Origin of the sequence: Levilactobacillus sp. LN180102, from assembly GCF_050106635.1 — a bacterium.
GTDB lineage: Bacteria > Bacillota > Bacilli > Lactobacillales > Lactobacillaceae > Levilactobacillus > Levilactobacillus brevis.
In genome coordinates this window covers 1-57671 of sequence record NZ_JBNIIX010000013.1, presented here as the reverse complement: position 1 = coordinate 57671, position 57671 = coordinate 1, and the positions used below count along the sequence as shown (strand labels likewise).

The 57671-nt window shown below is 43.6% G+C and carries 58 protein-coding genes, 2 tRNA genes and 1 other RNA gene (1 of these 61 running past the window's edge); 44 read left to right on the top strand and 17 right to left on the bottom strand.

The annotated features are described in order from the left end of the window. From ACP4IT_RS08995 to ACP4IT_RS08960, 8 genes are all read left to right on the top strand, one after another. Positions 1-261: the 3' portion of an ABC transporter ATP-binding protein gene (locus ACP4IT_RS08995; protein ID WP_082265189.1), read on the top strand. It extends 825 nt beyond the left edge of the window; only the last 261 of its 1086 coding nucleotides appear in the window; its start codon lies off the left edge, out of view; its stop codon occupies positions 259-261. A gap of 410 nt (positions 262-671) precedes the next feature. After that, the gene (locus ACP4IT_RS08990; protein WP_041815224.1) at positions 672-980 is read left to right on the top strand and encodes a hypothetical protein; all 309 of its coding nucleotides are present in this window, start codon (positions 672-674) and stop codon (positions 978-980) included. 225 nt (positions 981-1205) lie between these two features. Next, positions 1206-1943 (top strand): NEAT domain-containing protein, encoded by a 738-nt coding sequence (locus ACP4IT_RS08985; RefSeq protein WP_011667471.1) that lies wholly within the window; start codon positions 1206-1208, stop codon positions 1941-1943. Between the two features lie 104 nt (positions 1944-2047). Further along, positions 2048-3238, top strand: a complete 1191-nt coding sequence (locus ACP4IT_RS08980; RefSeq protein WP_156646804.1) for an NEAT domain-containing protein — start codon at positions 2048-2050, stop codon at positions 3236-3238. Further along, positions 3222-3992, top strand: a complete 771-nt coding sequence (locus tag ACP4IT_RS08975; RefSeq protein WP_011667473.1) for an NEAT domain-containing protein — start codon at positions 3222-3224, stop codon at positions 3990-3992. The genes ACP4IT_RS08980 and ACP4IT_RS08975 overlap by 17 nt, the downstream gene beginning before the upstream one ends. Positions 3993-4004: 12 nt before the next feature. After that, complete coding sequence (gene isdE / locus ACP4IT_RS08970; RefSeq protein WP_011667474.1) at positions 4005-4898, top strand: heme ABC transporter substrate-binding protein IsdE; 894 nt, start codon at positions 4005-4007, stop codon at positions 4896-4898. Continuing rightward, entirely contained in the window at positions 4895-5863 is a 969-nt protein-coding gene (locus tag ACP4IT_RS08965) for an iron ABC transporter permease (protein ID WP_011667475.1), read from the top strand. Before isdE ends, ACP4IT_RS08965 begins: the two co-directional genes overlap by 4 nt. Further along, a complete protein-coding gene (locus ACP4IT_RS08960) occupies positions 5844-6602 on the top strand; it encodes an ABC transporter ATP-binding protein (protein WP_011667476.1) in 759 nt (252 codons plus the stop codon). Before ACP4IT_RS08965 ends, ACP4IT_RS08960 begins: the two co-directional genes overlap by 20 nt. Positions 6603-6670: 68 nt before the next feature. Here the strand turns inward: ACP4IT_RS08960 and ppx are convergent, their stop codons facing one another. Genes ppx through ACP4IT_RS08935 form a run of 5 tightly spaced genes read right to left on the bottom strand, consistent with a single transcriptional unit; the run spans position 6671 to position 12719 of the window. After that, positions 6671-7606: an exopolyphosphatase gene (ppx, locus tag ACP4IT_RS08955; protein WP_011667477.1), complete on the bottom strand. Its 936-nt coding sequence runs from the start codon at positions 7604-7606 to the stop codon at positions 6671-6673. A gap of 1 nt (position 7607) precedes the next feature. Beyond that, positions 7608-9770, bottom strand: coding sequence for an RNA degradosome polyphosphate kinase (locus tag ACP4IT_RS08950; RefSeq protein WP_043023047.1), 2163 nt, complete (start codon positions 9768-9770; stop codon positions 7608-7610). After that, positions 9767-11305: an exopolyphosphatase gene (locus ACP4IT_RS08945; protein WP_011667479.1), complete on the bottom strand. Its 1539-nt coding sequence runs from the start codon at positions 11303-11305 to the stop codon at positions 9767-9769. Before ACP4IT_RS08945 ends, ACP4IT_RS08950 begins: the two co-directional genes overlap by 4 nt. Before the next feature lie 21 nt (positions 11306-11326). Then, complete coding sequence (locus tag ACP4IT_RS08940) at positions 11327-12148, bottom strand: LicD family protein (RefSeq protein WP_024855121.1); 822 nt, start codon at positions 12146-12148, stop codon at positions 11327-11329. Between the two features lie 19 nt (positions 12149-12167). Continuing rightward, positions 12168-12719: a DUF5067 domain-containing protein gene (locus ACP4IT_RS08935; RefSeq protein WP_156646806.1), complete on the bottom strand. Its 552-nt coding sequence runs from the start codon at positions 12717-12719 to the stop codon at positions 12168-12170. Between the two features lie 133 nt (positions 12720-12852). On the opposite strand from ACP4IT_RS08935, the gene ACP4IT_RS08930 reads away from it, so the two are divergent. Together ACP4IT_RS08930 and ACP4IT_RS08925 are read left to right on the top strand one after the other, a co-directional pair. Then, positions 12853-13296 carry a MarR family winged helix-turn-helix transcriptional regulator gene (locus tag ACP4IT_RS08930; RefSeq protein WP_011667482.1) on the top strand — a complete coding sequence of 148 codons (444 nt, stop codon included), beginning with the start codon at positions 12853-12855 and terminating at the stop codon, positions 13294-13296. A 58-nt stretch (positions 13297-13354) separates the two neighbouring features. Further along, on the top strand, positions 13355-13528 hold the full coding sequence (locus ACP4IT_RS08925; RefSeq protein ID WP_011667483.1) for a hypothetical protein: 174 nt from the start codon (positions 13355-13357) through the stop codon (positions 13526-13528). Positions 13529-13585: 57 nt separating this feature from the next. Here ACP4IT_RS08925 and ACP4IT_RS08920 read toward each other — a convergent pair whose 3' ends face one another. Then, positions 13586-14035 (bottom strand): OsmC family protein, encoded by a 450-nt coding sequence (locus tag ACP4IT_RS08920; protein WP_011667484.1) that lies wholly within the window; start codon positions 14033-14035, stop codon positions 13586-13588. A 367-nt stretch (positions 14036-14402) separates the two neighbouring features. Between ACP4IT_RS08920 and ACP4IT_RS08915 the strand changes: the two genes are divergently transcribed. Beyond that, complete coding sequence (locus ACP4IT_RS08915) at positions 14403-14582, top strand: hypothetical protein (RefSeq protein ID WP_011667485.1); 180 nt, start codon at positions 14403-14405, stop codon at positions 14580-14582. 472 nt (positions 14583-15054) lie between these two features. Here the strand turns inward: ACP4IT_RS08915 and ACP4IT_RS08910 are convergent, their stop codons facing one another. Further along, positions 15055-15426, bottom strand: a complete 372-nt coding sequence (locus ACP4IT_RS08910; RefSeq protein ID WP_011667487.1) for a DUF1304 domain-containing protein — start codon at positions 15424-15426, stop codon at positions 15055-15057. A gap of 223 nt (positions 15427-15649) precedes the next feature. On the opposite strand from ACP4IT_RS08910, the gene ACP4IT_RS08905 reads away from it, so the two are divergent. From ACP4IT_RS08905 to ACP4IT_RS08875, 7 genes are all read left to right on the top strand, one after another. Then, on the top strand, positions 15650-16144 hold the full coding sequence (locus tag ACP4IT_RS08905) for an AP2 domain-containing protein (RefSeq protein ID WP_047021583.1): 495 nt from the start codon (positions 15650-15652) through the stop codon (positions 16142-16144). 135 nt (positions 16145-16279) lie between these two features. Further along, on the top strand, positions 16280-17665 hold the full coding sequence (locus tag ACP4IT_RS08900; protein ID WP_047021582.1) for a class II fumarate hydratase: 1386 nt from the start codon (positions 16280-16282) through the stop codon (positions 17663-17665). Between the two features lie 327 nt (positions 17666-17992). Beyond that, positions 17993-19348: a M20/M25/M40 family metallo-hydrolase gene (locus tag ACP4IT_RS08895; RefSeq protein WP_080952776.1), complete on the top strand. Its 1356-nt coding sequence runs from the start codon at positions 17993-17995 to the stop codon at positions 19346-19348. A gap of 209 nt (positions 19349-19557) precedes the next feature. Further along, positions 19558-20577 (top strand): LacI family DNA-binding transcriptional regulator, encoded by a 1020-nt coding sequence (locus ACP4IT_RS08890; RefSeq protein WP_047021581.1) that lies wholly within the window; start codon positions 19558-19560, stop codon positions 20575-20577. Between the two features lie 232 nt (positions 20578-20809). Next, positions 20810-21556: a glutamine amidotransferase gene (locus ACP4IT_RS08885; RefSeq protein ID WP_041815225.1), complete on the top strand. Its 747-nt coding sequence runs from the start codon at positions 20810-20812 to the stop codon at positions 21554-21556. Between the two features lie 53 nt (positions 21557-21609). Further along, positions 21610-22605 carry a DMT family transporter gene (locus ACP4IT_RS08880; protein WP_024855116.1) on the top strand — a complete coding sequence of 332 codons (996 nt, stop codon included), beginning with the start codon at positions 21610-21612 and terminating at the stop codon, positions 22603-22605. A 13-nt stretch (positions 22606-22618) separates the two neighbouring features. Continuing rightward, on the top strand, positions 22619-23668 hold the full coding sequence (locus ACP4IT_RS08875) for a linear amide C-N hydrolase (protein ID WP_156646808.1): 1050 nt from the start codon (positions 22619-22621) through the stop codon (positions 23666-23668). A gap of 110 nt (positions 23669-23778) precedes the next feature. Here ACP4IT_RS08875 and arcA read toward each other — a convergent pair whose 3' ends face one another. The 4 genes from arcA to ssrA form a co-directional block, all read right to left on the bottom strand. Continuing rightward, positions 23779-25011, bottom strand: a complete 1233-nt coding sequence (arcA, locus tag ACP4IT_RS08870; protein ID WP_015473477.1) for an arginine deiminase — start codon at positions 25009-25011, stop codon at positions 23779-23781. Between the two features lie 401 nt (positions 25012-25412). Next, positions 25413-25715 carry a hypothetical protein gene (locus tag ACP4IT_RS08865; RefSeq protein ID WP_128491751.1) on the bottom strand — a complete coding sequence of 101 codons (303 nt, stop codon included), beginning with the start codon at positions 25713-25715 and terminating at the stop codon, positions 25413-25415. Positions 25716-25873: 158 nt separating this feature from the next. Continuing rightward, positions 25874-26299, bottom strand: coding sequence for a hypothetical protein (locus ACP4IT_RS08860; RefSeq protein WP_128491752.1), 426 nt, complete (start codon positions 26297-26299; stop codon positions 25874-25876). A gap of 850 nt (positions 26300-27149) precedes the next feature. Beyond that, positions 27150-27521, bottom strand: a transfer-messenger RNA (tmRNA) gene (ssrA, locus tag ACP4IT_RS08855). 270 nt (positions 27522-27791) lie between these two features. Here ssrA and ACP4IT_RS08850 point away from each other — a divergent pair. The 6 genes from ACP4IT_RS08850 (at position 27792) to ACP4IT_RS08825 (ending at position 37029) form a co-directional block, all read left to right on the top strand. After that, positions 27792-28526, top strand: a complete 735-nt coding sequence (locus ACP4IT_RS08850; RefSeq protein ID WP_024525558.1) for a response regulator transcription factor — start codon at positions 27792-27794, stop codon at positions 28524-28526. Continuing rightward, positions 28523-29992, top strand: coding sequence for a sensor histidine kinase (locus tag ACP4IT_RS08845; protein ID WP_015473494.1), 1470 nt, complete (start codon positions 28523-28525; stop codon positions 29990-29992). Before ACP4IT_RS08850 ends, ACP4IT_RS08845 begins: the two co-directional genes overlap by 4 nt. Positions 29993-30050: 58 nt before the next feature. After that, a complete protein-coding gene (locus ACP4IT_RS08840) occupies positions 30051-31199 on the top strand; it encodes a class I SAM-dependent methyltransferase (protein WP_015473495.1) in 1149 nt (382 codons plus the stop codon). A 182-nt stretch (positions 31200-31381) separates the two neighbouring features. Continuing rightward, a complete protein-coding gene (locus ACP4IT_RS08835) occupies positions 31382-32248 on the top strand; it encodes a GRP family sugar transporter (RefSeq protein ID WP_015473496.1) in 867 nt (288 codons plus the stop codon). Positions 32249-32377: 129 nt separating this feature from the next. Next, on the top strand, positions 32378-33724 hold the full coding sequence (locus ACP4IT_RS08830) for a glucose-6-phosphate isomerase (protein ID WP_011667989.1): 1347 nt from the start codon (positions 32378-32380) through the stop codon (positions 33722-33724). Between the two features lie 287 nt (positions 33725-34011). After that, entirely contained in the window at positions 34012-37029 is a 3018-nt protein-coding gene (locus tag ACP4IT_RS08825) for a YfhO family protein (RefSeq protein ID WP_015473497.1), read from the top strand. A gap of 365 nt (positions 37030-37394) precedes the next feature. Here ACP4IT_RS08825 and ACP4IT_RS08820 read toward each other — a convergent pair whose 3' ends face one another. Both ACP4IT_RS08820 and ACP4IT_RS08815 read right to left on the bottom strand, forming a co-directional pair. Continuing rightward, positions 37395-37877 (bottom strand): TspO/MBR family protein, encoded by a 483-nt coding sequence (locus ACP4IT_RS08820; protein ID WP_024525554.1) that lies wholly within the window; start codon positions 37875-37877, stop codon positions 37395-37397. 252 nt (positions 37878-38129) lie between these two features. Then, positions 38130-38203: transfer RNA gene (locus ACP4IT_RS08815), tRNA-Glu, on the bottom strand. A gap of 179 nt (positions 38204-38382) precedes the next feature. On the opposite strand from ACP4IT_RS08815, the gene ACP4IT_RS08810 reads away from it, so the two are divergent. Next, a tRNA-Gln gene (locus tag ACP4IT_RS08810) sits at positions 38383-38455 on the top strand. A 327-nt stretch (positions 38456-38782) separates the two neighbouring features. Here the strand turns inward: ACP4IT_RS08810 and ACP4IT_RS08805 are convergent. Together ACP4IT_RS08805 and ACP4IT_RS08800 are read right to left on the bottom strand one after the other, a co-directional pair. After that, a complete protein-coding gene (locus ACP4IT_RS08805) occupies positions 38783-39940 on the bottom strand; it encodes a site-specific integrase (protein ID WP_141268122.1) in 1158 nt (385 codons plus the stop codon). Positions 39941-39997: 57 nt separating this feature from the next. Continuing rightward, complete coding sequence (locus tag ACP4IT_RS08800) at positions 39998-40594, bottom strand: helix-turn-helix domain-containing protein (RefSeq protein ID WP_223876643.1); 597 nt, start codon at positions 40592-40594, stop codon at positions 39998-40000. 176 nt (positions 40595-40770) lie between these two features. Between ACP4IT_RS08800 and ACP4IT_RS08795 the strand changes: the two genes are divergently transcribed. From ACP4IT_RS08795 to ACP4IT_RS08715, 17 genes are all read left to right on the top strand, one after another. Then, positions 40771-40950, top strand: coding sequence for a helix-turn-helix domain-containing protein (locus ACP4IT_RS08795; protein ID WP_125766214.1), 180 nt, complete (start codon positions 40771-40773; stop codon positions 40948-40950). Between the two features lie 273 nt (positions 40951-41223). After that, on the top strand, positions 41224-41442 hold the full coding sequence (locus tag ACP4IT_RS08790; protein WP_156646814.1) for a hypothetical protein: 219 nt from the start codon (positions 41224-41226) through the stop codon (positions 41440-41442). Beyond that, complete coding sequence (locus ACP4IT_RS08785; RefSeq protein WP_156646816.1) at positions 41439-42239, top strand: bifunctional DNA primase/polymerase; 801 nt, start codon at positions 41439-41441, stop codon at positions 42237-42239. Before ACP4IT_RS08790 ends, ACP4IT_RS08785 begins: the two co-directional genes overlap by 4 nt. After that, positions 42239-43633, top strand: a complete 1395-nt coding sequence (locus tag ACP4IT_RS08780) for a virulence-associated E family protein (protein WP_156646818.1) — start codon at positions 42239-42241, stop codon at positions 43631-43633. Before ACP4IT_RS08785 ends, ACP4IT_RS08780 begins: the two co-directional genes overlap by 1 nt. A 146-nt stretch (positions 43634-43779) precedes the next feature. Beyond that, positions 43780-44199 (top strand): hypothetical protein, encoded by a 420-nt coding sequence (locus ACP4IT_RS08775; RefSeq protein ID WP_141268126.1) that lies wholly within the window; start codon positions 43780-43782, stop codon positions 44197-44199. Positions 44200-44219: 20 nt separating this feature from the next. After that, entirely contained in the window at positions 44220-44513 is a 294-nt protein-coding gene (locus tag ACP4IT_RS08770) for a hypothetical protein (RefSeq protein WP_141268127.1), read from the top strand. Beyond that, positions 44500-44844, top strand: a complete 345-nt coding sequence (locus ACP4IT_RS08765) for a phage head closure protein (protein ID WP_157660935.1) — start codon at positions 44500-44502, stop codon at positions 44842-44844. The genes ACP4IT_RS08770 and ACP4IT_RS08765 overlap by 14 nt, the downstream gene beginning before the upstream one ends. A gap of 57 nt (positions 44845-44901) precedes the next feature. After that, entirely contained in the window at positions 44902-45282 is a 381-nt protein-coding gene (locus ACP4IT_RS08760) for an HNH endonuclease signature motif containing protein (protein ID WP_156646822.1), read from the top strand. 792 nt (positions 45283-46074) lie between these two features. Then, on the top strand, positions 46075-46548 hold the full coding sequence (locus tag ACP4IT_RS08755; protein WP_082265212.1) for a phage terminase small subunit P27 family: 474 nt from the start codon (positions 46075-46077) through the stop codon (positions 46546-46548). Then, on the top strand, positions 46545-48242 hold the full coding sequence (locus ACP4IT_RS08750) for a terminase large subunit (RefSeq protein ID WP_156646824.1): 1698 nt from the start codon (positions 46545-46547) through the stop codon (positions 48240-48242). The genes ACP4IT_RS08755 and ACP4IT_RS08750 overlap by 4 nt, the downstream gene beginning before the upstream one ends. Further along, entirely contained in the window at positions 48202-48399 is a 198-nt protein-coding gene (locus ACP4IT_RS08745; RefSeq protein ID WP_082265214.1) for a hypothetical protein, read from the top strand. Before ACP4IT_RS08750 ends, ACP4IT_RS08745 begins: the two co-directional genes overlap by 41 nt. Then, positions 48396-49496 carry a phage portal protein gene (locus ACP4IT_RS08740; protein ID WP_172757508.1) on the top strand — a complete coding sequence of 367 codons (1101 nt, stop codon included), beginning with the start codon at positions 48396-48398 and terminating at the stop codon, positions 49494-49496. The genes ACP4IT_RS08745 and ACP4IT_RS08740 overlap by 4 nt, the downstream gene beginning before the upstream one ends. Beyond that, positions 49493-51028 carry a phage major capsid protein gene (locus ACP4IT_RS08735; protein WP_172757507.1) on the top strand — a complete coding sequence of 512 codons (1536 nt, stop codon included), beginning with the start codon at positions 49493-49495 and terminating at the stop codon, positions 51026-51028. Before ACP4IT_RS08740 ends, ACP4IT_RS08735 begins: the two co-directional genes overlap by 4 nt. Before the next feature lie 95 nt (positions 51029-51123). Continuing rightward, positions 51124-51393, top strand: a complete 270-nt coding sequence (locus ACP4IT_RS08730) for a head-tail connector protein (RefSeq protein WP_086231838.1) — start codon at positions 51124-51126, stop codon at positions 51391-51393. 172 nt (positions 51394-51565) lie between these two features. Beyond that, a complete protein-coding gene (locus tag ACP4IT_RS08725; protein ID WP_086231839.1) occupies positions 51566-51937 on the top strand; it encodes a hypothetical protein in 372 nt (123 codons plus the stop codon). A gap of 118 nt (positions 51938-52055) precedes the next feature. Continuing rightward, entirely contained in the window at positions 52056-52256 is a 201-nt protein-coding gene (locus ACP4IT_RS08720; protein ID WP_042522391.1) for a cold-shock protein, read from the top strand. A gap of 700 nt (positions 52257-52956) precedes the next feature. Beyond that, a complete protein-coding gene (locus ACP4IT_RS08715; RefSeq protein WP_011667984.1) occupies positions 52957-53922 on the top strand; it encodes an ADP-ribosyltransferase in 966 nt (321 codons plus the stop codon). 138 nt (positions 53923-54060) lie between these two features. On the opposite strand, the gene ACP4IT_RS08710 is transcribed toward ACP4IT_RS08715, so the two are convergent. After that, positions 54061-55164: an SLC13 family permease gene (locus ACP4IT_RS08710; protein ID WP_011667983.1), complete on the bottom strand. Its 1104-nt coding sequence runs from the start codon at positions 55162-55164 to the stop codon at positions 54061-54063. 69 nt (positions 55165-55233) lie between these two features. Then, positions 55234-55896: an EAL domain-containing protein gene (locus tag ACP4IT_RS08705; protein WP_011667982.1), complete on the bottom strand. Its 663-nt coding sequence runs from the start codon at positions 55894-55896 to the stop codon at positions 55234-55236. 233 nt (positions 55897-56129) lie between these two features. Between ACP4IT_RS08705 and ACP4IT_RS08700 the strand changes: the two genes are divergently transcribed. Together ACP4IT_RS08700 and ACP4IT_RS08695 are read left to right on the top strand one after the other, a co-directional pair. Next, positions 56130-57254 carry a GGDEF domain-containing protein gene (locus ACP4IT_RS08700; protein ID WP_015473501.1) on the top strand — a complete coding sequence of 375 codons (1125 nt, stop codon included), beginning with the start codon at positions 56130-56132 and terminating at the stop codon, positions 57252-57254. Between the two features lie 78 nt (positions 57255-57332). Beyond that, positions 57333-57539, top strand: a complete 207-nt coding sequence (locus tag ACP4IT_RS08695; RefSeq protein ID WP_011667978.1) for a hypothetical protein — start codon at positions 57333-57335, stop codon at positions 57537-57539. Positions 57540-57671 lie beyond the last annotated feature (132 nt).

The following is a 57671-nucleotide window of genomic DNA, read 5'->3' as shown; positions in this document are numbered from 1 at the left end:
ATTGAGGAACGACAGGCTAATGATCCGAGCGATCAGAATGTTGCCGCAGAAGTTAAAAAGGACTTCTATGGTTCAGTTATCAGCGAAAAGATGAGTTGGGGTAATCGGTTCTTGACCATCGCAGTGGGAATCGTGTTTGTGTTAGCCTGTCTGATCAACGTTTCAGGGCACTCACTGGGAGACGTGCTACAAAATCCAGGGAATATCGTGCACCCAGAAACAGTTCTCCACGATACCAATGCCACGTCTGGTGTCAAATAATAGAATAATGAGAAAAAAATAGATTCTTATCATTTAACGTGGTATCGTTAAATTACCATTTATTTACCTCTTTAGCTGATTTCCCAATGAATTGGTTAAAGGTTTATCTCTCATTTGGTGAAGACTAAATGGTGGGGGCTGGAAGTTATTTCCGGCCCTTTTTGCGTTGATGACTAACTGTCTTAGGGTCAACGCGGTGTTTAGCGGAAATCATCAAAAATAGAAACGTTTTTCTGAAAAAGTATTGACAGCGCTTACAAATACCGGTATATTATAGCTTGTAAGGTATTAATAATTACCTTCTAATCAATTCTCTTTCTCTCTTATGCCGACCACTGCCATTCCCTGGTAGTGGTTTTGTTTTGTTCGTAGACCGGTTATAATAGATTTATTGCGCGGAGGTGAGAGTGATGAAGAGTCATGAAGTATTTACGTTGATTGAAGAGATAACGCGTTTAGATGGCAGTAAGTATATGGAAATTAGTAATATGGTGCAAAATGGCCGGGCTGAGTTGGCGGTTGAACGGGGACTCATTAAAGAAGTTCGGATTTTACAATTAAACATCGCCCATACGCCACACGTTCAGGCATACGAGGATTATGTTAATGAGCACTATGCGATGCCTGAAGAAGACTTTACTGAGTTTCAGGAATGGGCCAAGCCAGCCGAGATTCAAGAAGAAGTCATGGCAATCTTACATGAAAATCATATTGGATAGGTAACTTAAGTAACTTACTTAAACCGTAACCAGGGATCTTGTTGGTAGATCCTTGGTTTTTTTGGTATGGAGCAATGGGGAGAGGGACGTTAATCGTTTCGTCTATCGGTATATAAACCAAATGTCAGTTTGAACGGCTACAAAATTGTGGTGCTCAACTAATTTTCGTGCTACGATGAATTCGGATTCATAAGTTACATATTTTGTTTTGGGAGGGTATTTCTTATGAAAAAATCTTTAACTGTTATGAGTGCGTTATTAATGCTGGCGAGTGCGGGCGCCGGTATTTCAGTCAATCAAGTGGTTGGTAATCCAGCAACCGCTCAAGCGGCCAGTTTAAACGCCGCTAAGCTGGCAAATGGTCGGTATAGTGTTCAGTTTAAGGTTTACAAGACTGGGACTAACAAACCGTCTGAGGCCGCTCGATACTTAGATAGCACGGCAACCGTTAGTGTTAAGAATAAACAGGCTACAGTGACAATCAAAGCGACTGCTGCTGGGAGCCCTTATATTAAGGCGCTGACTCTGGGAGGCAAGACGGGCACTGTTAAGCAGGCAACGAGTGGTAACACCTATACCTTCACGAAGGTAGATTTAACCAAGACACAAACGATTGGTTTTTCACTGGCTGTGCCAATGAATGGGCAAACCATGACCATGCAAGAAGCAGCAACGCTTCAGTTTAAGACCAACACGCTTAAAGCAACCAGCAAGACCACCAAAAAGGCGGTTGCCTTGAGTACTAAACGGGTTAAAGCGGCTGCTAAGAAAGTATGTGGTACAACGACTAAGGGTGCCAAAGTAACGGTTAAGCATAACCAGACAACCTTGGGCAGGACGACAACTAAAAAGACGGCTTACACGGTTAAACTGAAAAAGGCAGTTAAGAAGAGTTGGAAATTAAAGGTAACCGCTACTAAAGCCGGTTATAAGCCAGTAACTAAGACGGTAACGGTTAAGTAAAACAAGCCATGGCAACCGTGACGGTGACAACGAGATCAAGACGTCTAGTCTGGTCTCGTTGTTTTGTCTAGCATTTAAAAAGATGAGAAACGGGGAGTTTATCAATGAAAGTTCGACAGCAATTCTGGCGGTGGCTCGGTTGTTTGGTACTGATTTGGGCCATCTTTATTGGTTGGTCAGGAACAGCACATGCGGCAGCACTGAGTAATGGGGTGTATCAGGTTCCCATGAAGATTATTAAGGCTGATAGCAATGCAACCTCATCAGCGAATCCGTTCTTCACGGATTCGGCAGTAGCGAGAGTTCAAGATCAACAGACAACGCTTTTGATAACATCTAATGGCGCGCAATATATCAAGTCGATGAAAATCAGTGGTCAACCGGTAACTAAGGTCAAGGCGGTTAACCAGCAAACCATTTATCAGGTGAATCTAACTGGTCAGACGAGCCCATTGACAACAACCTTTAGTTTGACAACGCCGTTGGGGGCAATGAATGAAACGGCCCGGCTAGCATTAGATTGGGAAAAAGCGCAACGACTCAGCACAACAACGGCAACGAGTGAACTATTGGATCAGGCAATGACACTGGCTGATACGGCAAAAAGTAGCAGTCAGGCAAGTTCTCAGGACAAGTCTTCGCAGCAGACAACCCCAACGATAACCACAAAGACGAGTACGGCCCAAACGGCTAAAGCAACTGCTAAGACTGAGTACTGGCGGTATCAAGTGCTGCAGGGAACAAAAATGAAGAAATCCGAAGCAGATCAATACTATACGGATCTTGCCAAGGTTACCCCAACTAATCAAGGCTATCGCGTGACACTAACAGTCAAGTATGCCAAGTCATTAAAGTTAGGGAGTCGGGCGGTTGTGCCTGAATCAATCAATCGAATGGCACCGCAGCAGGTGAGCTATGGTCAAACGGCTAAGGCATATACCATGCAGTATAGTTTTAAGGTCGCTAATCGACAAGACTTAGCCAGTCAATTGATACCCGGAAAGATTCACGTGACAGTACCAGTTATGTCGATCAGCGAAACCTTTCCGATTCGCTTCCGGTTTGCCAGCAGTGGTTCGGCAGATCAGACTCAGGCGGCAACCGTTGCTGCATTACCGAAAACCACTGAACAGACAACTGCAGCAACAGCGCCATCCACTACGCACCACGCCGCAGCTAAGGCAACGTTGCCCAAGACGGGCGAACAGCAATCTTCATGGTCGATGTTGGGCTGGTTGGGACTCATCGCTTGTGGTTATGTATTAGGGGGGAAACAACGTGAAACAGCAGATTAAGAATTGGCTATGTGTCGGATTATTTGCGCTCTTATTTTTGTGGTTAATTCCAACCCCGGCACACGCACAATCAATCGATTATGCGGCGTTAAAGTATGGAACCAAGCAAACGTCAATGGCGAGCGGCTACTTTGTTCATCCGGCGACGGTAACGGTGAGAAATCATGCTTATGTGGTTACGATGGATATTAAGACAGCTAAAAAGCTGACTAATTGGCCGGTCAAGGTATTGTCTGTTGACGGCCAGACACCAACCAACGTGCGCAAGGAAAAGGATTCGGCAGGTAACTCGCATTTATATTATTCATTCACGACGACCAATTTAAAACGGGCGGTTACGGCTAAGCTCGCGATTAATGTACCAGACGTTTACCGCGCTAAGCATTTGATTACTTTTAAATTTCAAACAGCCCATCTGCCGGCACTGACCCAAGCAAAAACGGCAGCAACGGTGAAAAAAGTACCAGCAGTCAAGGCATCAAAAAAGGCGAACACATCAACTGCCAGTTCAACGTCAGCGGTCAAGCCAACCAAGTCGGTTCGCCATCAGCCAAAGGCCAAGGAGCAACCGACAACGTCATCAAGCTCGTCAAGTCATCAGCCAAGTGCGAAGACCTCAGTTAACCAGCAGTCCGCCACTAATGCGGATCGCGTTCCCCAACAGAGCACGCATTGGGGCCGGTTAATTGGTGGTGTCGTAGCGATTTTGGTCGTTGTCGGTGGCGGTAGCTGGTGGTATGTTGGCCGACATTAGGAGGAAAAGCAAATGCGAAATCCTAGAAAAATTGGCTTAGTAACACTGGCTGTGCTCGTACTCTGTGGAATAATTGGTGGTGGCCTGGCTTGGCGTCAGCAATATCGGCAACAGAACCAGCCACGAATTGTGGCCACAACCTATGCCATCGTGCAAATTGCGGCCAAACTTCATTTACCATTAGTGGGCGTTCCGACGACGGCTAATACGATGCCCAAACAGTATCAGCATGTCACTAAGGTGGGTAGCCCAATGAATCCCAGCGTAGAGAAGATTGCAGCGCTGAAACCGACCGTGGTGTATTCGGTGACCACGTTGGATGATCAGTTTGGGGCAGCCTTTAAGACCCAACACGTTACGCCGCACTTTTTAGATTTGACGAGTGTTGGTCATTTGCAGACAACGCTGACGCAGTTGGGACAACGGTACCAGCGCCAGTCGGCTGCAGCTAAACAAAATCGGTTGATTAACCAGGCAAAACAGCGGGTCAAGCAACGAGCGCAACGACAAAAAGCACCACGGGTATTAGTCCTTATGGGCTTGCCGGGTGCCAGTTATATGATTGCTACCAATCGGTCCTATGTGGGTGATTTGGTCCGATTAGCCGGTGGTCAAAATGTGTTTACGAGTCAGCATCAAGAATACCAGCAACCAAACGACGAAGCTATTCAAAAGGCTAATCCACAGGTGATTTTACGTTTGGCCCATGCCATGCCAACTATGGTGACCAAGCAATTTAACCAGGAATTTAAGTCTAACCGGATGTGGTCGAAGATGGCGGCGGTTAAACACCACCGTGTCTATGATCTAACGGAACCGACATTTGATGCGACGGCCAATATGCAAGTTGTCGCAGCGCTAAATCAGGTGAGTCGCTGGCTCTATCCCCAGGAGGTGCCAGCATGAAGCAACATGCAGGTTGGTGGTATACCGGAATCTTAGGCTTACTGCTGGTGACGATTGTACTAGCGATGATGGTTGGCACCACCTGGCTAGGCATTGCGCAGATTTTCCGCGCCGTGACACGACCGGCAAGTTCAGATTTTACGACCGTGTTTACATTACGGGTGCCACGAATTCTAAGCAGTCTAATTTGTGGTGGAAGTTTAGCAGTCGCCGGGGCCCTGTTTCAAGCGGTTTTTCGTAACCCAATTGCCGATCCCAGTATTTTAGGGGTGAGTGCGGCAGCTAATTTTTTCAAATTAGGGGGCGCTCTGTTGTTGCCCGCCATGTGGGGCCGCAATTGGTTCTTCGCTCTGGGGGGCGGTTTAGTCGCCTTGGCCATTTTAACCAGTGGGCGCGCATTAGCTGATCCCTACCGCTTGATTATTGTTGGGGTGGCTTTGGATGCAACCTTTGTGGGCCTGCAACAGTTACTCAGCAGCGGGGCGACACAAATCAGCTCCAGTACGTTTAATGGTATGACGTGGTCAGAGACTACCGTGCTCTTGATTTTGGGGGTTATCGGGCTGATAGGGGCCTTGTTGATTGCACCTTGGGCCAATTACCTAAAGTTGACTGATACGGCACTGAGCCACGTTGGTGTGCCCGTCAGCGTTATTCGCTGGAGTCTGCTGCTATTAGGCATGTATTTGGCGGTTAGTGTTACCGCAGTCGTGGGCGCGATTCCCTTTGTCGGCATCGTCGTCCCCAATATTGCGCGACGCTTAGTCGGACATGATTATCAGACGGTCTTGCCGTTTTCAATGCTGGCGGGCGCTTGGCTGATGTTAGCAGCAGATACGTTGGGACGAACGGTTATTAGTCCCAGTGAGATTTCGGCAGCGACGATGATGGCGATTATCGGTGGACCGTTTGTGATTCTGTTACTACAACGGGGGCGAGGATTTTATGGAATGTCGACACGTTAGTTATCATTATCCACGGCAAAAAGGTGGTCTCACTGCGTTATCTGGCAACTTGCCGACTGGAAAAATCACCACGATTATTGGCCCGAATGGAGCAGGAAAGTCAACGCTATTACAGCTGTTGGCAAGACAATTGTTGCCTCAATCCGGGGAGATTCGTTTGGCCGATCAACCGCTGGCTCATTGGACCACCAAACAGCTGGCCCAACGAGTGGCAATGGTCACCCAACATCATCAGCTATATGATGAGTTGATGGTTCAGGAGGTTGTTGCCATGGGACGGTTACCATATCATAGCTTATGGCAAACGGTGCCGTTTCATGAGGTGCAGCCTTATTTGGCGCAAACGGGGTTACTTGCTTTAGCCGATCAGTTCATGCAAGATTTGTCAGGTGGTCAACAGCAACGTGCGTGGCTAGCCGCAGCTTTGGCTCAGGAACCGGCCGTTTTGCTGCTGGACGAACCGACCACGTATTTAGATGTACACTATCAGCAGACCCTGATGACGCAGTTGCAATCGTTGGCGGCTAAGGGCATGACGATTGTTCAGGTGCTACATGACATCAATCAAGCTTTTCGGGTGAGTGACTGGTTGTGGCTATTGAATGATGGTCGTTTGGCCGCCAGTGGAACTCCGACCCAATTGCGTGATCCACAACTGCTAGAGCGGGTGTTTAATACCGCTGTGGAAGTGGTCACGGTACCGCGATTTGGACCTTATATCGTGCAATTGCCTAATTAGATTATGTGAAATTTAAAAAATGAGTACCCGCGAAATGAAAGGTTTCGTAGGTGCTCATTTTTAGTTGGTCAATGACTCTCCGCCTTGATTTGATTGATTCGTTCAAATAAAATACCATCGCGTAAACCGGCGTTGGAAAAGGTAATTAACTGTGAATCAAGTAGGCGCATTAGCAGGGCAACCGGGACTAAGCCACCGACGATAATGTCTGCTCGGTCCTTGGAAAGCCCTGGCACCTTTTTTCGTTCAGCCAGGTTGAGACCAAGTAGCTGCGTTAAGGTGTTATAGACATCGGTGGCGGTTAATTTGTAACCATGGATATCTTCTACGTTTAAGAAATTTTTCTTACGGCGATTAATTTTAGCCAATGTTCGATTGGCACCGCCTAAACCAATAATCGGTAAGTTGGTCGCTTCGCGTAACCACCAAACATCGTTGAAGACGTTGTTAACAAACGTCATGGCGGAGAAAAGCGAGTCGGCTTTAATCCGATCATTTTCTAAATAAGCTTGAGATAACGTGACAGATCCTAGGGGGATTGATACCACGTGTTTCATCTGGCGATTCTGAACCAAGATGAGTTCGGAAGACGCGCCCCCAGTATCGACCAATAAGCCGTTGACGATCGGGAGTGTATGAATAACGCCCAGATAGTCGTAGCGCGCCTCTGTTGCGCCAGAGATCACCTTAAACGTCAATCCCAGCTGGTCTTTAACTTGCTTGAGAAATTGCTTTTGGTTCGTAGCTTGGCGAACGGCTGCCGTAGCCACAGCCACAATGCGGGGATGATCGAGCTTATCATAGATGGCCTTAAACTCACTTAACGCCGCTAGTGTCCGCTCAATAGCCGCGGGTTGTAACTGCTGATCAACGCCCATATTTTCTGATAGACGGACGTAACGTTTTTCAGCCGCTAAGGTATGGTGATCGCCGGTATCATCAAGGTTACTGATGGTCATCCGGACAGAATTGGATCCAAGATCAATGACGACTAAAGTTTCCATATTATTCAGGACTCCGATCAATTGGGGATTGTGGTTGATTCTTAGGGCTTAGCATTGGTTTAAATTGATGTGTGCCAGATTGATTAGTGGCGGTTGGCTTAGCTGCTAAACGTTGCTTAGTTGCTTCTGCCATGAACGTGGCTTGGGCATCAAGGGCGTCCAGTCCCCGTCGATCAACACGAGTGAAGGTCCGGTCAGCGAGTAAGACCCGGGTCTTCACATTATCTTGCCATAGGGTATCAAAAATGGCAAAGACCCGCTGACGTAAATCAGCCTGTAGAATCGGGAAGAGTAATTCTACTCGGCGGTTAAGGTTACGCGTCATGAGGTCCGCACTAGACAAATAGACTTGGGGATCACCGGCATTAGCGAAGGCATAAATGCGGCTATGTTCCAAATAGCGGCCGACGATGGAGTGGACTTCAATGTGGTCGCTGACTTTAGGAATCTCGACGTTTAAACAGCAAATCCCGCGGACAATTAGTTTGACATGAACGCCAGCATGCGATGCTTCGTAAAGCTTCGCAATCATGGCTGAGTCTGATAGGGAGTTCATCTTCATTTCAATCCAAGCGGGTTGACCAGCCTTAGCGTTAGTAATTTCCTGATTAATTTTAGCAGTGATAAAATGCCGGATACCATCAGGAGACATGTGGAGCTGGTGAAAGTAGGGCGGTTCCGAATAGCCGGATAGCATATTAAAGATATTTGAGGCGTCGATGCCCATGTCCGTATTAGTTGTCATGAGCCCCATATCTGTGTAGAAATGGGCCGTAACATCATTGTAATTACCAGTGCCCATGTGCATGTAGCGACGAATTCCATCGGCTTCACGACGGACGATGAGGGCCAACTTACAGTGGGTCTTAAGGCCAATGAGGCCGTAGATAACGTGGCATCCCATCTTTTCAAGTTGCTGGGCCCAATGGACATTATTTTCTTCATCAAAGCGGGCTTTGACTTCCACGAGAACGGTGACTTGCTTGCCGTTTTGAGCTGCTCGCCCAAGGTATTTAATGATCGGTGAGTTAGCCGAAACTCGGTAGAGTGTCATCTTAATGGCGAGCACATCATCATCTGCTGCTGCCTGGCGAATCAATTCGGTAACGGCGCCAAACGTGTCGTAGGGATGGTGGACCAATACATCATGTTGGCGAATGGTTTTAAATACATCATCGTCAGGCGTGAAACCCGGCGTGCGATTGGCGGTGAATGGCGCGTAACGTTCGTTATCGTGATCGCTAATCTGCTTGGTTAGTTGGCTCAGAAAAGTGAGATCGATGGGTCCGCTGATCTCATAAACGGCATAGTCTGCCACGTTAAGCGCGTTGATGAGTCGCCGTCGCAGCGCTGGGCTGATACCATTTTCCACTTCGAGTCGAACCGCACCGCCGTGTTCTCGTCGTTTGAGTTGCTGTTCAACTTCCTTTAGGAGGTCCGAGGTGTCTTCTTCCGCAACATCGAGATCCATATCGCGAATAACCCGGTAAGTTGAAGCTTCCTTAACTTGATAGCCGATAAAGAGATTGCCAATAAAGGTTTTAATCACATCCTCTAACATCATGAAATCGTTAGGGGCACCAGGTAAACGCACCGTTCGGGGGAAAATATCGGGTACTTGAACCGTTGCGAAGCGTTTATCTTTTTTATCCCCATTCTTATAGAGACGCAGGGCAATATTCAGTGTGTTATTGCCGATAAACGGGAATGGTCGGGAGCTGTCGACGGCCATCGGGGTCAAAGCGGGCGACAGTTCATCGTTGAAATACTTTTCAATAAACCGTGTTTGTTGTGGTGTTAAGTCCTGGGGTGTCAAAACGTGTACGTCTAAATTGCCAAGTGCTGGTAATAACATGCGATTTAGCGTGGAATACTGTTTGATAACTTGGTCATGCGCTTTGGCATTGACTGCCAGCAATTGATCCTTAGCGGTCATACCGGAAGCATCGGGTTTGGGGTAATTGACAGCGGCAAGCTTGGATAGGGATGCCACTCGGACCATAAAGAATTCATCAACGTTGCTTTGGGTGATTCCCAAGAAGCGGACGCGTTCGAGTAGAGGATTAGTTTTATCCCGGGCTTCTTCCAAAACCCGATCGTTAAAGTCTAGCCAGCTTAATTCGCGGTTGGTATAGTACTGCGGGAGTGTGAAGTCGAGTGTCATTTGTGTAATCTCCTTTGTTTTAGTACTGGCTGTAAGCCGAAAACATCCGTAAAGAATTTAGCTTTATAAGTAAAGGCCCAATGAATCAGTGACAGTTCATCATCACTGAAAACCGTGATAATCACACGATCAGCTCGAACGGACACCGAAATTTTTTGAATCGTTTGTTGGTGGGCATCGTCTAAAGCATCAGCTAACCGTAAGATAGCTGATAATTTGGCGACGACTAAGCGTTTATCACTATCTAATTGTTGAAAATGGGCCAGATCCTCACCAGGGGTCCGGGTGCTGTGGTAACGGGAGACTGCAGCGATAATTTGCGTCTCTTCTTGTGATAATCCAAGTAAATCGGACTGTTTCAAAACATAATCTGAGTGTAAGTAATGCTGGTGGGTATCAATAAATCCGCCAATGTCGTGAACAATCGTCGCCACTTCAAGTAATAAACGGTCACGTGTGGTTAGATGATGTAAAGCCCGTAGCTGATCGAATAAATGTAGCGCAAAGCGGCGCACCAACTCCATATGGTGCGGTTCTACGCGATAGCGTTGCGCTAGATCTTCAGCGGAAGCCAAAATTTGGTTTTCAAAGTGGGCTGTTTTATGATAACCCGCCATAATTGCTTGATTGGTCGTTAATCCGTCAATGATGTTGAGGTTAACCAGTTGGATTTTCTCAGCGTGAACGACGGTTAGCAATTTTTTGATTAGCAAAACGACAGGCAAAATTAGTTCAACGTTTTCTTCGGTGAGATGAAGCCGTTCCATCAGGTATTGATCGGAAGCCCCGGCGACCTCCCGACTGAACTGATTGAAGTCGTCAAGAGTCAATGGGGCACTGATAGCACCCTGCGGAATGAAGTATGCATTTAGCGGTTCGGCACCAATTAAGATAACCTGATTGGAAACGGTCTGCAAATCGGCCGGCAAAAAGCGATAGAAGTCATCCACTTTACTATTGATGTAATCATCCAAGACATCGACTGGATTTGGGGCCGTTGTCCGTAAATCTTGCAGAACTTCTTTAATCCGCACTGGTCCTAACTTCATATTGTGAGATGCTACAAGTTGTTCTTGTGCGAAAAAGGAAAGCGTCGTGCTGCCAGAATTTAAGCCGATAATTGCGGCATGGTGTTTGACCAGATGATGATAATGGTCGAACTTTAAGGCTACGGCTTCATTGCGCACGAAGGATTCCTCGCCCCACGAGAGCCATTCGATGTGTAGACCAGTACGAACATAGAGCTGATCTCGAATAAACTCAGCATTAGGTGCTGAAGATAATGCCTGTGAGCCCCAGAGTTGATAGTGGGTGACACCGTAGTCTTTAATGATTTGTAAGAAGCCGCGTAGTGCTTCAGCGGCCTCGGCAACCGTTTCAAAATCAATGTCTTCGTGATTGTAAATATTTTCCCCAATAGCGACGGTTGATTTGACGCGTTCCACTTGGGTACCAGATTTTAAGTTAACAATGGATAGCTCAATACTTGAGACGTTGACCAGCATTGCTCCAAAATAGTCATCAGCCATGGTCATTCAACTACTTTCTCTTAAAATTTAGTCAGTAAAAACTTGATTGTCCATAATAACCCGTTCCAAATGTTTTTCGGTGCGCTGGTTCTCTGGTGGTAAGGCCAGATAGTCCCCATACATCCTAGTTAAAATCGTAGCATAGTTTCGGGGAACCTGAACCTGCAAGTGCTCAAAGGGAACGGTGGTTAGGTCGCTTAGTTCCGCAACCGTGAAGACTTCCTTGGCATAGGCGTATTGGGAGGACAAATTTTTGACCTGCGGCAGCGTGATTTCTGCTTGATATTGGGTCATCACGGCCTGACGTTCTGCCTTAAGGGCGTTAACACTGGTTAATTGTTCTGAGCTGAGCGGACCTTGAAGCTTGCGAAGCGGGTTATCCACCAGATGATAGCGTAGTTGGAGCAAGATCCGCGTATTTAGCAGCTGAAACTTGGTCGACTGCTTTTGTTGAGCGCTAGTGTCTTGGGGAATTCGATCTAAGGGAAAGATGTCAATGAAAATACCTTTACGGGCGTTGTTGACATTACGCTTCTCCTCAATATAGGTGCGGCGATCTAGCAGTTTAGCGTAGCTCAGGCCGTAGTTTTCATCACTAGTGGGCGTTTGTAAAAAGTAGGGACTATCTGCTAGATGAGTAGGGGCCGCAGCAAGGAGTTGGTCATAATCGGCGCGTAAGAGACCGACGTCAACATCATCATCCCATGGAATGAAGCCTTGATGGCGGATTGCGCCCAATAATGAGCCGCCCATCAAAAAGTAAGGGAGACCAAGCTGATGGCAAAGCTGATCCAGTTGGGCGAGATTACCGAGTTCAACTTGGTGAATACGTTCAATTAAAGTGGGCATGATAGATTCCTTTCTAGGGTTAAGTTAAGGGATAGTGGCTTTGATGAATAATCTGGTGGTGAGTATCCTTGAATGTAACGGTGATGGGCTGGCTAGTCTTAGGCTCAAAGGTGGCTAAACCGGTAACGGTTTTACCAGGTGCCACATCCATGACTGTACGATTTAGTTTGTTATTGTCTTGCGTTTGATTAGTAGTAAAGGCCAAGTTGCCAGTTTGCAGTTGGTGGCCGCTTTGTTGCGCACTGACTGCACTTTGCCAGATGTCGTTGGGGATGATGGACTTGGCTTGATGATTGGTCACCGAATAGTACAGGACGAATAAGTTGCGATTAGCCGTTGAACTAGCAGTGACTTTACTCCCCGTTAGGCTGAAGGTGACATCTTTAATCGTAAAGCGTTGTTGCTTAAAAGTGGCCGTTGGTGCTTGTGAGGCTGCTTGCGATGAGGTTGTTTGACTGGAACGCGACGTAGCAGTTTGATGGCCGGGTTCCTGTTGACTAGATAGCTGTTTTTGGCCACAACCCGTCAATAAAAATAGTGTCCCCAATAAAATTATTTTGCGAGATAACATGAAAATTCCCCCTAAGCGAACTTATGTCTATTTTAGCATAAGGTTGGTCCAGACCACCGGTAAAAGACTGGTATTTGATAAGGGTAAATGCTAAGATAAAAAACGTATTTTTAGAAATGTAGGTGGGGTAATCATGGTTGAGCAGGAACAACCGTTGCTGGACGCTTTTATTGATGTCTACATGAGTTCGTTGAAATATTTAGATGAATTTATTTCCGAACCAGCGCAGGCCTTTCACTTGTCTTTTGAACAGTATCTGATTCTCCGGGAAATTACGCAGAACGATCAGGTGACACTGATGGATATTGCCAGTAAACGGCAGGTAACACGCAGCGCTATTTCGCGGCAAATCAAGGTGTTGTTGAAAGCAGGCTATTTGCAACAACAACCAGATGAAAACGATCGGCGCCGGCTGTACTTGTTGGTGACGCCGACGGGTGCTAAAGCGGAGCGTGCTATTCGCCAACGAATCAACCAACGCTTTCAAGGGTGGCTGGATGTTTATGGTGATCAACGGGCTCACGAGATCCTCGACTTTATCCGTGATTTTAGCCAAGTGACGCAAATGAAAAAATAACGCTATGTCGCGTTTAACTACTAGGTGACGACTGGTGGAGAGAAGGAGATTGAAGTCAATGAGCAAAAAGCGCATGAGCGATGAAGAAGAAAAGCGCTGGCGCAAGATTGTCTTCATGGATGATGCACATGCTGACAAGACCGTCCGCAAGACACGGCCATACGTATATGGCGAAGAGCCAATGAAGCAATCGTGGTGGGAGCGCTTAACAGCGCGCTTCAGTCGGCGTTAACGTAAAAAGCAGCAACTCGCTGGTAGGACTAGCGGGTTGTTGCTTTTTTAGCGTTAATTAATGGACAATTGGAGGAGCTGGCGAGAATTCCTGAACTAACTTGACCTGAACGTTGTCACTACCGCTCATGAGCTTCGCTACAGGGCACCGGCGCTCAGCCAGATCAACCATTGCCTTAGCTGTATCCAGGTCAACGCCGGGAAGCTTAATTTCTGCGGTCACGTAAAACTGTAGGCCCCGTCGGTCGCGAGCCATCTCAACAATTGTGTGGACCTGCGAGGTGTGTGGGAGATCCCGTCGCTGTTCAATTGCTTCCAAGGTGGCATTTAGGCAAGTGCTTAAAGCCAGCCCAACGAATTGCTCAGGATTGGCACCCGGTTGATCGTTGGACGGACTGCTAGTTAAAACATCTAAGCCACCGGGAATATAGGAGTGACTTTCTAAGCCATCATCGTTAATGGCAACGGTTCGATAGAGTGGTGGAAACTTTTCGCGATCAATAGCCAAAAGACCAACTTCTTTCTGTATATTTACCCCTAGATTACGCCGGTTAAGAAAAAAAGACAATTGTTTTACTTATAAATGTAAGGGTTTGCGTAATAGCTACACCAGTGACAATTTTAGCTGGTAATGAGTGGGCGTGATTAACGCTATATCGGACAACAACCGGTTGCGTGTGATAACTATACCAATTTTAAAAATTAACGTTATTGGTTTTAGAGATATTGACTTGAAAGCTTGCTCTGTAGGTAAATGGGTTTATGTAGAAATTTTGTACTTTTTTGGCCGATAGGGTAGACCGCTACCAAATTAATGCTTATAATGTAAGGGACAAGCAGTAGAAGATTGGCGAATTGAGTTTGGGGGGAGCCAAATGTTAAACGAAAAGCTGTCAAATGAACAGAAACGGTTCCAAATGATTACTTGGCGGGCAAAGCAACACGGCGCACAGGTTGTGGAGGGCGATTTGATGCGCCAATTCACGGCAACCGTCGCTGAACAAAAGGCGTTACTTGCTAATGTACATCAACAACGGACAACATCTGTGAGCTAACACCGCGGATAATTAACTAACTAGACCTAACCCTGATTGGCGAGCATGACTCATGATAGGCAACTGTGCAATTCATTGAGGAGGTAAGGCTGATGAAACATCCAATGAGCTATTATGGTTACTATGTGGTCGGTGGTATCTTTGTGGGCATTATGGCTTTTGCAATCGTCCGCTTGGTTGAATTATGGTTGGTTGTTAGTAATATGTAAGTCACTTAAGCAATTGAACTTAAATACGTGCGGCACCTGTAAAGGATACCGCGCGTATTTTTTGAATGAAAATAAAAAAGCTAGTTACGATGGACGCAACCAGCAGAATAGAGGTATGTGTACGGCCCCAACGGTGTTAATAATGGCTAAATGTCAATTAACTCCTCCAACGATTGAAAGCCCGTAGCAGGTTCTCACCTGAATATGTGTCTTCATTATAACGTGTGGTGGTAGTTCTGTAAACCACAAATTTAAGGATATCTTTAAATGAGTTGGCTTAACAGAATAATTAAGGTGACCAGTGCGGGAAAACCTTGAAGCCAGAAAATTTGTCGCTTGACCGTCAAACTACCATAAAGTGCCACAATAACGATGAATCCCAATAGAAGGGCCGTCGTTATTAAACTGGTGGGCATCGGTAATAGCCATTGAGCTAGAATCAAAATGACAGCTAGCATCCCATTATAAATGCCTTGATTGGCTAGTGCTTTTTGCGCAGGAACCTGACGAACGAAGGTTATGGGCATCCCAAAAGCCCGCGCTTGTTGTTCTGGGCGTCCCCACATTTCCAGTGCCATGATGCCCAAATGCTCGATAGCAATGAGATAAATTAAAATTGTTAAAATTTCCAACATGATAATTGCCTTCCTTTGTAAGACTGAGTATAGTTATAGTATAACTTAATAATGATGTGGGTTTCCACTCGTTAACATTTAAAAACATTATCGACTTTAAGCTATTTTTTAGTTTGGCGTGTAGAATAATTAGGTGAGGATATTTGTCAGGGGAGCTTGGGTTATTTCTGGGGAGAACAGTAACCTATTATAAACTTTAAGAAAACGAATGGAGGAAATTCCCATGAGACTCCTTGACTTAACTGGACAACAATTCGGCAGACTGACGGTTATCCGTCGTGACGGCACTGCTAAAAATGGTAATGCGACTTGGTTGTGTAAATGTAACTGTGGTAATTTGGTGACTGTCGATAACTATCGACTGCGCCATGGGATTACGGTGAGTTGTGGGTGTTATCGCCGTGACATTAGTAAAGAACGGTTGACCAAGGACCCCCGAACGCGTGAACAGATTGGCAATGCGATGAATTTACCATTAGTTAATGGGAGCAACGTTGCCGCATTGACTAAACTCAGCTCGCGTAATATCTCGGGTGTGATCGGTGTTAGTTTTGATAAACGATCGGGTAAATGGGCTGCTCGTCTATTTTATCATGGACGCTACATCTTAAACCAGACTTTTACAGACTTTGATGAAGCGGTAGAAGCGCGGCGTCGAGCTGAAGAACAATTAACTCAAAATGATGACGTTCAATTAAAAGCCTCTGCTGAAGGCTAAGTAGGCACAATCAACAGAATAATAGAAGCCAAAAAAGGGTCGCCATTGGGCGATCTTTTTTGGTGGAGAATAATGTTTGACGGTAGCTGAGCAGCTCGGTATGCTGAGACTAGAGAAAAGAGAGGAAGAGATCGAATGGCTTATCGGGAAGAAGCAGATACTTTAGGGACGGTGAAGGTGCCAGCCGAAGCTCTGTGGGGCGCCCAAACGGAACGTAGTCGCCACAATTTCACAACGGGCCCCACGATGCCGATGGCGGTGATTCGAGCACTTCTACATTTGAAGCGGGCAGCAGCAATCGCTAATCGTGATTTAGGTAGTTTACGCGAAGCTAAAGCACAACTGATTGTTCAGGCGATTGATCAGTTGTTGGCATTGCCGGATGAGAAATTACAGGCCGATTTCCCGTTACGAGTCTATCAAACCGGTTCGGGAACCCAAACAAATATGAATGTGAATGAAGTGATTGCCCATCAAGCCACCAACTTAGCACCCACCAGTGGTATTTTGCCGAATGATGATGTTAATCAAAGTCAAAGCTCTAATGATACCTTTCCAACGGCGATGGCGGTGACTGCCTATGATGCGATTCACCAGCTAGTGCCAGTCGTACAGAGGTTGATTGATGAATTGGCCCAAAAGCAAGCAGATTACTGGCGAGTCGTTAAGATTGGCCGGACTCATCTGCAAGATGCCACGCCCCTCACATTTGGTCAAGAAGTGAGCGGCTGGGTAAGTATGTTGACGCATGATCTGCAGTATATTCAATCTTTGATGCCAACACTATTGGAGCTACCAATTGGTGGTACGGCGGTCGGCACGGGATTGAATGCGGCTCCGGGATTTGCTGTAGCTGTAGCGACACAATTACAACAGGCGTATGGCTACCCATTTACGGCTAAGACCAATAAGTTTTTTGGGTTAGCGGCTCATTCGGGGTTAACCGTTGTTCACGGAGCGGTGAAAACGTTAGCCGGTGATTTGTTGAAAATCGCTAATGACGTGCGTTTTTTGGCGAGTGGGCCTCGAGCCGGTTATGGGGAACTGAATATTCCGGCCAATGAGCCGGGGTCGTCGATCATGCCAGGCAAGGTGAACCCCACGCAGGCAGAAGCCCTCACGATGGCGGCGACACGAGTCATGGGAAACGATGTCACGATTAGTCTGGCGGCGTCGCAGGGTAATTTTGAAATGAATGTTTATAAACCAGTAATTATTGCAACCTTTTTGGAATCAACGACGTTGTTAACTGGGACAATTCAAGGCTTTACGGACCGATTGGTTCACGGATTAACGGTTAACCAAGACCGGATGAGAAATCTGGTTGATGAATCCCTAATGACGGTAACGGCGTTGTCGCCACACATTGGGTATCACGCCAGTGCGCAAATTGCCCAGATGGCCGAGCAGCAGAATTTGACGTTACGTGCAGCGGCTTTGCAGTCAGGAGAAGTGACGGCGGCACAATTTGACAAATGGGTCGATCCATTGGCAATGACTAATGTTGACCGACCGGATTAGATGAGATTTAACCTTAAGCCAGCTCGAGCAGAAGCTGGCTTTTTCAATCAGTCAAAAAAATGTGACCTTTCTGAAAGTTATTCGTTGACTATGTGGGGAGGAGAAAAGTATGGATTTGGAGCAGTATGCGGTAGTAAATAGCCATAAAATGAAAATTTGATTAAAAAGTCTTGACTATTTTATCATCAAATAATAATCTTATAGGCAAGCAGTGGTCTTAAATAGATGATAACTAAGATGATTGGTAACTAAAATGTCCTTAACGGAGCTGAGTCTGTGGGGACATTTTTTAATACAACTAGTCGTTGAGGTGTGGAGGATGATTAAATGACAATGACTTTGAAACAGGCTGTTGAGCAGGCATTGGTCGCAGATCACGATCGATTGGCAGCATATCTAAAACTAGAAACGGTGTCAGCCCAACACCGAGAAATTGACGAGACTGTCGATTTTCTAGAGCAAGCCTTTAAGTCTGTTGGGACAACGGTCACGGTTTGGCGAGATGTCGCCGGTAGTCATCCGTTTGTTTTTGCCACGTTACCGGCGGGACCCACGGGTAATGCGGATAAGACATTCTTGTTTTACAACCATTACGATGTACAGCCGCCGGAACCGTTGGACGAGTGGCAAACAGCGCCGTTTGATTTAACCGAAGTTGATGGCAAATATGTCGCGCGTGGCGTATCTGATGATAAGGGGGAACTGATGGCCCGCCTCTCAGCAGTCAAGGCCCTGCAAGCAACGTCGGGTCTGCCGTGTAATTTGAAATTTATTGTGGAAGGTGAAGAAGAAATTGGCAGTCCTCGCATCGCTCCGATGGTCCAGCAACATGCCGCTGAATTGGCGGCTGACGTAATTGTTTGGGAAACGAGTGGCAAGGATGCTGATGAAAATTTTGATATTACTTGCGGTGTGAAGGGAATCATGAGCTTTGAGTTGCGCGTTAAGACGGCAGAGAAAGATTTGCATTCATCATTAGCCGCTTATGCGGATAACGCGGCTTGGCGGTTAACGCGAGCACTGGCGTCGTTGCGTGGCCCGGATAATCGAGTTCTGGTTGCGGGATTTTATGATGATGTGCGTGCGTTGACGGCGGAAGAGCAACGGGCAACCGCGGCTTTACCCTTCAACGAAACCACGACTCGAGAAAATTTCGGTCTCAAACGGCCATTGGTGACAACTGACCCGGTAGCCGCGTTGGTTAATGCAACCACGATGACTATTAATGGGTTGTCGAGCGGGTATGAAGGCGAAGGAGTTAAGACGGTACTGCCGAAACAGGCCACGGCTAAATTGGATTGTCGGTTGGTTCCAAACCAGGAACCGAAGAAATTGGCTCAGTTAATCCAAGCTCAGTTAGTGCGAAATGGATTTGAAGACGTTGAGGTAGTTTATCTGTTAGGTGAAAAGCCATTCCGGTCGAAGTTAACAGATCCATTTGTACAGTTGGCTGTGAAGACAGCGGCTAAGATCTATGGGGATCGGGTAAAACTAGTACCGAATGCAGCCGGAACGGGTCCGCAAGTCTTCTTTGGGGAAACATTACAGGCACCAATCGTGGCTTTTGGAACAACCTGGGCTGGGTCCGGTCCTCATGCACCTAACGAGAACATCCGAATTGCTGATTATCAACAAGATGCCTGGTACACCGCAGAAGTGTTGCGAGATTTTGGGATGGAATAAGAGCGTAAATGTAGTGATATTAATAAAACGCTGACTCCATACTTAGAGGAATCAGCGTTTTATTAAGGAATCAAGAATGTTAACAAATCAGAAATGAATAAGATTGATACAGTTCTGATGGTCTGATTGATAGGCACGAATTTGTTTGAGTATCGTTAGCAATAATGTTTATAATTAGATAAACAAGAACAGAATGGAGTAGGTTAGAAATGGCATATTCGATGAAGGACATCGCTAAGGAGGCCAATGTTTCGTTAACAGCTGTGTCATTAGTATTGAATAATAAAGAAACACGGGTTTCAGCAGCCAAAAAAGCAGAAATCAAAAGAATTGCAAAACGTATGAATTATCGGCCTAACTCTGCGGCTGTTTCGTTAAGCAAAAATATTAGTTACAATATCGCATTGATTGTGCCAGACATCACAAATCCCTTTTTTGCGCGAATTGTCCGTGAGATTACAACCTTTCTGAATAAAAAAGGATATGGAACACTGCTGATTGACAGTGAAAATTCTTATAAAAATGAAAAAGCGGCGCTACAAAATTTGATTTCTCGAGGCGTTGATGGCATTTTGCTAGTCCCCTCTAATGAGATTTTTTCGAAAAATGAAGCAGAAGTAACAGATCTTTTACAAAACATAGCGAAACCGTTGGTGTTGCTCAATGCCTACACGGATCGAGATGTCAGTTATGTTAATTTTGATAATACCAAAGGTGCAGAAATGGCCACACAAGAGTTAATCAAATATGGGCATCAACAAATTGGGTTTATTCGGGGGGAAGATAATTTTATAAATGCTCTTGAACGCTATAAAGGGTATGAGAAAGTACTCAAAAGAAATGGTATTCCTTTAAATAAAAAACTTGTATTTAAAGGGGACTATAGTATGGCGAGCGGCTATCGATTGGCGCCTAAAATTATGGAAAATACTGAATTAACGGCTATTGTGAGTTCAAATGATCTTATGCTCTTTGGTGTAATTAAATGGACTAAAGAACACCAAATCCCAATATTTAAACGATTATCAATGATTGGTTTTGATAATACGCCCTACACGGAAATCTTGGAAGTTCCACTAACAACTATTGATCAAGATATTGAGAAAATGGCAACTGAAGCTAGTGATCTGTTGTTAAGAATGATTCAGACTAAGAAAAAAATTGTGAAAAGAATTATTATTGCTCCTATTTTGATTCGTCGACAATCTGTCTGGGAGCGTCACTGTTAATATGTTTTCACGAATATTTGAAGAAGTGTAAAAATTTTTTCTTGAGAGAATCGGCCAAGTCTAACTTGACTTTTAAAAACGGCATGATAAGATTGGTTCAAAATGATAGCGCTTGCAAGCGTTATTTATTTTTTTGCTTTGATAAAGCGCTTTACCATTCGATTTAAACCATCTTTAATTTGTGCGCACAATTAAAGAATCAACACTAATTAAAATATCAGGAGTGATTGAAATGTCTAAAATTCTTTTAGCTGGTGAATCATGGATTTCTACAACGACCGAATATAAAGGCTACGACTCTTTTACCAGTACAAAATTGGAAATTGGCTGTACGAAACTGTTAGCTGATTTACAACAATTGGGACATCTAGTGACGCACTTGTTAGCTCATGATGTCCCTGAGCATTTTCCTTGGACCAAAACAGAACTGGATCAATATGATGTGATTATTTTATCAGATATTGGCTCGAATTCACTTGTGTTGGCTAACCAGGTCTTTGCCGAAGGAGAATCTACGGTTAACCGAATGGCCTTACTGAAGCAATGGGTGCTAGATGGCGGTGCTTTAATGATGGCTGGCGGATATTTATCTTTTGGTGGTTTTGAAGGAAAAGCGCATTATCATAATACGCCAGTCGAGGAAGTGCTTCCGGTCCAAATTTCGGCCTTTGATGACCGAATTGAGGCGCCTCAGGGACTGGTTCCACAAGAGGCTCTAAAAAATGCAATTAGTAGTGGATTAGGTGAGTTTCCTGGTATCTTAGGGTATCAACAAGTAGTGGCTAAGTCCGATAGTGAGATTCTAATGACAATCGAAAAGGACCCGTTATTAGTGATCGGGCAAGCTGGAAAAGGCCGCACGCTAGCTTATATGACAGATATTGCTCCTCACTGGGCGTCTACAGATTTTATGTCGTGGGAATATTATGGTGAGTTTTTTTCTCGGTGTATAAATTGGCTCACTCAGGGGAATAAGTAAGTTTTTTGAATCTTGCTAAGTGCGAATTGAAAAGGAATGGAGAGGTATCCATTATGAATGAGTTGAAAGCAAAAAGTACAACTGAAAAAACGGTGATTGTCCCATTACTTCTAATTGCAACGATTTTTGCCGGTATGTTGTCACCTATGCAGTCTGCCGTTAATGGTCAGGTTGGTCAGCAATTGGGGGATGGAAATGCTTCCGCTGTTATCTCTTTTGGTTCGGGTCTGGTGGTCATGGCAATTGTTATTTTAGCGCGGAAATCTACTCGCCAACAATTCAGTTCAATTCCGAAAAAGGTAGCGTCCCGATCATTACCATGGTGGAACTGGTTGGCTGGTTGCTGTGGTGCCATGGTAGTTTTTTCAGAAGGTGCTTCAGCTTCTGTGCTTGGTGTTGCAACGTTTCAGACAACTTTGATTTCGGGAATGGTGATTTCGGGATTGGTTTGTGATCGATTAGGAATTGGGGTCGCAATTAAACAACCATTTAATTTCCCACGAGTTTTGGGAGCATTATTGGCGATTGTCGCAACTGTACTTGTGGTTTTACCTAGTTGGCAGGCGCCTAAGGTTATTGTTTTAGCTATTTTGCCATTTCTAGCGGGCTTGTTAGCAGGGTGGCAACCTGCTGGTAATTCAGCGGTAGCTCAGGAGACTGGGTCCATGCTCGTTTCAATCACTTGGAATTTTATTGTTGGTTTTAGTATTCTAGGCTTAGCCTTATTGATACGGATTGGAATGGGGCAAGTTACAGTAAGCCTTCCTGAAACCTGGTGGATGTATTTGGGTGGGCCACTCGGTCTCTTGTCAATTGCATTGATGGCTTTACTAGTCCGCGGTTTAGGATTATTGCTTCTGGGGCTTGCGTCTACCGCAGGTCAACTGATTGGTTCGGTGTTGATTGATTGGTTGATTCCATCATTGGGCAATCAAGTGTACCTGGTTACTATTCTAGGCGCGGTAGTTGCGTTAGCTGGTGCTGGTATTGCAATGGTTCCTTCAGCAAATAAACACGTTAAGTTAGATGAGCTAGAAGGAAAGAGTTAATAGGAGGGATATTATGTGTACAGGAATTGGTTTGGTCAGCCAACAGGGACATCCGTTTTGGGGAAGAACACAGGACTTTGAACAACACTTTGAATACGCTGGTGTCAAGATTCCACGGGGATATGAATTTACGGCAGCGCTTACACCATTTATTGCCGAGCAGAATGTTATGGGAATTGCATGGGCCAAGGATTTGCATCAATCACCGGTTCTCTTAGATGGTATTAATGATTATGGTATCTGTGGTGGATCTTTTTATTTCGATCATTTTTTCAAGTATGCAGCGACTGAAATGATCCAATCAACAGGAAAATTAGCCATTCGAGGTGAAGAGTTATGTACGTGGATTTTAACGCATTATCGTAGTCTCGATGAAATTAAACAACGATTAGGTAAAGATGTTGGGATTACTAACGAGGGTGGACCAATGATGGGAATGTCGGTCCCACAACACTGTATTTTTCATGATGAAACGGGACGCGCGCTTGTGGTTGAACCCTCTCAAAAGAATGGGTTTAGAATATTTGAAAATCCAGTGGATATTTTTACCAATGCACCAACTTTTGATTGGCATCTGAATAATTTAAAAACTTGGCTGGAGCGGACGACTAAACGGACGTATACTTACGACAATACAGAAGGAATAGTCCAAATCGGATTTGATGAGACTTCTAGTGGGTTGGTAGGTATCCCAGCTGATTACAAACCAGAATCTCGTTTTTTACGAGCAGCATTTGCAAAACTATTATCTATTGATGTTGACGATGACAGGGCAATGAATCAGGTCTTCCAGCTGTTAACGACGGTGAATACGCCAAAAGGGGCGCTGAGAATCGATCAGTCTGAGACACCAGTTGCTTGGACACAATACACGGCGGGATATGATATTCAGAAAAAGATTTTGTATGCATTCACTTATGATAATCGGAATCTTCGCTCGCTTGAATATGGTGATCCGGCTACTTGGGGTTCAGAATTACATTATTTTAGCTTTATTTCTAAGCAGACGACTACGCCATTTGTAGAAAAGAATCAGTGGATGGCGGGAGAAAATACCGTTTAGAGAAATAATAAAAGCATGCTCTCGCAGTTGCGAAGGCATGCTTTTATGAGTTTGAATAAATTAAAAATCACAAATTAGATAAGGGTTATTTCTAAGCATTTAACGAGTCATTAAAGGTCTTCTCGAACTAATGGCATACTCATGCAACGAGGACCGCCACGGCCCCGTGACAATTCACTTGATAAGACATCAATCACTTTTAGACCATGCTTACGTAATAATTCATTAGAAACGTAATTCCGGCTGTAAGTAACTACAACGCCGGGGGCAATGGCCAAAGTATTGGAGCCGTCATTCCATTGTTCACGGCCAGCAATGATTGGATCGCCGTTACCCGTTGGAATCAAATCCAAATCGTCAAGGTTCAAAGCATCCTTCAAGACCTTCTTCAAATCTGTTTGGTGATCAAGGTTTAATTGACCATCTTTACCTGGCGTAATCGTCCAAGTATCGATATGACCACCTTCACCTAAGATACCTGGGTGAACCGTGAATTGATCGGTGTTAATCATCGTGAAGACCGTGTCCAAATGCATCATGGCATGGTTATGTGGAATCTTAATGGCAATAACCTTGTCAAAATGACTCTTGGCAAACAGGTTACGGGCAATGTCTTCAATCGCATCAGCAGAGGTCCGTTGAGAAACCCCAATTGCCAAGACATGATCGGATAAGACTAATTCGTCCCCACCTTCGATTCGTGTATCATGGTTTCGGTCACGCCAAACATTGAGACCCTTGTTAGCAAATCGATGATGATACTTGATGATTGTTTCCATAAAGAGTGATTCACGTTGCCGAGCGGCGAAGGTCATATGGTTGATACTCAACCCATCACCTATTGAAGCGGCAGGATCTCGCGTAAAGTATAAGTTAGGCATTGGATCCATAAAGAATGGATAATCGTCTTCTTCAGCCGCACTGACCAAATCAGCTGGGACAAAGTCGAGCTCATTCTTCCGTACACCACCCATAATCTTGTTGACCATGGCTTGGGTATCCAATGATAATAAGTATTCTTTCAAAGCGTCATGCGTTACACCAGCAACGTAGCCACTTTCAGCAAGCATTTGTTCCAGGAAGTTTAACTTAACCTCTTCGCCACCGTCATCGAGGGCTTCGGCAGAGAGTTGTTCCAAATACAAGACTTCCGTACCGTTTTGCCGTAAAGTTTCAGCAAAGTTATCATGTTCTTGTTGCGCAATTGGTAAATATGGAATGTCATCAAACAGCAGGCGTTCCATCATATCAGGCGTGAAGTTTTCCACTTCAACGTTTGGCCGCTTGAGCATTACCGTCTTTAACTTACCAATTTCGGACATTACGTGAATCGGACTTGTCATGTTTATTTCCTCCCATCACTTAACTCTGAGTTTATCATACCGTCTATGGGATGAAAGTGCGAAACAAATACACTTTTTGCTATTGCGGGGGATAGGAGTAGAGTCATAGGTTACCTGTATTTGGTAAAATTATGATTGTTATGAATATAGTGTTCTAATTAAAGCCGGTTATACCGTTTTGTCATTAGCACTGACATAGTTATTACCATATTGCTGAACGGTGATTCTGAGGGTGTACCAATACGTAGTAGGGAGTTTTTGAGTGGTGTGTTAGTGTTACTGGTTTTTTCTTCCCTGTGTGGACTGGTACATTGGTCTTGTGGTGCTCTGTGTGGAGTAGTGACGGGTCTGAGAGCAAAATAAAAAGGCCACCATGCTGCGGGTAGTCTCTTTGATTGGTGCTATTTTGCCAAGAATAATGCTGCATTATTCATAGTGCCCGCATTAGTGTTAATTGTCCACGGGTAGCCCTGCTTGCCGGCAGAAATACCAGTACCGCCATTAATGTAAATGCCTAACTTGTAACCCTGTTTAATCAAGTTGGAAATTTTAGCTTGTGTATAACCATTTTTGATAAGAATTGAATTAACGGTTTTAGCAACAGCCGCATTGGTAGTAGTTACAGGAAAGTCCAAAGTATTTAAAATAGTTTCGCTGTAAGTACTACCGTATGACGTTTTTAAATCATGGCTAAGAGCAGTCAAGTTAATAACATGCTTATAATTAGAGGTTGTCATTGCCTTGGTTATTGGTTTGTTATCGACAAACTGACCGGCTCCTCGGCGAGATAGATCTACACTGACCTTTGCGTTAGGGAAATATTTAAGGACAGCCCGGGATAACTTTTGGGACTTATCAGTATTTAAGTATTTAATATAGCTACTATCTGATTTGAACGTACTAATTCTCTTAGAAATAGCAGGGGTAACATAGCCGTGCCATACATATCCTGATACTTTATTACCGGTAACCTTGTAATACACTTTTCCGTTACGTTTGAACGATTTTTGAGCGTACCATGAAGTATATTGATAGTTTTTGATATTGTACAATTTTTTGTGAAGATTTTATTCCAGATATAACCATTTTTCTTAGTATTCGTGTAGTAGAGTGGTGCAGCGTCGTCTTTGGGTGCTGACCAAGCGTATTTACCAGTTTTTCCGTATTCCCACGGGGATGTGTTGGATGTTTTCGCGCTTGCTGTAGTCGTCCCCGCAGCAAGTTCCATTCCTGCAACTACTCCTAGCAGCATGAGAGCAGCGGCGTATTTGTGTGTTAACTTTTTCATGTAGTTACCCAAATATATATGTGGTACACAAGTAGTGTAACGCTGCTGAACGTAAATTAACAACCATCCGCTGAATAAGAAAGATGGTTGTTACTTATGTTGCGCGATCTCGCCGTGGCCGGTTACTGTTTCCATAATAGCCACCTACAGCAAAACAGTTACCTTTTTACTTTCCATTTGTGATGACCACGATTAATGAACTAGGATATTGGCGACTACTAGTACCATGCCAACTGTAACGGCAATTCTCAAATAGAGCTGTTGGCGTTCAATCTTTTTCTTTAGAACTTTATTACGCATCACAGCCCCTCCTTAGAATAACTGCAATAGCAGCAAAACTAGCATGAGAGTTACACCAACGCTAGTAGCAATTTTTGTGCGCTTTTTGTAGACTACTTTCTCTTTACTCATATAAACGCACTTCCTGCCACCATGATACAGCTAGGTGAGGTAACATGTAACCCCTGAAAAGTCACCTACCTGCAATCGTGAACGTGCGTTTGAAATACGCCTCAGAGTGGGGATGATAGAGCATAACTAGTTAGGACATCCCCGCAGCAGGTAGTATAATTGACCTTTGCCGATAACATTAAAACTTAATAGTAATGCGTCTCTGTATTACACACAAGCAAAGCTCTGCCCGACGGTTCGGGTGGGACTTTTGCAGTTTCTAGGGCAAAATAAAAACTGCCAGCTATTTCAGCTAACAGTTTCATCGCCCTGCCGAGCGTGTGCTTCCCAAAGTGGTTGTTATTGGTTGTTATTTTGTAACAATCAGTCAAAACCTCTAAAAATCAGAATGCCTTTATATCAACCTTTTGAGCACTTATTGTAGTCCTTAATCACACATATATGGAGCCGGCGGGGATCGAACCCGCGTCCTAGCATATTGCCACCCCAACGTCTACACTCATATTCAGACTACTTAAGGTTTCACTGCCCAACTTGCCGCCTGTCAGGGCCCACATGAACAGCTAACCTGATTTTTCTCTTCTAACGTACTTCAGGTGGGAGTCGTTAGCGTAAGTCCGTTAAATTTAGGACCCAGATCTAGACCACGGACAAGCCTAGGAGGATCTACGTTAAGCGCCTATTAAGCAGCTAAAGCGTAAGAATTGTTATTATTTTTTGCAGTTATAATTAAACTGGACCTTTTAACGTAGATGCCGCTACGGAGTGCAGTTGGGGCGCAACCTATACCAGTCGAATCCAGAACGGCCCCGTGACAATTACTTTACTAGTTTAGCATATTCCACGACGTCTGCAAAATATTTCGCCCATAACGCTTAATTTAAGGAAAAATCTTGACTTTCAGTATAGTATAATAGGTAACTAAGTCAGCAACACCACTGGGCTAATTTATGGCAGACAAAAAGTTACAGAATCTTCATAGTTCTATCATCGTCATTTCTGATAAACCTGGTAGTTTCAGGGTACTATGGCTAACGAACTTTTTGCTAATGCCCGGGGTGTGCAACCTTTGGAGGTAGCAATGAAGTTATTAATGATTGAAGACAACCATTCCGTATCACAAATGATGTCGATGTTTTTTAAAAAAGAGCAATGGGACGCCGAATTTGCCTACGATGGTAACGAAGCAGTGGAGATGTTTTCAGCTAACCCCAACATTTGGGATATGGTAACGCTGGATTTGAACTTGCCTGGTATGGATGGCATGCAGGTCAGTGCTGAAATTCGTAAACTTTCGCCGACCGTTCCAATTATTATGCTAACGGCCCGGGACTCCGAAAGTGATCAAGTATTGGGACTGGAAATGGGGGCTGATGATTATGTCACCAAGCCATTTAGTCCGATTACCTTGATTGCGCGGATCAAGGCCTTGCATCGCCGGGCTGAATTGGGGCCCACCGCTAAGCCGACCGAAGCTGAACCATTGAACGAGACTGAGGCCTTTGATGTTGTCACGGAGAACTTTAAGTTAAATACCAAGACGCGAGAGGCCTACTTGAATGGTCATCAGATTCAGGATCTCACGCCTAAGGAATTTGATCTACTAAAAACCCTGGCCCAAAAGCCACGACAGGTATTCTCACGTGAACAATTGCTACAGTTAGTTTGGGATTATGAGTACTATGGCGATGAGCGGACGGTTGATGCCCATATTAAAAAGTTACGGCAGAAGATTGAAAAGGTTGGCCCACAGATCATTCAGACCGTGTGGGGCGTTGGTTATAAATTTGATGATAGTGGAGCAGATCAGCAATGAAACTCATGTACCAGCAAATGCTAGGTTTCTTTGCGGCGATTACGATCATTTTGGTGCTAATGGGGGTATCCTATTCACAAATGACCCGTCACATGGTATATAGCAACACGTGGAATTCGCTAGAAAAATATTCAAACAGCTTGATTGAGCAATCGCTGCGGATCAGTTCGCAAAGCCCAAAGACGGTTAACTTTGATACGACGGCCTTAGAGAATAGTGAACAACTGTTACAAAATCAGGCGATCAGTACCACGATTTACAGTTCGTCAAATCGCATTGTGTTTCCGGCTAATATCTATCAGCAAGCGATCAATCAGACCGACTGGAAAAAATTGAAAAATAATCAGATTATTCATAAAGTCGTTGACCGCCGGGTTCGCAACAAGAATGGGCGTGTTAGTCCGGCAGTGACTGAAGTGATGAAGCCTTATTTCTACAATCATAAACTAGTTGCTGTAGTGGTTATGGGGGCTTTCGTTTCAGACATTAATACTAACGTTAACCAGATTAACCGTAATTTGATTCGCTCACTCCTAGTTTCCTGTTTAGTTGCGATCGTTGCGAGCTACATTTTAGCGCGATACTATACGTCGCGGATTAATCGATTGCGAAAGGCGACTAACCAAGTGGCCAAAGGGAACTATGATGTTCAAATGGCTAGTCGTAATCGAGATGAAATTGATGATTTGATCAATGATTTTAATGGGATGACCCACTCTTTGAAAGCATCACAAGAAGAGATACAGCGTCAAGAGGAACGGCGGCGTGAGTTCATGGCCAATGCGTCACACGAAATGCGAACCCCTCTGACAACAATCAACGGGTTGCTGGAGGGGTTGGCGTATGACGCCATTCCCGAGGAAAGCAAAGAAGAAAGCATTGAGTTAATGCGTAGTGAAACAAGTCGTCTGATTCGTCTAGTTAATGAGAACTTGGATTATGAAAAAATTCGGTCTAATCAGATTACGTTGAACTTACATGAATTTAATGCAGTTGATGCGTTGCATAACATTGTGGAACAGCTGAAACAAAAGGCGGATGACTCCGGCAATGTTCTGGAATTGCAGGCTCCCAAAGAAATTGAGGTTTACGCGGACTATGACCGCTTTGTTCAGGTCATGTTTAATATCACGCAAAATGCTATTCAGTTTACGCAGAATGGCACGATTACCTTGTCGGCGCAACGTGGATATGAAGAAACAATTGTTAAGGTTGCTGATACGGGGATGGGCATGTCTGACGAACAATTGAAAAATATTTGGGAACGGTACTATAAGGCGGACCCATCACGCAAGAATACCAAGTATGGTGAATCCGGCTTGGGCTTGTCGATTGTCCACCAATTAGTCCAACTTCATCATGGGAAAATTAGTGTGACGAGTAAAGAGGGTGTGGGGACAACCTTTACGGTTATTTTCCCAGATCAGCATCAGACCCATTCACAACGTGCGAAAACTAATGAATAGCGTTAGGGCCTAGCGTCCAACCGTGATACAATGAGAGGAACCATTAAGGAGGAAACTTTTGAAACGAGTACAAATTACCGGGAAGTCGGTCCGTAAGTTTGAGGACGGCTATCCTATCGTATCTTTAACTGACTTAGAAGATCGTCAAGATTTTGAAGACGGCGCTTGGGTCCAACTAGAAAATCACGGCCATTTTGTGGCGACCGCCTACTTTGCCAAACAACATCGGGGGATCGGGTATGTATTGAGCCTGCGAGAAAACGAAGCGATTGATGAACGTTTCTTTGCCAGCAAATTCCGAGCGGCTGTAGCCAAGCGGTCGGCCTTTACCGATGTATCCGCCTACCGGTTGTTTAACGGTAGTGGTGATAATCTCGGGGGACTAGTGGTCGATGTGTACAATGGTCAATTTGTCTTTCGGTGGCAAAATCAAGCCCTGAAACGGCAGGCTAAATTAATTTATGCTGGGTTTGAACGCGTTTTAGGTAAAGGGCAAACCATTTTAGCGGCTACCTCCGGGCAAGAGAAGATGCAACTGGTTAGTGGGCAATTCCCTAAATCGGTGACGTCTGTGCTAGAAAATGGCGTAACCTATCCGGTCGACCTAACTATTAGCCGCCAGCAACTTGCTCTGGAATTTCGGGAGGTTCGTGATTGGGTTAAGCAGACTAGTCAGCAAAAGCGGCTTCTGAATTTATTCAGTGCGGAAACTGGGGTCGTAACTGCTGCCATGTTAGGTGGTGCCGTTGAAGCCATTACGGTTGATCCGACTAATCGGGCAACCACCACGATTCAGGCTCAGTTAGCGGCTAACAATCTTGATCAAGCAGCAGTTGAAATGCGGACGATGGATGTGCCTAATTACTTGGACTATGCCATCAAGCATGGTCTCACATTTGATACGATTACAATCAATCCACCCGCTTTTATTCGAGGCAAAAAACGTGCCTTTACACTAGAACAGGATTTACCCGCTTTAGTGGCACAAGCTTTGCAAGTGGCTCAAAGTGGTAGTCAGATTTTGGTGACTACGACGACACCGACCTATTCTATGAAGCGATTAAAGCAGGCTGTGAGTGACGCCACGCAAAATTATACCGGTCATGTAACTGCTTCCACAGAATTTCATGCACCAGCCGATTTTTTGCAGAACGATGCTGACCGTCATAGTGAAGCACTTCGGGGATTGCTGTTAATCGTCGAATAATGAAAGCACGTGAAAATTGCTAAAAAAGGCCGTTTTGAGTGGTTAGACCACTCGCCTAACGGCCTTTTTTTGAGCAATAATGGTTTACATTTAGAATAGAAACCTTTAAACTAACTATTGCAAATTAAAAAGCGCTTACAGAGAAGATTGACATAAATGAAACGAGAATTGAGGCTTACAAAATGTATATTCTTTTAGCTTTGATCCCCACCGTTTGTTGGGGAAGTATTGGATTAATCAGTGGACGTTTGGGCGGAACTTCTTACCAGCAAACCCTGGGTATGACGGCAGGGGCCGTTTTATTCGGGTTGTTTTCCCTAGTCTATTTTCACGAACCGATTACCCGAATGTCGATGTTAGTCGGTGTTGCTTCTGGGTTATGCTGGGCAGTTGGTCAGTTTGAACAATTCCAATCGATGAAGTTTATTGGGATTTCACGGACCGTACCGATTTCAACTGGTTTACAATTAGTCGGTACCGCCTTGGCTGGCGTGTTGCTCTTTCATGAATGGAAGACGACTAAGATGGTGACGATGGGCACAATCGCTGTGATTGTCTTAATTGCTGGCGCAGCGATGACATCTTTACGCGACAAGCGTGCCGCTGCTGGGACCAGTGAACCGGTGGAAGCTGGTCGAGGGACGATTGCCATTATTATTTCAACAATTGGCTACGTGCTCTACACGGTAATTGTTACCGGATCTGGCTTAGATTCTAAGACAGTTTTGTTCCCACAATCTTTGGGTATGATTCTGGGTGCGATTATTTTCGTGCTATTCTCTCGGCAACAGGTTTGGCATAAAGCAACGGCAAAGAATATCATGACTGGGCTAGTTTGGGGGATTGGGAACTTCTTTATGTTCATGGCAATTCCTAAGGTCGGACTGGCCATTAGCTACTCATTAGCACAATGTGGGATTGTTATTTCAACTTTCGGAAGCATTTGGTTATTGGGTGAAAAGAAAACAAAACGTGAAATGGTCTACATCACTATTGGCTCAATTCTAGTGGTCATTGGTGGGGTGACTCTTGGTGTCATGAAAGGGTAATAAAAAGGCTGATAACGTGGGTTATCAGCCTTTTTATATTTTGAAAAAATGTGGACTAGACCATTTACTTTTTGAGTAAATGCGTTATAATGGACTAGTCAATAATAATAAAAGTGAGGTTATCTAAATATGGCACATATCGCCTTTGATCGTTCCAAACTGACACCGTTTATTCATGACAATGAACTGGGAGAAATGCAAGCAATGGTTAATGCCGCTGATGCACAATTGCGTCAAGGCACTGGCGCCGGAAGTGACTTCCGTGACTGGCTGACTTTACCAAAAGATTATGATAAAGCCGAATTTGCCCGCATTAAGGCAGCTGCTAAGAAGATTCGCTCGGATTCCGAAGTCTTTATCGTCATTGGTATCGGGGGATCTTATCTGGGTGCTAAGATGGCCGTGGACTTTTTGCACGATACCTTCTTTAACACGCTACCAGCCGAAAAGCGGCAAGGTCCGCAAGTCTTCTTTGCTGGGAATTCAATCAGCCCAGACTATCTGCATGACTTGATTAACCTAATTGGTGACCGCGACTTCTCTGTTAATGTTATTTCGAAGTCTGGGACCACGACGGAACCTTCAATTGCTTTCCGCATTTTCAAGGACATGCTTATTAAGAAGTATGGTGAAGAAGGCGCCAAGAGCCGAATCTATGCAACTACGGATAAGCAACGTGGGGCCTTGAAGACGGAAGCTGATGCTGCGGGTTACGAGACATTCGTTATTCCTGATGGCGTCGGTGGTCGTTATTCCGTATTGACGGCGGTTGGTTTATTGCCAATTGCTGCATCCGGAGCAGATATCGACCAATTGATGCAAGGGGCAGCTGATGCCCAAGAAACTTACACAGACCCTGATCTGACCAAGAACGAAGCTTATCAATATGCCGCTACGCGTAATATTTTGTATCGTAAAGGCTACACGACTGAGCTATTGGAAAACTATGAACCACGGTTACAATACTTTGCTGAATGGTGGAAGCAACTGACCGGTGAATCTGAAGGTAAAGATCAAAAAGGGATTTACCCATCTTCTGCTAACTTCAGTACGGATTTGCACTCCTTAGGCCAATATATCCAAGAAGGTTTACGTAACTTGATGGAAACGGTCGTTGTGGTTGATAAGCCGCAAAATGACGTTACTGTGCCAAGTGCTGAAGATGACCTGGATGGGTTGAAGTATTTGGAAGGCAAGCCGATGAGCTTTGTTAACCAGAAGGCATACGAAGGCGTTGTGCTGGCGCATACAGATGGCGGTGTACCGAATATGAGTGTGCACATTCCAGATCAAACACCATACACCTTGGGCTATTTGATTTACTTCTTTGAAGTAGCCGTTGCAGTTTCTGGTTACTTAAATGGGATTAACCCATTCAACCAACCCGGTGTGGAAGCTTACAAGACAAATATGTTTGCCTTGTTGGGCAAACCAGGATTTGAAGACTTGGGCAAAGAATTAAACGCACGACTTTAATTTTAGAAGAATCCTTAAGAAAAAATGGTTCAAGGCATTTGCCTTGGGCCATTTTTGTTGGGATAACTAATGGACTGACTAAGCAGAAAGCTACGGTCGGTTAGTTGAACATGCTAAAATGTATCCGTGATATGATTTTTTGACGACATTCAGGTAACGGGAATTAAAATTTGGATTACAGTTTGGCTAGTTGACTTGTATGATAAAACAATAACTTTTATCATAGTTAATGGCGTCCTCAGGGGAAGGGGACAACTAATGTTACATATGATTAAGGGGAGAAGATTTTGAAAGCAACGAAACGGCAATATGCCTACTACACGGGGATGTTTATGATCTTAGTAGTGGCACTTTATGGTATTTTTTTGTTAACGGGGAAGTCCTTTATCTGGGAAGGAGACGGTTTAGCGCAACACTACCCAATCTTAGAAAAGTTTTATACGTGGCTTCACCAAGGAAGCTTAACCGGTTGGTCGTGGGATCTAGGGCTGGGTGCTGATAAGCTGACGACATTTTCTTATTATGTTTTGGGCGATCCCTTCAGTTATTTGATTGCTTTTTTTCCGAAAGGACGCTTGGAATTAGGCTATAATTTGTTAATTTTGCTAAGACTTTACGCGAGTGGATTAGCCTTTCTATTCTTTGCACGGCAGCGGTCATTCAAGCCCGCGAGTCAATTGGTAGGAACGTTAGCCTATACGTTTACCGGATATAGCTTATACGTTAGTATCCGGCATCCGTTCTTTCTGCTACCAATGATTCTGTTTCCACTTTTAGCTTATGGAATCGACCATGTTTTAAGTGGAAAATCATGGATACCATTGGCTATTTTTACAGGCTTAGCTTTGATTAGTAATTTTTACTTTGCGTATATTCTAGCGCTAGGAAGTTTAGTTTATGCTGTTTTACGGTACTTAGCCATTAGACAAACAGTGTCCCTGCCTCACTGGCGCGTACTGTGGCAATTGGTTGGGGCTGGCTTGACGGGTTTCTTACTAGCGGGCGTCTTATTTATCCCCTCGCTTTTAGGTGTTCTCAGCTCGACACGGGCGACCGCTAACTTTGCGAATGGGTACTGGTTATATCCCTTGAATTATTATTTACGGTTTCCCAATGCGATTATTACGACGGGGAATCCGCTACAGTTTTGGGTGAATTTAGGCCTGAGCGGACTCACCTTTTTGGCCTTGGTGTTTGTTTTGCGCCATTTCCGCCGGTACCTGTGGTTGAATATCAGTCTGATTTTGTTGATGGTTGGGGTGCTATTGCCGGCCGTTGCGGCCGTAATGAATGGCGGAACAACGCCATCGCAACGTTGGCTCTTGTTGGGATGTTTAGCCTTTAGTTTGGCCGTGATGACCTTCGTCGATGAGTTGCCACAACTTACTCGCGGTGATATCGCAACGCTTATTTGGAGCGTTTTAGGCCTATTAATCATTGTCTGGGCTGCTAACGGCTTTATCTATAATAACCATCGACATGATTTTACGATGTATGGTCTGCTTTTATTAACGCTGGGAGTTGTGATTGTTGGGCCCCTTTACCAGTGGACCCCACGTTTATGGCAAATGGCTCTGCTCAGTTTATTAGGCTTAAACATTGTAGCTAATGGTTATGGCTATTTCAGTCCTAATTCTGGTGGGGCAAGTCAGCAGCTATTGGCACGCAGCGTCGCAACGAAATTTCAAAAGAATTATTACGATGGCGCTCAGCGATTCGTTAAGGCACAGGGTGGCTTTCATCGTTCAGCAATCAGTCGATACTATTATTACGCAACTGATGCGAAAACCAATATGGGGATGAACTTGGGAACGCATGATATTATGAGCTACTTCTCGATTCAAAATGGCGCTATTGGTGATTTTAGTCAGGCAATGGATAACTCTCAGTTCAAGATGAATAAACCCATCAATCAAGCTGATGGGCGGACCACGTTAAATAACCTGTTGGGTGTGCGAACCATTTTTGCTCGTAGCAATCAGTTGGGCATTCAAGCCTTTCCAGACGGCTATCGACCAGTTAAACGCCAAGGTAAGCGCGTCACATTCCGCGATCAGCCGGTGCATGATCTTGGCAATAATTACAATACCGTTTTGCTTCAGTCTAAATACGCTCTCCCATTGGCCTATTTGCAAACGCACCAATTAAATGCAGCTCAGTTTTGGCAATTAAATGGTGTTGAACGTGAGCAGGCATTAACCACTGGGGCACTGGTTGCGGGTGGCGCCCACGGGGTACCCACGCGAACGTATCATAAGCAGGGCCGCCCAATCGCTTATCGTGTCGTTCAGGACGATACGACTGTGTTAGATAGTTTGAAGAAAGTGGTCACGTACCGGCAACAGGGTAACCAAAATGATGCTCAGTTGGCTCAGGTCACAAAGTCTTCATTGCGGAAGAAAAATAAGGACCGGTCTGTTAATATTCGGACAGGTCAAGCCCGCCTAAAGCAATTGACCCGGCAGAATCGACAAATCTTACGGCAGAATGCTAAAAAGAATCAACATGGTTTACGGCAAATGACCAGTGATAATCAGAATAATCCCGTAACGTATCGCTTGAAAGTGGATCGACCGCAACGAACCGCGCATACGGAACTGTATCTGGAGTTGGATGGCATTCAGGCACAGCGCCTGAGTGTGGCTGATAATTATCACGGGGCCAAGACGACCAGCGCGTTCAGCAATACTGCCTATACGGGTATTCAGCGATTGAACGTTCTTCGAAACGCCTTGTGGCGAATGAGCGATGGTGCCTACTCAATGACAGTTAGCTCGTTCCACAATGTGGCTAGCTTTAATCAGTTGGGACAAACTAATTTATCAGACTATCAGGTGAAACATCGAGTACTGCTTAATCTAGGCTACTCAGCCAAGCCGCGCCGGACGATTAAGCTGACTCTTAAGGGTGGTGTGAAGCGCCTGAACTTTAAGTCAGTGAAGTTAGTAGCCGTACCGTTTGGCAAAGGGTATCAGCAACGGTTGATGCAATTGAAACGTCAAGGACTACGACAGCTGACGGTGCGTGATAACCGGGTGACTGGAACCACACAAGCATCGCAAGCTAGTGTGCTAACGACATCAATTCCTTATTCATCTGGCTGGCGGTTGACAGTTGATGGTCAAGCGCAGGCAACCAAACGGGTTAACGTTGGTTTTATTGGGGCACGTCTTGCTCCAGGAAATCATCGGATTGTTTTAACTTATCACACGCCAGGACTACGAATTGGGCTATTCCTGAGCGGAGTCGGGTTGTTGATTTTGTTGGTAGTTGGTGGCAGCACCTGGTGGTATCGTCGTAAATAAAATGAGTCAGTAGGTGGTGGACACAGGTTTAAAGTGCCCGCCATTTTTTTAGCATATAGCGTGGTGCTCCTTCAATTGGCAGGTTGATCTGATTAACACCTAATTTAATACCGGTGTATGAACTTGATTGCTGAATTCCATTGTGCTAACATTAACGATGTTCCATAAATAGGGAGCACGTTTACATTTTTTATCTCCTTCAGGGTGCTGTTCAATCATTTGACAGCACCTTTTCCTAAAATAATGAGGTTTTGAAAATAGTTTGTGCTATAATGAACTTATTTGGTTCCCACTAAAACTTATTTATCAGTTACACAAAAAAACTCTAGCCAATTTATGACTAGAGTTTTTTTGCGAGGTGACGGTTAGTTTAAGATGGCGACACCAATGGTTAAATAAGAAGCAAAAACAATCCAAATCAGATAGGGGACCAGCAATAATGAAGCTAATTTAGAAGTTTTATAAAACTGTCCAATACAGAGTAAGACTAGTAGGTCTAAGACAATGATGACAAGGAACCCGATCCAGTAGGCATTGTAGTTGAAAAATAGAATGCTCCATGCAAAATTGATAAATAATTGAAGTAAAAAGAGGGTGTAGTTGGTCGCGCGATTAGCTTTAGTGGTATGCAGAAAGATCAAATAGCCAGAGAAACCAATTAAGGCGTAGAGAATCGGCCAAACAATCCCAAATAAATAATCCGGTGGTGACAAGACAGGCAGTGTTAATGAATTGTAGTGTTGTTGGATATTGCCAGCGAAGAGTGCCGACAAGCTACCAATCCCTTCAACGACGATGATAAATACCAGCAAATAGAGCCAATTGAATTTTCGGTAATGAAGATTCACCGGCCATCCCTCCTTAAGTTGATTTAGACACAGTTTAACATATAGGTGAGGGGTGTTTGAACTTAAAGGCATTAATGAGAATGGGAGTTATTTACTTAACAGGAAGTATCATTTGGCAATGCTGATTAAGGTTTACCATCATTTTCTAGGTATGTGGATAAAGTACGGTTCAGCGCGAATCATTTAGGAAATACAAAAAAGGTGATAAAACGTTATTAAAACCACGTTCTATCACCTTTCAGCATATCAGTATCACCCGCACGGGGCTCGAACCCGTAACTCCGCCTTGAGAGGGCGACGTCTTAAACCAGTTTGACCAGCGGGCAATGTCATTTACTAGCAGTATCTAATTTACGCTATCCAACGAAGAATGTCAATTGTTCTTTGCATAAAATTACACACAAGTGGGAATTCATACAAAATACTGGTTTTTTCAGGAAAACTGGTTGACACCTAAAGCGGAACAAGTTACTATTAAATAGTTGTTTCAAGCATCACAGCTTATTGGGTATTCGCCAAATTGGTAAGGCAGCGGACTCTGAATCCGTAATTTACTGGTTCGAGCCCAGTATACCCAATTCCTACTTATCAGCCGTTGTCATAGGGTGTCAAAACCCTTATGACAGCGGCTTTTTCTATGCCTAGGTGTTTCATTGATTGTCATTCATTATCAATAAAAGTTAGCCAAATGGTAAGCCAAGTAAGCCACGTTTATTCTTGCTGTGATAGTCTTTTGAAGAGTGGGTCGCGTAAAAAAGTAAGCTAGAAAATGACTAATTCGTTTTTACCCTGTACCTGAAACTTTTCGTTTTAACGTGGTACACGTGGTACACCCGGACAATCGTTGATATAACAACGTTTAAAAGTGTCCTAACGTGGTTCATTACCCGGTGCAACGTGGTACACTAGAAATTAAGGTAACTTGCTAGTTTTTGGGTGGCTTCGTTCTTTTGTTTTGCAGTGACTGCCGTGTAAATATCTAAAGTCGTTCGATAGCTTGAATGTCCTAGCTGATCCTGAACCGATTTAACCGAAGCACCAGCTTCAAATGCCAAGGTGGCATAGGTATGCCGAAATGCGTGGACGGTTACGTGTTTTAGATCATATTTCGTCAGGGTATGTTCAAGCCATTTTCGCGGCTTAGATGGCTGAAACATCTCATTATTTTCATTGGCAAAAACATAATTGTTGCTATGATTTACGTTAAAACCAAAACGGATAAGATATTTCTTCTGTTCCAATTGCCACCGTTGCAAAATTTGCACTGTTTTAGGGTCTATGAAGACAGTTCGATTACTTCTGGCAGTCTTGGGTGTCTGCACCAGTAAACGAGCCATATCGCCTCGAGACTGTGTTTTATTGACGCTTATGGTGTGATGAACAAAATCAATATCTGACCATTCCAAACACAACATTTCTGACTTTCGCATACCGCTAAATGCTGCCAAACGGAAGAACACACTAGCTTGTGGCGTATTGTCGTCATCATTCAGACACTCAAAGAAGTGTTGCAATTCTGACTTATCAAAATAATTCTCTAAGTTTTTGCGCGAACGATCATTCTTATTCACCGGAACAATAACCCGTTTTGCAGGGTTCTCACTGATTAAGTCAATATTGATGGCATAATCGAGAACCTTAGCAACGTAGTTCATAAGCGTATGATACTTGGCTAATCCCTCGTTAAACCATTGGTTGATTGCTTTCTGACAATCTTTAATGGTTATTTGAGCTATGCGGTACTCGCCAAATACGGGCAAAATGTGTAGGCGAAACATTCGTTTGGTAGTTGCCCAAGTGCTTTCTTTAACGGTATGCTGGTATTGTGTAAACCAGAGTTGATAGATGTCACTAAAAATAGAATTATCATTCTTTGCGGGAAGTCCATGGTTGTAAACATCAAGCTCAAGTCTTGATAGTACAATCTGGGCTTCTTTTTTTGTCTTGAATCCACGACGACGGGTAGTTTTTTTCTTACCAGTTAGTGGATCAGTGCCTAAATATATTTGAAATTGATAACGGGTATTCCCGTCCTTGTCCTGATACTTCTTGATTGCTGCCATATATAATTTCCTCCATAACGTACCGTGCGGGGGCAGTGTTATGTAAGAAAACAATTATTAAAAGTATATGTGCAAAAAATGGGACTCGCTGGTGTTTGAATAATTAAAAGAGAAAGTACCTTGTGTTGAAAATTCAGAATTAATAAACGCGTTGAAGTCGCAAAATATATCATTATTTTTATCAAAAGAGCTCATTTCGTAATGACAGTTAATAATCAATTCATTTAATATGCTTCTCAAAGTTCGCTGTTGATTTCCCAAAATCAAACCGCCGATTGCTAAATTTGGATCTTTTTCCACTGATATTATTATTTTGTTCAGATTTTGGTTTTTTATATTCTGAAAAAAATCTATTTTAAACGTGGAATTGGTAATCAGATCAAAATTGATTGGAACAATATAGGAAAAGACTATGCTGCTTATCTCGTTACGAACCTTCTTTTTTTCAGAAGTTGGGGGAAGAATGGAATAGTTAGTAACGGCAGGCGCTAATAAAGTGGAGACAGGACACTCTATAGAATTAGCGATTAGTTTTAGTGTGGAAAGTCTGGTATTATCAGGAATTTCATCGTTTTTTATGAGCCTGGCAATTGTAGCTTTAGATAATTGTGTATCATTTTGCAAATCCGTAAATGACATATGAAGTTCAAGCATGCGTGACCTTATGGGGTTCAATTTGAATGCCTTCTTTCAGTTTTTTATAAGAAACCTATCTGAATAAATGGTATCACATACTTGACTTCAAATGAACAACTATGTATCATAAGTTCAGTTAAAGAAACCAAATATAGTTCTTAGTTTCTTTAATAAAACCGTAGGAGGTGGCAAAGATGAATAACGAAAAAAATCAGTGGCTAACTTATCATCAAGTAATGGAAGAACTAAATATTGGCAGCATGAATACAGTCTACAAGATGATTAATGACGGATTAAAGGTAACTAGCATTGGTAGACTAAAGCGTATTGAACGTAAAGAGCTGGATAAGTATTTAGCTTCAAAAACAATTTAAATTGCACCGTGCGGGGGCAGAATAAACTTAAGGAGGTGATCCTATGAACTTAGTCAGTTTACTGTTGGTCGGTTTCCTTGCCAGTTATTTTCTTGGCATTGCTACGGCGTTAGTTGGAATGAAGAAAGCATAAAGATACGAGGCAAGAAAAATGGGAAAACATACAAAAAAAGACCTACTTAGCTTTGGTCGGCAGTAGGTCAGGCAGATTGCAATGTATGTTTCCCCTTAATTCTAACACGAAAACACGTTTTGGATAAAGGAGAAATTTAAATGCGAGAAATTAAAGATATTGATGAACTGACAGAAGAAGCAGGAGACATTTGCAATGCCTTACGTGGTCTAAAGAAATATATTGATTTTATCCTGTGTGAAGCGTCAAAAGATGATTCTGGAGAGGTTAGTGGCTTGGTCGCAACGATCGTTTGTCTTGCTAACGCTCACTATACGGATATGGATAATTTCAATGTTTTTGGTGGTGAAGAGCAATGAAAGAATCTGCTGCGCTATATACGGCAATTGAATTGGCTGAAAGCGGGTATGATATTTATCCCTTATCAGCTAACACTAAGACACCACCTAAGGGCCACCACGGATATTTAGAAGCCACTAAAGACCAGAACACTATTGTGGACTGGTTTCAAAGTAACCCGGATTACAACCTAGGCTTGCGGTTAGACACGTCCCATTTATTGGTGGTTGATGTTGATATTCACGATTCTACTAAGAATGGAAAAGATAGTCTGATGAAGTTACAGCGTCAAGGCAAGACACTTTCACCAGATACGTACATTGAAAAGACAGCCGGCGGTGGTCTCCACTATTTCTTTAAGTATACCGGAGACAAGGTGCGCAAGGTCGATAATTGGCCCGGTATTGATCTGCTAACTGACTTTACTGTCATTGCACCAAGTGAGATTGGTGGCATGGCTTATGCACCCTTATCTGGTCGAACACTGGCTGATATTAAGCCGGCACCTAATTGGCTAGTTGATGAATTAAGCACCAATGGTTTGAACGGTGCGCCAGAACACGCCTATACAACGCGGTTAAAGAAATATACGGGGCGTTTGCTTGATGAGATGGTGCAAGGGGTCAGTACAGGTGATAGAAATGTTTGGCTTACTAAAATGGCAGGTCGAATGTTTAGTGTAGGTGCTGATCCGAAAACTGTTTATAACATGTTATCGGTGATAAATGATTCTTTTGTAGACCCGTCGCTATCCAGCAAAGAGATAAATGTTATTTTCCAGTCTATTTTAAAACGAGAGAGTAAGGGGGTACGTTAATGGGAAAAGCAATGGATTTACCAGCAGAGGTTCAGGAAACAGCCAACAATGTTATAAGAATGCAACGTGATGCTGATTGGCAGAATGATTTTAAAAAGAATTCAGACGATGTTATCAAAACTAAGTCCCTATATAATATCCGTTTAATTATGGAGCATGACGAAATGTTAAAAGGACTAGTTGTCTTTGACGAGTTCTCGGAGCAAATAATTAAGAATCCACAAACTGATAACTCTTTGTTCAAAAAAGGCTTCTGGAATGACAGTGATGACACATTATTAAGAAGCTATCTTGAAGATCATTACAACCTATTATTTAGCAAAGAGAACATCACGGACGCCGTGGTGACCGAATCTCATCGAAAGAAAATTAATCCCGTTAAAGACCGTATTGAAAAAGTTGTTTGGGACGGAAAGCCACGTGCTGAACGTTACTTCATTGATTACTTGGGTGCCGAAGACAACCACTATACGCGATCTATTACTAAAACGTGGTTGACGGGTCTCATTGCAAGAGTATATGTACCTGGAGTTAAATTTGAAATTGTTCCTATTCTTGAGGGAAGTCAGGGATTAGGCAAAAGTACAGCCAGTCGTAACCTATACCCGGATAAGTTTAATGACACGCTAAAAGGAATGGGGAAGCAAAAAGACGATTACCAGCAATTGCAAGGCAGTTGGGTGGTTGAGGTTGCTGAACTTTCCGCGATGAAGAAAACGGATATTGAGGGAATTAAAAATTTCATCAGTGCTCAAGCTGACACTTATCGGAACAGTTATGGTCGCTATGCTTTACCGCACCCTCGTAAATGTGTATTTATTGGGACAACCAATCAATCCGATTACTTGAAAGATGCCACTGGTGAGCGGCGTTTTTACCCAATTAAATGTGGTGTTAATAAGGCCAAGTTAGATGTATGGCACCCGGACGAGAACTTTATTCTTCAAGTTTTGGCAGAAGGTAAGTATTGGTTTGATAATGGCGAACTTTTGTATCTGGATAAGGCGACTATGAAAGAAGCTAAAGCCTACCAAATGGAGGCTGAAAGTGTTGATCCTATGAAAGATGCTGTTGAAGAATTTCTATCCATGAAAGTACCTGTCGATTGGGAAAACATGAGTACCAGCTTGAAGCAAAGTTATGTTAATGACTACGGTCATCAATCTAAATGGTTGCTTAATCAGATCAGCAAAGAACGGAAACTACTGAATCAAACAACAACTCGCGAAATTATGGAAGTTGTTTTCCATAAAACAGTTGATCGTTATTTAACTGGTCGAACAAACTCAGAAGCAAAGCGAATTAAATTGTTAATGGATAATATGGACGGTTGGAAAGCACAACGAATTAGAATGAATGGAAAGTTTCCACATGGCTATGTTCGCGTACAATGATCGAAAATGCTAAGTGTACCACGTTGCACCGGGTAATGAACCACGTTAGGGCACTTTTAAACGTTGTTATATCAACGATTGTCCGGGTGTACCACGTGTACCACGTTAAAACGAAAAGTTTCAGGTACAGGAGGGAAAGGAAAAAAATGAAAGTAATTTATCCAAGTTTGGTTGAACAATCTTTTGATCTTTATGTCAAACGATATGGAACGGTTCCTTCAAACAAAGTAAACAAGTTGAAATCACATATTTATAGTGTCTTGGTGCGAGATGGTGTTTTGAAGCAAAATGGTGAGCCAACTCAAAAAGCAAAAGATGATGGACTGGTTGAAAGCTTCACGCCGAATGAACAGGGGGAGTATGAGCCAGAATCTGTAAGAGATTTAAAACTTATGTATCCAATGTATGCGCAATTCAGTGACAATCACTTCATGAAATCGGGCCAAGGGTGGTTAGCTGACGCTTATGTTATTCGAAGTGTGGCAAATCAAATATTGAATGATTCTAGTAGTGATGAAGAACAACGGCAGAGTGCGTACCAAATGTTGGCACAATTAGACAAATAGTTTTAAGGAGAGAAATAGTTATGAAAATCAGATTAATTGATGTTGATGGGAAAATTGATCAAGCTGACTTGTTCGTTTTACGGGAGCCAAAGGAGGGCGAGCACTTGTATTCACGTAATGGTCGAGATATTTTGATTGTGGATATTTACCAATTTGTTAGAAACACGAAAGAAAATCAACGTGAAGAGCCTGACTTTGTGGCAATGGTTGAATATCAAGAAAACGGAAATCCAGTTTTAACAGATTCATACAGTGAGGCAGAACGAAAAGTGGTTGATTGGCTTAGTCTAGGTGATGACGATGAAGACCTATGATGTATCGCGTATGAAGCACCGCTGCCAATTCGGGGTATATGGTGATAGTGATGAGATTAACCCGAATACGGGTGTTCCCATTCAGCAGTTCGTTCCGCAATTCTCACTATGGTTCGGTGAGTATAGCCAGACCATCAACCAGCAGATTACTCTAACCGGAGACAACCTGACAGATACGAAGATGATTGTGGTACGGCATAATGAGCAGGTCAATCAGCAACAACTGGTTAAGATCGGTGACACCCTTTATCGGGTCAACAACGTAGCCGGTGATGATGAGGTTAACTCATTCGATGTCATCACATTGGTTCGCTACCAGAAGCACGGGTAATAAACGAGAGGTCGTCTTCACGGACGGCCTTTTGTGTATACAAGGAGATATTATTATATGGCAAAACCTATGAAGCAATGCAACCATGCCGGGTGCCGTCAGTTGGTGCCCTATGATGTCCGTTACTGTGGTAAGCACCAACACAAGGCTAACGCCGAAACTTACCACAAGCGCATGTATGGCGAGCATGAGGGACGCTATCAACAATTCTATAAGTCATCTCAATGGCGTAAGTTGTCCCGGCGATTCCTAGAGAATAACCCTATCTGCGTGCAATGCTACCAAGATGGTGTGATACGTAAGGCTGATGTGGTCGATCATATTGTAGAGTTGCGTGATGATTGGTCCCGGCGACTAGACGAAAGCAACTTGCAACCATTATGCTACCGACACCACAATCAAAAGACTAAGCAGGCTAGGGAAGCACGGTCAAAATAGGTCAGCATTAAGAATGGTGGTAAGGCGTGATGTGTCTGCGATAGTTGGTGATAGATGATGGTTGCGATTATATAGAGTATTCGCAAGTGAATATGGTTAGGTAGAGCGGAATTTTCCGCTGAATTAAAAATGGCTGGCTAAGTTAAACTTAGGTAATATCTGCGCAATGATGTCCCGGATTTTCGGGAGATCTACTAAGCGAAGTTTTCCGCTGGCCGAACAAGTGTAGTGCTGACTACACTTGTTAAGCTGAGTTACTGAGGTCGCAAGTTACGACCCCAACGCACTAACTTGGTGTATTAGCTGACCCGTTAAGATTACGTGACAGGTTGCCTTCGCGGCTCAATTTTGAGCCCCCAATTTTGGGGAGCCAAGCCGAAAACTAGGCCGAGTTGGATTTGGTAGCCGACAATTCGACCGCGAGCATTCTAAAGTGATTGTAAAACTTGGTATATCAATGATATGGGGGGCTATGAATGAACCGATAAGAGCGGGCACACTCCTTTCTGTGCGTAAATTTCCCTTTAAAAGTTTGATTTTTTGCCAATATTGACAGAAATCAGAAAATGTCTACTACTTTATTCAAAATTTGCATAAATAAAAAGTCAAGGGGTGAAACATAACTATATGGAGTATGCTAACCAATAACAGCATACTATATATTGCACTTTTCCCTCGAAAGTGTTACGATTTATGTATAATAAACGAATTCCGAATATATGTGCATTTGAGCTACCTCAGCCATGCTGTGGTGGCTTTTTTGCATATAAATTTAGCGAAAGGAGCCCGAAAATGGGTCAAAAAATTAAGCAACTATCAACTCTAAAGAAACATCTAACGAACGAAGAACGCGACCAGCGTAAGGACGCCGAGACGGCCTTGTTTGATTACCCGTCACTCGATTTAACGCCCCCTGATTGGTTGCATGACCGTGCTTTGACTGAATGGCAACGTGTTTCCCCATATTTGAAAGCTAACACGCCCATCAGTGAACTTGATCGGGCCCTTCTAGCAAGCTACTGCCGGGCTTATGCCACCATTCAGACTTGCGAGAATGATATTCGTAAGAATGGACTAGTTCAAACGAATCAGGAAACTGGTTCCCGTAAGCCGAACCCGTACGTGGCTTTGCAGTCACAAGCCATGAAAGACCTAAAGTCCCTAGCTAATGATTTAGGCATGTCGCTATCTAGCCGGGCGCGTATGGAATTGAATAAACAGAAAGATGACGCGCCAGAAGATTCTTTTGAGGCGATGTTGTCATGATTGAATACGTTGATCAGGTCTTGTCCGGGAAAGTATTGGCTGGTCAAAAGATTAAGTGGGCATGTGAGCGATTTAAACGCGATTTAAGCCGTTCTAAAGAAGCTAGCTTCCCATTCTACTATGATGAGGAAGCGGCGGCAAAAGCGGTTAAATTTATCGAATTAATGCCTAAGACTGACGGTAGCCAACTCACCATGCAGCCCTTTCAAGAATGGATCATCAGTGAGTTATATGGCTGGCGGGAGAAAGCAACTGGCAACCGGCGTTATGATCGGGCGTTTATTAGTATGGCCCGGAAGAACGGTAAAACCTATCTGGCTTCTGGTATGGCCGCTAATGGTCTTTTAAGAGAACGTCAGCCCGCCCGTAACCGACAAGTATTATTCGTCAGCAACGCCCTTAAACAAGCTAAATTAGGCTACGACATGCTTTCAAGTGGGCTACGGCAAGTCCGCAAGCAATCGAAGTACATGCGGCAACGGATTAAGGTACAGAAGCAAGCCATTACTGACCTAGAAACTGATTCGCAAGCCCTAGCCCTTGCTAGTGATACCAGTACGCTTGATGGGTATGCCGGCACCACGGTTATTTTAGATGAATGGCATGAGGCCAAAGACCGTAAGGTATACAACGTCTTAAAGTCCGGTCAAGCGCAAGAAGATAATTCATTGCTAGCGGTGATTTCCACTTCGGGGCTTAACCTCAACGTCCCCATGCACGCCGAATATGAGATGTTGACGGACGTTTTAAAGGGGAAGATTGAAGCTGATCGCTACTTTGTGGCAATTTGGGAACTAGACGACCGCGAAGAAGTTTACGATCAAGCCAATTGGATCAAGGCAAACCCGTTGTTCAGTGAACCACATGTTAAGCAACGCATGACGGAGAAAATTCAGGCCGATGTTGACCTTGCCATTAAGCAAAATAACCTCATTCCGGTGCTGGTTAAGAACTTCAATATGTGGTTGCAAGCTAGTGAGGATAGTTATATTTCCGCGGACGATTGGGCCGCTGGTAAATTGGCAAAGGTGCCCGACTTACATAATCGTGACGCCTATATCGGCATTGATTTATCCAAAAGTAATGACTTGACCGCGGTTAGTTGGTTGATACCAATTGGCAACGGTCAGTTTTATTGTGATAGTCATTCGTTTGTGGGCACTAAGTACGGCCTTGATTCTAAGATTAAACGTGATGGGATTGATTACCGGTCAATGGAGCGCGCTGGTGAGTGTAGTATTACTCGCCTTGATAGTGGTGTGATTGATTATGATGAGCTATTTGACTATGTACAGCAATTAGTCGGGCAATATAACTGGAAAGTGAAAGCCGTGGCCTATGATCCATACAATGCTCAAACCTTAATCACTAAGTTCGAAAAATTGAATTATCCTTTATTTGAAGTGCGTCAAGGGACGTTGACTTTGAATATTCCCACCCGAAATTTCCGTGATCAGCTGTACGCGGGCCACATTAAACACAATGGTAATCAGATTCTCGCTTATGCGGTCAATAACGCCATCTTGAAAGTGTTAAATAATGGCTGGCAACTGGATAAAGCCCGCAATAGCAACCGGATTGATCCGATAGCGGCGTTAATTAATGCTTATGTGGCCGGTATGGAATATTACCAAGAAAGCGAGGCGAACCAACATGCGAACGAATATTATGCGACTGCGACGGATCTGTTCTAATTACCTATCTGCAATCCTGCTGATTATGGGGCTGATTCTGCTAGTCGTTGGTGTCGGCGGTTGGTTAGGGTGGTATGCAGCCATCATGCTGGCCGGAGTTAGCCTGATCGTTTTGGCACTACTGATTAATTATGAAGAAAAGGAGGTGAACCCATGAGCATTTTTGTTAAAGCAAGCACCACTAGTGGCACTCATGATCCAGTGGCTGACGCCTTGGTTAGTCTGTCTAGCAATGACCCCTATACGTTTGTGAGTGCGGCGGTGCTACGGAATAGCGATATTTATGCGGCCATTAATATTATCGCCAGTGATATTGCCAGCAACCCGATCGTTTGTGATACGGCCATTTTTAATACCATGATTAATCAGAACCCGAATAGCAATATGGACGGTTACCATTTTAAATATGCCTTGGCGGCCAACTTGCTTCTCAATGGCAATAGCTTCGCGGAGATTTTGCCTAATCACACCCTGAAACTGATTCCCAACAATCAATTGGTGGTTGAGCAAGACGATGTGAGCGGCAAGTTGACCTATACTTATACGCCAACCAGTGGAACGTGTCGTCAGATCGCGCCTAACAACATCTTGCATTTCAAATATTTCACCAAAGACGGGGTATCGGGGATCAGCCCACTATATGCCTTGAAAGATGAACGCCAGATTCAGTCGGCCGGCAACAAATTGCTAACCGGCTTTTTTACTGCCGGCGTGCACGGCACCACCATCGTTAAATTGCACCAAACGGACTTAGGCAAAGAAGCCAAAGAAAACGTCCGAAAACAGTTTGATGAAACGACCACCGGAGAAAATGCGGTTAATACGATTGTCACTGATGATGGTATGGATATTAGTAATCTGCCCTTAAATACCGATGTGTTAAAACTTGTGAACTCGAATGATTGGACGACCCGGCAAATTGCTAAAGCCTTTGGCTTGCCACCAGAGCGCTTAGGAGTAGAAAACAATCACTCTAACCAAGAGCAAAGTGGCGTGCAGTATCTACAAGGGACGTTGCAGCATTACTTCGATAGCTTCACCAGCGAACTATCATTCAAGCTTGGCCATGACTTCACGTTCAATACGGACAAATTATTGAGCCTTGATCCGCAGACCCAGCAAGCCCAAGCGGTGGCTGGATTTACGGGCGGCATTATGAGCCGCAATGAAGCCCGGGCCAAGATTGGCCTGCCACCAACTGATGATGGTGATATTTTCTTAAATCTACAAAAGAATGGAGTGAATAATTCATGAAACAAGATCGACGGTTAACAATTGACGCCGAATTACGGGCGCAAACGCCACAACCAGAAAAACCGGAAGATGAATCTGCAGACAATGTAACTGATCCTAAAACCCAAGACGGCCAATCAGCCAAGGGGAAAACGATTAGTGGTTATGCCATTGTGTGGAACTCACCAAGTAAAGATTTAGGTGGTTTTACCGAGATTGTAACCCCCAAGGCGCTTGATGGTGTCGATTTATCAAACGTTCTTATGCTCAACAACCACGACTACACTCAAGTGTTAGCCAGCGTCAAGGCGGGCACGCTGACGCTAGAAACAGACGACAAGGGGCTACATTTCATCGCCCAGTTACCGAATACGTCGTTTGCTAATGATGTCTATGAAGAAGTTCAAAGCGGGAACGTTGATTCCTGCTCGTTTGGCTTTGATAGTGATGATGATACCGACGAATGGACTAAAGATGACGATGGCAATATCACCCGAACCATTAACCAAGTCAAAAGCCTATTCGATGTGTCAGTAGTGGCTGTTCCTGCTTACGACGATACGAATGTACAAGTTGATACGCGTAGTTACGAAAAATTTATCAATCAAGAAAAGGAGCCTGATAATATGGCAAAGCAAACAATTATTGATCCAAACACGAATGAAGATGACAACAAGACCGGTGTTCCTGCCTTTGAAGCTTATGTACGAAGCCACGGTGAAACCCGAGACGGTTTGAATACGAGTGGTGCCAGTGCTGTTATTCCCAAGGAACTAATTACCCCCGTTTTCCAATTAAAGCAATCCACCTACAATCTCGCCCAATATGCGACGGTTAAGCAAGTTTCTAGTGGTTCTGGGACTTATCCTATCTCGACTAGTCGACAATCAGCTGTACTGGCTACTAAGGAAGAACTCGCTGATATTGCGGACGTTAACGCGAATATGTTTACGGAAGTGCCATTTGATGTAAAAACCCGGGCGGGTAAGATTGCCTTATCTAACGAAGTTGTAGAAGATGCCGAAGTGGATATTGTGAGTGAAGTTAAGGCTCAATTACAACAACTCGTTGATAATACGGACAACACGCAGATCATGGGACTGTTAACGGGTAGTAGCTTTGCTAAAGCAACGGCCACCAGTATTGATGATCTCAAGAAGATTTTCAATGTGACCTTAGACCCTGCTTTGAGCAAGATGTGGTTAGTTAACCAATCCGGGTTCAATTATCTTGATACCTTGAAAGATAGCGAAGGCCGTTACCTATTGCAACCTAATCCAACGGCGCCAAGCGGCTTTACCTTGTTAGGGGCTCCGGTCGTCATGATCAGTGATAAGTTATTGGCCAACAATGCTGACGGCACATTCCCAATGGTCGCGGGTGATTTGTCACAAGCGGTGGCGGTCTTCCGGCGCAACCAAGTAACCGCCCAATGGGATAAGTTCGATCAGTTCAGCCAAGGGTTATCAGTGATCGTGCGGAACGATTATGAAGTGATTGATAAGACTGCCGCGGTCAATGTGTCATTAGGAACCGCAACCAGCGGTAAATAGAAGAACATAAGGGGGAGCCATTTTGGACACCCCCTATATACATAAGTTAAAACTAAGGGGGAACGAATCGTTACCCCCACAAAGGAAGTGATGATATGGCTGTGACGGTTGATGATATTAAAACCAGCTTACGCTTGGACTTGACCGAAGATGATACCTTAATTCAGGGCTACTTAGATGCCGCTAAGGAATATATTCAGACCGCTGTTAGCACTACGGCTGGTTTAACCCAATATAAGCAATATGATTTTGCGGTGTCATTGCTAACACAATTCTGGTATCAAAACCGGGTGGTGGATATGAAGCAGACTCCTTACCAAGTGGTTAGCATGATCCAGCAACTCCGTGGGCTGACAAGCGAATAAAAAGTGTTGATGAATGAATTTCATTTAAAAATAAAATAGGTGAAATTAATTGAACGAAATGTTATAATATAGGTGTCCTTAGTAATTCATTTAATTCATTGTTAGTAAGGGAGCCGCAGATTGCGACTCCCTCTCCTTATACATATATTTGGAATCAGAAAGCGTGGTTCCAATGCGTCAAGATATTAAGAAGATCCGTAATTTATTAAAAGAGTATGCCAAACTAAAACAGGAAATTCGGACGTTTAATCAGGTATCTAGTCCAGTTTTAAGTGTGGCTCCTAGTCACAGTTGCGGCAATGGCGTTGAAACTAGCCTCATTAACTATGTTGACCTATCCTATCAGCTAAAAGAGGTTGATGACGCGCTAAATGCGATCCACAATCCGCAGTATCAATTTATCCTGCATGATTATATCATTGAGAAACGTTTCACCCGAAGCGAGGCTTGCGAACGATTGTCCGTTAGTGTTAGCAAGTTTAACTACATGAAGAATTGTGCGCTTGAATTATTTAGGGTTGCATACATCGAATTAAAGTGTTAAAGTTAGTTAAATTGACATGTTCGGAAGTTATAAGTATCATTCATCTTTGCTATCTATTATTTTCTTAGATGTTAATTCAATTTGGTTACTTTGGTTTGATTCCTAGGAGGATATATATATGCAAAATGGTACTGTAAAATGGTTTAATGCTGATAAGGGCTTTGGGTTTATCACTGGTTCAGATGATAAAGATGTATTCGTACACTTTTCAGCAATTCAAACTGACGGTTTTAAGAGTCTTGACGATGGGCAAAAAGTTAGTTACGATGTTGAACAAGGCGATCGAGGACCTCAAGCGACTAATGTTGTTCCACAATAATTTGTCTAATATTATGAAGAACTGCTTTTGATGGAGCAGTTCTTTTTTATTAAAGGCATACAGGAAAGCAATGTGATAATATGGATTTTATAGATGTTTATGGCATTAATCACGAAAATTGTACGCTTGTTACACCAACTAGAGAGTACAGTCGAATCAACATATTCATGGATTCAGTTGGGCGAAGATTTGTAGCTATGAGTCCTGATCCTGTACCTAGTAAATATGGCTCAGTAAATAGTCATTGGAAACGTGGCCGGCCATCTGAAGCACCGAAAGATTATTTTTATATTGATAAATAAAAAAACTGTTAACCGATGAAGTTAACAGTCACTGCCCCGCGCAAGTATGAAGCCACCGGAAACGGTGGTTTTTTTGTAAAGTAAGCCAAATGGTAAGCCAACCATTATTTACTAAGCGTTAAAACCATTGCTATCATTGGTGTGTAGGCATTTATAAAGAAGTGGGGGTCATTCCCAGTATACCCAATTCCTACTTATCAGCCGTTGTCATAGGGTGTCAAAACCCTTATGACAGCGGCTTTTTTAGTACCTTAGTGTTTTATAGATGGTGGCAGGGTTTAGTTCACATTTTGACAGAAGAACAGAGTATTTGAAAGTTTTAAAATGAGGATGAAAAGTGATGATATTTTTTCAACAACTAATATATAATGGGATTAGTTGAAAGGGGATAGGGGAATATGCTAAGAAAATTGGGGTTGTCTTTAATTGTTATCGGCGGGGTTTTGACTATAGGGACAAAAAATGTGAATGCGGCCTCTTTTGCTTCAGGGGACTCTATAGTTTCTATGACTACTCGCAATAATTATATTCATGATTCAAAATACCGATACCTAGTCACAAAGAAGAATGCAATTGCTTATAAAGCAATTGGTAAGGCACCTGATTATACTGCTAGTGTGTCTATCAGTAAAAATGTGCCATTAACAGTGCGGCAGACGGTTGAGGGAGGACATATTGTTACGGAACCGCAAAGCACGGATAAATTATTTTTAAGTAACGATAAGCAATTTGTATATTCCAGTGATGTAAAATCATTAAGTAAAAAGCAAATTAAAGTGCTGGCTAAGGATTCTAAAAAGTGGTCCTCAAAAATCGGGAAAAAGAGTGTACAGGCGGTCGGTTATTATACTGGCGATGGTTATGAAAAAATTAACGGGTATTTGAGAAATGGTAAAGGTCAGAAAAAAGTTGTCAAAAAAGCGCAACTGGTCCAAAAGGGGATTTCTAAATTCAAGCTACGTTACAATACGACAGTTTATCGTGGTATATCTAACAAAGGCTTAAAGCTCTCACTAAATAACCGGGGGTTAAGCGTTGGATCAATCTATCAAGACAAGGCCTTCTCTTCTACTAGTCTCTCTAAGCAAGTCGCCTTAGGATTCAGTAGTCAGTGTCTTTTGAGAATCAATATTCCAGCCGGGTCCCATGGGGCCTATATTGATCCAATCTCAAAGAATAAAGGTGAGAAGGAGTATTTGCTGAAAGAGGGACAAAAATTAATTGTTACTAAGATTCAAAATGTAAGTTATACGGAAGCGACAAAAATGTACCTGATTAAAAATAAAGGGTCAAAGGTAGTCCAACACACAACTAATAACGTTAAGGGAAACTACAAACTAATTACGCTAAATTTGTTGAATTAAAAACTGCTAACCAAGGTGGTTAACAGTCACTGACTTGTGTAAGTATGAAGCGATGTTTCTAGTGAATCTAAATAGAAGGTGAGTCGTTAACTGCGGTTATGCGTTGTTGACGGCTTTTTTGTGGCCAGCAGAAACAAACTAGCGTATCCAATAGTAGCCAATTGTTCCCAGAACAACTAGCAGTCCTAGATTCACGAGGGTAAAGACCTTAAAGAACTCCCGGACGGTAGGCCGATTGGTTAGGAAAAGAAGTTGTTTGAGGGCCAATAGATTGGCAAGGGAGGCCACTAAGGTGCCTAGCCCCCCCAAGTTAACGCCCCAATACAGAGCAGTTAGGTGATTGGTAAAGTTCGCTAACAACACGGTGGCCGGAACGTTACTGATTACCTGACTGATGGTCAAACCGGTGAGGTAACTTGCGACTGGGGTATGGGTGACGTGGGCAATCAAGGTTGTTAATGTAGCATTATGACTGAATGAACTGACTAAAATGAAGAAACAGATAAAGGTCAGCAGAAGGCCATAATCCACTTGCTTGATGGCGGCGCGATTTAGTAGCCAACCGCTAATGATAACAATCACGGTTATCCAACCCAAAGGAAATATTTGAAAGATTCCCAATAGGGTTAAGCCAAACAGAAGAATGGTTAAGGCAATCTTTCCGGGATGCTGAGGAAAGAGCCGTGTAGGGGCAGCCTTAGTCGATCGAGGCGCGATACCATAAGTGAGTCCAGCTAAGCTGAATAATCCGATAAGCATTAATGGCGTTGATAATTTTAGAAAGGCCAGGCCGTCAATGTGGTAGTGAGCCACTAAGAAGAGATTTTGTGGATTACCAAATGGTGTAAAGGCACTTCCCAGGTTGGCCGCTAGCACAATTAGGGTAGTGGGGAAGGCAATTGGCAAGTGCTGTTGATGTGCTAGTCGGATATACATGGGGAATAAGGTTAAGATGGCAACATCATTGGTTAAAAACATAGCGCCTACAAAGGCTAATAGAACAGTGTATTGCACAATTTGTCGTTGATTATGGGAATGTGTTAGTAATTGTTGACTAAGTTGGTCTAAAACGTGGTAGCTGTTAAGCAGCTGGACACAAACCATCAACGCTAGCAGTGACCAGATGGTGGTCCAGTTAATATCATGGATTTGTGGGCGGCCGACAAATAAACTAAGCCCAGCAGCCACCGCGGCAATCCATAGAACCTTGTCGTGTAAGATACGGGTGGTCACAGCTTTCATTGCAAAAATTCCCCTCTTTCAAGCCAAAATAAAAACAAGACACCGTTGCCCGATAGTCTTGTTTCATCATTATAATTTAAATAAGTGGGGTTTGCCATAGAACCACCCTTGTCGAAGATCAATCTGTAGGCGATTAGCCATATCATGTTCAGCCTGATTTTCGACTCCTTCCAGAATTAAGCGGAGTTTGTATTCCTCCGCAATCTTTTTCCAGAATTTTAAGTTATCCGGGATTTCATCGGCGCAATCTTCTTGGCGAAAGTTTTGCATGGCAAATTTGATTTCACTGGCGTAAGACAACACGGGCTCCAAGTGATCATAGGTGTTGACCCCGGTGCCCACATCATCCAGGCTCAACTGAATGCCATGCTCATCAAAGTAGTGAACCTGATCAATCAGTTGTTGAGTTGAAATGGCTTTATCCGTAATTTCTTCAGTAACCTCTAAGACAAGGGTAATGGGATAAATTTGTTGTTGGGCGTCGATAATAGCTTGTGCAATCGTTGGATCAATGAATTGACTGCGGTTAACGTTATATGAAACTGAGCCAATCTTTAAAATTAGCTTCTGCGCCGTTCGCTGAATGAGGTCGGCCTGAACGTCGATCGGAATTGAGGCAAAATCGTGTGGCAAGACCCATTTATCATCAATCTGTTGCCGAATTAGCATTTCGTAGCCGATTAGTGAATTGTTTAAAACATCAATCTGCGGCTGCAAAAAATAACGATACATGATGTGGCCATCCTCCTTAAAAAATATCTACATCCATCATACGTTATTTTAACGGGAATTAAAATGGGGTATGTGCTAAAAAAACGTAAGCCCTTAATATATTATCTTTGATAAAAATATATGGTTTTATTATATAAAATAGCAGAATGTAGATGTTATCAGTTGTTTTTCACGGTATACTGATAAGGAAAGTTTAGAGATAAACCTAATTAATTTCCAAGGAGAATGATGTAATGTCATGGACAATGTGGCTAGTTCCCCCAATTATCACGAGTATTTTCTTTGTACTTGGGGTAATTACCCTTTATTGGTCAATTTTCACTTGGGCGACGACTAAAGCCGAATCACAAAGTAAGCCAGTTAACGTGCAGAAGGTTCAAATTGTAGTTGGAACGATTTGTGCGATTATCTCGGTATTTGCACTGCAATTGTTGGTTCGAGATAGCCATCTAGGATGGACATTTGTTAATTTTCAATTGCTCCTACTTTTGTTTGTTGCTTATTTCCTACAACTTAAAATTCCATATTGGTTAGTTTTTGTAGTCGCTATTGGGTTCATGTTAATGAATGGAAATGTAACTGCCCCATTATCCTGGGTATTCACGTTGGTTTTTGTAGGCTTTTACGTGGTCGCTTATCAACACAGCATTCACTTATGGCGTTGGCCATATCCCCGCTATATTCTAGTGGCACTTAGTTTTGGAATGGTTCTCTGGCTTTTAGTCAAGATGCGCTTTCACTTGCCTTGGGTCACCTATTGGATTAAAATGGCAGATTATGCCTTTTTAGCAACTTTGATGTACGGGTACTTTAAGATTCAGGATAAGGATCGGCGCATTAAAGATCGACTATTTCAGTCTGCTAATTGGGATGCGTTAACCCATGTACAAAATTACGCGGCGTATGATCGTGCTATTGACTATCATTTTAGTCGAAGTCTCATCCGACACAACAATCTAACAATGGCAATGTTTGATATCGATCACTTTAAATGCGTGAATGATACGTACGGCCATTTAGCTGGCGATGAAGTGTTGAAGCAAGTTTCCAGTACGGTTGTTGATGTATTAAAAGCAAAAGATGAGCAGATTGTGTTGTACCGAACCGGTGGCGAAGAGTTTAACGTGATTTTTCCAGGCTACACTGTGGCCCAAGCGCAACCGTTGGTGCAGGAGTTCTTTGATCGGGTGAAAGCCTTGCGAATTCCGTATAATGATGTGGAACTTAACGTTACCATTTCAGTAGGCGTTTCGAGTTTGCATCGTACGGATCACAACCCCTTGGATTTCTATAAACGGGTTGACTCTCATTTGTATCGTTCGAAAAAGATGGGACGCCAACAAATTACTTTGGAGTAACGGCAGGTGCGTTTTTAATAAAAATGCGGTAGAATAGCTGCTAATCAAATAGACTGGTTTAACGGGGGGCATTCATCCGTGATTTTATTACTTTTACTACTATTACTGTTATTTCCACTTTTACGATTGGTTTTTGGCCTGGCCGGTTGGCTATTAGGCCTAGTGGGGACGTTAATCATCGGTGCGATTGTCTTAGTGGCCTTTGCGGCAATCTTTCGTTTTTTGATTGTTGCGGTTTTGGTTGTCGGCGGGGGTCTTTGGATCTCGCGAGGATTGTTCAGTTAAGTTGAATAAAAAAATGGCTCTTTGTCAACGGGTGTTGATGGAGGGTTTATGTGGAACTTCGTTCACTTGCGAACGGGGTTCCTTTTCTTTAATCTGATTTTAAATTCAATTTGAATACGAAAAACAAAGTTT

Coding starts and splice junctions, on each gene's coding strand:
- ACP4IT_RS08745 (WP_082265214.1), top strand. CDS start 48,202: ATGCGAACGAATATTATGCGACTGCGACGGATCTGTTCTAATTACCTA.
- ppx (WP_011667477.1), bottom strand. CDS start 7,606: ATGGAAACTTTAGTCGTCATTGATCTTGGATCCAATTCTGTCCGGATG.
- ACP4IT_RS08740 (WP_172757508.1), top strand. CDS start 48,396: ATGAGCATTTTTGTTAAAGCAAGCACCACTAGTGGCACTCATGATCCA.
- ACP4IT_RS08965 (WP_011667475.1), top strand. CDS start 4,895: ATGAAGCAACATGCAGGTTGGTGGTATACCGGAATCTTAGGCTTACTG.
- ACP4IT_RS08930 (WP_011667482.1), top strand. CDS start 12,853: ATGGTTGAGCAGGAACAACCGTTGCTGGACGCTTTTATTGATGTCTAC.
- ACP4IT_RS08725 (WP_086231839.1), top strand. CDS start 51,566: ATGCGTCAAGATATTAAGAAGATCCGTAATTTATTAAAAGAGTATGCC.
- ACP4IT_RS08945 (WP_011667479.1), bottom strand. CDS start 11,305: ATGACCATGGCTGATGACTATTTTGGAGCAATGCTGGTCAACGTCTCA.
- ACP4IT_RS08910 (WP_011667487.1), bottom strand. CDS start 15,426: ATGTTGGAAATTTTAACAATTTTAATTTATCTCATTGCTATCGAGCAT.
- ACP4IT_RS08940 (WP_024855121.1), bottom strand. CDS start 12,148: ATGCCCACTTTAATTGAACGTATTCACCAAGTTGAACTCGGTAATCTC.
- ACP4IT_RS08925 (WP_011667483.1), top strand. CDS start 13,355: ATGAGCAAAAAGCGCATGAGCGATGAAGAAGAAAAGCGCTGGCGCAAG.
- ACP4IT_RS08830 (WP_011667989.1), top strand. CDS start 32,378: ATGGCACATATCGCCTTTGATCGTTCCAAACTGACACCGTTTATTCAT.
- ACP4IT_RS08715 (WP_011667984.1), top strand. CDS start 52,957: ATGCTAAGAAAATTGGGGTTGTCTTTAATTGTTATCGGCGGGGTTTTG.
- ACP4IT_RS08860 (WP_128491752.1), bottom strand. CDS start 26,299: ATGAAAAAGTTAACACACAAATACGCCGCTGCTCTCATGCTGCTAGGA.
- ACP4IT_RS08800 (WP_223876643.1), bottom strand. CDS start 40,594: ATGCTTGAACTTCATATGTCATTTACGGATTTGCAAAATGATACACAA.
- ACP4IT_RS08750 (WP_156646824.1), top strand. CDS start 46,545: ATGATTGAATACGTTGATCAGGTCTTGTCCGGGAAAGTATTGGCTGGT.
- ACP4IT_RS08990 (WP_041815224.1), top strand. CDS start 672: ATGAAGAGTCATGAAGTATTTACGTTGATTGAAGAGATAACGCGTTTA.
- ACP4IT_RS08710 (WP_011667983.1), bottom strand. CDS start 55,164: ATGAAAGCTGTGACCACCCGTATCTTACACGACAAGGTTCTATGGATT.
- ACP4IT_RS08735 (WP_172757507.1), top strand. CDS start 49,493: ATGAAACAAGATCGACGGTTAACAATTGACGCCGAATTACGGGCGCAA.
- ACP4IT_RS08790 (WP_156646814.1), top strand. CDS start 41,224: ATGCGAGAAATTAAAGATATTGATGAACTGACAGAAGAAGCAGGAGAC.
- ACP4IT_RS08890 (WP_047021581.1), top strand. CDS start 19,558: ATGGCATATTCGATGAAGGACATCGCTAAGGAGGCCAATGTTTCGTTA.
- ACP4IT_RS08900 (WP_047021582.1), top strand. CDS start 16,280: ATGGCTTATCGGGAAGAAGCAGATACTTTAGGGACGGTGAAGGTGCCA.
- ACP4IT_RS08795 (WP_125766214.1), top strand. CDS start 40,771: ATGAATAACGAAAAAAATCAGTGGCTAACTTATCATCAAGTAATGGAA.
- ACP4IT_RS08850 (WP_024525558.1), top strand. CDS start 27,792: ATGAAGTTATTAATGATTGAAGACAACCATTCCGTATCACAAATGATG.
- ACP4IT_RS08700 (WP_015473501.1), top strand. CDS start 56,130: ATGTCATGGACAATGTGGCTAGTTCCCCCAATTATCACGAGTATTTTC.
- ACP4IT_RS08980 (WP_156646804.1), top strand. CDS start 2,048: ATGAAAGTTCGACAGCAATTCTGGCGGTGGCTCGGTTGTTTGGTACTG.
- ACP4IT_RS08765 (WP_157660935.1), top strand. CDS start 44,500: ATGAAGACCTATGATGTATCGCGTATGAAGCACCGCTGCCAATTCGGG.
- ACP4IT_RS08755 (WP_082265212.1), top strand. CDS start 46,075: ATGGGTCAAAAAATTAAGCAACTATCAACTCTAAAGAAACATCTAACG.
- ACP4IT_RS08915 (WP_011667485.1), top strand. CDS start 14,403: ATGTTAAACGAAAAGCTGTCAAATGAACAGAAACGGTTCCAAATGATT.
- ACP4IT_RS08935 (WP_156646806.1), bottom strand. CDS start 12,719: ATGTTATCTCGCAAAATAATTTTATTGGGGACACTATTTTTATTGACG.
- ACP4IT_RS08885 (WP_041815225.1), top strand. CDS start 20,810: ATGTCTAAAATTCTTTTAGCTGGTGAATCATGGATTTCTACAACGACC.
- ACP4IT_RS08985 (WP_011667471.1), top strand. CDS start 1,206: ATGAAAAAATCTTTAACTGTTATGAGTGCGTTATTAATGCTGGCGAGT.
- ACP4IT_RS08720 (WP_042522391.1), top strand. CDS start 52,056: ATGCAAAATGGTACTGTAAAATGGTTTAATGCTGATAAGGGCTTTGGG.
- ACP4IT_RS08895 (WP_080952776.1), top strand. CDS start 17,993: ATGACAATGACTTTGAAACAGGCTGTTGAGCAGGCATTGGTCGCAGAT.
- ACP4IT_RS08960 (WP_011667476.1), top strand. CDS start 5,844: ATGGAATGTCGACACGTTAGTTATCATTATCCACGGCAAAAAGGTGGT.
- arcA (WP_015473477.1), bottom strand. CDS start 25,011: ATGACAAGTCCGATTCACGTAATGTCCGAAATTGGTAAGTTAAAGACG.
- ACP4IT_RS08705 (WP_011667982.1), bottom strand. CDS start 55,896: ATGTATCGTTATTTTTTGCAGCCGCAGATTGATGTTTTAAACAATTCA.
- ACP4IT_RS08875 (WP_156646808.1), top strand. CDS start 22,619: ATGTGTACAGGAATTGGTTTGGTCAGCCAACAGGGACATCCGTTTTGG.
- ACP4IT_RS08880 (WP_024855116.1), top strand. CDS start 21,610: ATGAATGAGTTGAAAGCAAAAAGTACAACTGAAAAAACGGTGATTGTC.
- isdE (WP_011667474.1), top strand. CDS start 4,005: ATGCGAAATCCTAGAAAAATTGGCTTAGTAACACTGGCTGTGCTCGTA.
- ACP4IT_RS08730 (WP_086231838.1), top strand. CDS start 51,124: ATGGCTGTGACGGTTGATGATATTAAAACCAGCTTACGCTTGGACTTG.
- ACP4IT_RS08780 (WP_156646818.1), top strand. CDS start 42,239: ATGGGAAAAGCAATGGATTTACCAGCAGAGGTTCAGGAAACAGCCAAC.
- ACP4IT_RS08805 (WP_141268122.1), bottom strand. CDS start 39,940: ATGGCAGCAATCAAGAAGTATCAGGACAAGGACGGGAATACCCGTTAT.
- ACP4IT_RS08785 (WP_156646816.1), top strand. CDS start 41,439: ATGAAAGAATCTGCTGCGCTATATACGGCAATTGAATTGGCTGAAAGC.
- ACP4IT_RS08950 (WP_043023047.1), bottom strand. CDS start 9,770: ATGACACTCGACTTCACACTCCCGCAGTACTATACCAACCGCGAATTA.
- ACP4IT_RS08775 (WP_141268126.1), top strand. CDS start 43,780: ATGAAAGTAATTTATCCAAGTTTGGTTGAACAATCTTTTGATCTTTAT.
- ACP4IT_RS08770 (WP_141268127.1), top strand. CDS start 44,220: ATGAAAATCAGATTAATTGATGTTGATGGGAAAATTGATCAAGCTGAC.
- ACP4IT_RS08845 (WP_015473494.1), top strand. CDS start 28,523: ATGAAACTCATGTACCAGCAAATGCTAGGTTTCTTTGCGGCGATTACG.
- ACP4IT_RS08760 (WP_156646822.1), top strand. CDS start 44,902: ATGGCAAAACCTATGAAGCAATGCAACCATGCCGGGTGCCGTCAGTTG.
- ACP4IT_RS08905 (WP_047021583.1), top strand. CDS start 15,650: ATGAGACTCCTTGACTTAACTGGACAACAATTCGGCAGACTGACGGTT.
- ACP4IT_RS08835 (WP_015473496.1), top strand. CDS start 31,382: ATGTATATTCTTTTAGCTTTGATCCCCACCGTTTGTTGGGGAAGTATT.